This is a genomic window from Halotia branconii CENA392, from assembly GCF_029953635.1.
In the GTDB taxonomy this organism is placed as follows: domain Bacteria; phylum Cyanobacteriota; class Cyanobacteriia; order Cyanobacteriales; family Nostocaceae; genus Halotia; species Halotia branconii.
On sequence record NZ_CP124543.1, the window covers coordinates 6,747,566 to 6,804,830 of the forward strand.

The following is a 57,265-nucleotide window of genomic DNA, read 5'->3' on the forward strand; positions in this document are numbered from 1 at the left end:
GATTAAACCCCTGCACGAACAGCCGATCAAGGATTTCGACAAACTGATGGCGCTCAATGTGCGCGGACTATTTCTGTGCATGAAGTACGAAATTCAGCAAATGTTGTCTCAAGGATCTGGAGTGATTGTGAATAACTCCTCAGTTGTAGGCTTGTTTGGATTTCCAGGAGGCTCTCCTTACAGCGCCAGTAAACATGCCGTCATGGGGCTAACGCGATCGGCAGCATTGGACTACGCTAGGCAGGGCATTCGGATTAATGCGGTGAATCCTGCAAACATTGCGACTGAGGGACTCGATCGGGCCTATAAGAAACTGGGCATCACGGCTGATGCTATGACACCGATGGTTCCGATGGGTCGCATTGCTCAGGCAAAAGAAGCCGCTCAAGCGATTGTGTTTCTCTGCTCTGATGCTGCCAGCTACATCACAGGACAACCCTTAGTCATTGACGGTGGAATCACAGTGAGTTGATTTTTGATTGTTGATCGTGGACTCACAGTGAACCGATCCATTTCAAAAGAGAACAAATGGGCTTGATTTTCAAATCGCATCTATCTAAAGGAGGGATTCTATGTTAACTTTTGTCTTAGTTCATGGCTCATGGCATGATGGCTCTGCTTGGAAAGCAGTTATCGAGCATTTAGAAGCAAAAGGACATCAGGCTTTTGCTCCCACGATCGCTGGACATGGAAAAGGCGTGAATAAAAATGTTAACCATGCTCAATGTACGCAATCGATCGTTGATTATATTGTTAGCAAAGACTTAACGGATATCGTCCTATTAGGACATAGCTTCGGCGGAACTGTTATTGCGAAAGTTGCCGAAGTGATTCCCGATCGCATTCGACGGCTGATCTTCTTCGCTGCGTTTATCCCCAATGATGGCGAAAGCCTCAATGATAACGTTCCATCGCGCTCTCAAGCGTTATTCGACCAGCTAGCGAGCGAATCGGATGATCGTACGGTGATGCTACCTTTTGAGATTTGGCGAGAAGCGTTTCTCAACGATGCTGACCTCGACTTGGCTAAATCCAGTTATGCACAATTATCATCAGAACCCTATCAATCGATGATTGACAAGTTGGACTTGAAGCGGTTTTACGCGCTGCCGATTCCCAAAAGTTACCTCTACTGTACGGAAGACACTGCTTTACCGCAAGGCGAGTGGGGCTGGCATCCCAAAATGTCTAGCCGCTTAGGGCAATTTCGGCTCGTGCAAATGCCCGGTAGTCATGAGGTGATGTTTTCTAACCCTATCGGTTTAGCTGAAAAGATTATTGTGGCAGGACGTGACTAGCAACACTATTACTGATCGGGTTTGCATAGAAAGGCAGGAGGAATTTTAAATGGCAACAAAGGTGAATCGGCAGTGGCGGCTTGTCTCGCGTCCCATAGGTTTGATTGCAGAATCGGATTTTGAATGGAGGCAGGAACCCGTACCCACGCTAGAAGAAGGACAAATCCTCGTCCGTAACATTTATCTGTCGAGAAGCAATAGGAGTCCCGCATGGAACGGTATTTAGGTGCATTTGAACATTTATATTGGCTCTACAACCAGTTTTATTCGATAGATTTTGCCACCGTTGCGAAACTTCAGGGACAGTTTAGTTGCAAGCAACTTTCGACGGTGCTTAGGCAAGTTCAGCAACACCATCCGCTGCTCCGAGTCCGCATCGCCACTGACGCGATCGGACAGCCTAAATTTGTCGAAACCGACGACGAGATTCCGCTGCGGCTGGTCGCGAGAAAAGACGATCGGCACTGGCAAGCAGAACTCGAAGTCGAACTGGCTCGCTCATTGGATTGGCAGGTTGCACCCTTACTGCGAGTTGTGCTGCTGCAATCGGGGGCTGAATCCGAACTGATGATTATTTGCCATCATGCGATCGCAGATGGGCTATCTGGCGTTTATCTCGTGCGAGATATTCTCCAAGGGTTAAAAGGCAAAATATTTGAGCGATCGGACTTTTCTGCGGCATTATCGCTTGAATCAGCCATTCCTGGTATCGCACCCTTAAAAGAAGCAACTGTTAAGCCCAAAGACTATCTACCACCCCCGTCTCGTCCTCCCCAACCTCACATTCACACCGTTGTCCTCTCTCTTGAACTCACCCAGCAACTGATCCAACACAGTCGAGCCGAACACACAACCGTACACGGTGCAATCAGTGCGGCGTTCTTGCTCGCGCTGACTCAGCAAGACGTTAAACTCAGCGATGTGATGCGATGTTCACATCCTGTCAATGCACGATCGCAGCTATTTTTACCGATGCCAGATGCAGTTGGGTTGTATGTTTGTTTGCGGATGACGACTCATTCCCTTGAGGCGGATTCCGCATTTTGGGATGTTGCTCGCTCGGTCAAATCTCAACTCTCACAAATCGACACTGCCCAGCAGTTAGTCGAGGAGCGCCAACTTCGACAACCTATGATGGCGAATCTCACCGATGCCACCGCCTTTGTTGAAGAAGTGCGATCGCAATATCTCTGTCAACTGACCGTCACAAATCTCGGTCGCATCGATATGGCTCAACAATACGGTAATATTCGGATTGAAGCACTCCATGTCCCTATTCCCGCATCAGGTGTGGATCTAGGGCAGATTGTGGGAGTTGCGACCTTGGGCGATCGCCTCGCCCTCACGCTTTCATCTACACCACTGATTGATGTGGATCGGGCCCAAAGCGATCGGGCTGCAACTGCCTTTTTATCGGCAGGAGTGAAGCTTTTAGAACTTGCAGTAGTACAGGAAGTTGCATCCGAAGTTGCTTAGCCCACATAATGTAACATTCTGAAGTTACAATCTTTTGCATTTCATTAGCCCTGTTTTGTCACTTTGGGAGAAGCCAATCTTTAAAAGCCTTTCAGAGTTATAATCTTCAGGGTTAGGCTACAAATTTTAGTTACTGTTAGAAAATAAAGGCTCAAAGCTTTATTCAATCAAAGTTTCAGAATCTTGCTTCGATTATTGTTTTCCGAGAGTGACACAAGAGGGTTAGTCACAAATTCGCGCTTCACCATAAGAATTTGACAAATTATTGTAAGAATCTGAAAGAAGTTGGGCAATGGAAGTCATTACGATTTAGATAGAAACAACCAAAATAATTGCACCCAGACAGTATCGCAAATAGAGCAATATACAACTGCCAAAGACTTGTACCACACAGATTGGAGTTGCTACAAACCCAATTGCGATCGCCTATGGCGGGCGGGTACGCCATTGCGACAGTCACATTAATATTGGAGATCGAGTCATGAACCAAACAGCAGATTTCTTCGTTCGTAGCGCAGTCCTGGAAACGACCCGATCTTATATGGGCGGTCTGTTGACTTTTCTCGCAACGTCTGCCGAGACTGGAAACCGCTCCTTTCTTCTAGAGGTGCGGACGGTACCGGGAGCAGAGCCACCGCCCCATCTACACTATGAACAGGATGAAGTGTTTTACATTCTAGAAGGTGAAATAGAGGTGTACTGCATGGGTCAGGTGAGAATAGCGCGGGCGGGCGAAATGGTCTTCCTCCCCCGAATGCAGGCGCACGCATTCTACTTCCTCTCGCCCACCCTCCGGTTCCTCGCTCTGGTGCAACCGGGAGGCATAGACGGATACTTTGAAGCCATGTCAACTCCAGCGACCAGCATGGAAATCCCGGCAAACGCAACCACTTACGCGGACTCCGATTCTGCTGCCGCAATCGCGCTGGCTGCCAAGTACGGAGTCAAGATGCTGACCCCGGAAGAAACAGCAAAACTGCTGCCACAATACCCCGGCTTCGGGGTGCCGCGATTTGGTTAGAAGCAACACAATCCTAGTCATAAATAAACTTCAAGTCAATCGATGGAGGATAATCTAATGCAATCAAAACTAAATACAATCGAGGACATTCTTGATGCTCACTTAGCATTAATGGCTACAGATACCGAAGCCTGGGCAGATCTACTCGCTGAAGATGTCATTGTGGACTTTCCGTATGCACCTTCCCTTGGTAGGTCAGGACGATTAGAAGGCAAATCTGCCGCATACAACCATGTCAAAACAGCACTCACTCAAATGCAAAATTTGACATTCTCCAGTGTGCGTAAATATCCAACGACAGACCCAAATGTTCTCTGGGCTGAGCTGCATGGATCGGCTCTAATTCCTACTACGGGTCGTCGTTATGAACAAGATTATGTCGTTCGACTAAAAGTCAAAGATGGCAAGACTGTCTACTACAGGGAATATTGGAACCCTATTGCTCTCACAGATGCCTTCGACAGCACCCGAAATTTTACTGCCGAGTAATTAGGTGAAGTTATTGCGGTTGAATCACACTTCAGGGATGTGAAGTTGTAGAGACGACATGGGAAGGAGAAACTATGACAATTACGCCTAGTCAGAACAGGACTTTGTTCAACGATCTTGCAGCACTACTCACAGGGCAGCTTGTTCTGCATGAGGACGCTGGCTATGAACAGGTGCGCCAACTCTGGAATGGCAGAGTGAAAACCCGACCCGCCGCGATCGCTCGTTGTTTAACTGTAGAAGATGTCATTCATACCGTTCGCTGGACGCGAGCAAACGGTTTGCCACTTTCGGTTCGAGGGGGAGGACACGACTTTGCCGGACGAGCGCTGGCTCAGAATGGTGTCGCGATCAATTTGTCCCAGATGAAAGCTGTCACCATCGATCCAGACAAGCGCACAGCCCATGTTCAAGGTGGAGCAACAGCAGGCGACCTGATTGAGGCAGCAGAGAAATATGGGTTGGCAACCACTACAGGAACCGCCTCCCTTGGGATGTCTGGATTTACCCTAGTACTCTGGCAAGTCAACTTTGCTGGGTTAATGGGAAAAAAGTCCAGTTCTTTTCTCCCCCTGCTTCCTCTGCTTCCCCTGCTTCCCCTGCTTGCCTCCACCCGTCATTTTTGGGTTGACAAACCACTAGGAGGAGGCTATAGCCCTCTGACAGGGGCTTATGGACTGGGTGTTGATAACCTGCTATCCGCACAGGTCGTCATTGCCGACGGGCAACTTGTGACCGCAAACGCCCAGGAAAATGCAGACCTGTTTTGGGGACTGCGCGGCGGCGGCGGCAACTTTGGCGTTGTCGTCTCCTTGGAGTATCGCCTGCATCCCCTGACAACGGTGCTATCGGGTATGTTGTTCTATCCTCTGGAGCAAGCTAGAGCAGTGTTTCGCCAGTTCAACGAGTTCATCGCCATAGCACCCGATGAATTGACGATTCAATTTGGGTTCATCCAAACGCCAGAGGGTCAGACGGTTTTGTTGCTCTCACCGACATATTGTGGTGCGCCGGAAGCAGGCGAGGCAGCGATCGCTCCTCTGCGGACATTTGGCACACTGCTGGTCGATCGGGTGCAACCCGTCACCTATAATGGAATGGCACTAAGAAAAGCTGTAAGGTATGTGAGATAAGGATTACAGCTTTTAATGCCAGGGAGCGGAGTAATGGCATAGATTACTGCGATCGCTCTAGGAGAGATGATGTAGGGTTGCCCAAAAAGTTTTTGTAGGTAGAAAAAGCTTACTCGTCTGTGAAATACTTTTTTTGAGACGAGCAAGCGAATACGATAATTACTACTGTGACACTACGAGTACAAATCCTCAAGGACAAATTGAATCAAAGTTTAGGGCTACCTTTTAAAGAATTATTGCCAGAATCTGCAATTAGGCAAACAATCTCTGATTTAAAGATCAAATACAAAAAGCGATTATTTGACCCATTTATAACGTTGTGGGCATTTTTATCTCAAGTTTTAGATACTGATAAAACTTGCCACAATGCTGTGAGTAAGATAATTGCACATTTGGCAGAATCAGAGGTAGAAGTTCCCTCAACAGATACAAGTGCATACTGCCAAGCAAGGTCGAGATTACCAGAAAAATTATTGGAGAAACTCTTCAATTATTCAGCACAAAATTTAGAAGAGAAAGTGACACAAGAAAACTTATGGTGTGGTCGGAATGTGAAAGTGATAGATGGCTCGACTGTCTCCATGCCGGACACTGTAGAGAATCAAAAAGAATACCCTCAACCTAGTAGTCAGAAACCTGGATGTGGATTCCCAATTGCCAAAATTGGGGTGATATTCAGTTTAGCTACAGGAGCCGCTATTGCATTATGTATCGATGTTCTGAACACCCATGATATTAAATTAGCAAGGAGGTTGTACAGTTTTCTCAAACCAAATGATGTGCTTTTAGGGGATAGAGCGTTTTGCGCTTACGCTGATATGTTTGCTATTAAACAACTTGATTGTGATGCCGTATTTCGTAAGCATTCATCTCGCACAACAACCATGCGAAAAGGCAAAATCGTTGGAGACTGTGACAAGCTTGTTACTTGGTATAAACCTAAAAGATGCCCTTCATGGTTGAGTAAAGACGAATTTGATGCTCTACCTCCTTCAATAATTGTACGAGAAATTTACTACTACATTGTAATTCCTGGTTTTCGTACTGCAAGAGTCAGTTTAATCACTACTTTATTAGATCAAGCAATTTATCCGACCTTAAAAATAGTTCAAATCTACTATCAACGGTGGCAAGTTGAACTCGATTTAAGACATTTGAAAACTACTCTAGGTATGGATGTTTTGCGATGTAAAACCCCTTCAATGGTACGCAAAGAAATTCATGTTTATTTACTTGCTTACAATTTACTTCGGAGCTTGATGTGGCAGGCTGGGACTACTTATAATACCCCTCCAAGTCGTTTATCGCTACAAGGTACTCGCCATCATTTAATTAATTTTATTCCCAAATTCGAGGTTGCTGACTCTAAAAAACGGCTTAGACTTTATTGCACTTTGCTAAAAATTATCGTTCACAAAGAAGTTCCTGACCGTCCCGCACGCACTGAACCACGAGTTATTAAACGCCGCCCCAAAGCTTACCCCAGATTGACCAAACCCCGGCAAGAATTACGCAAACAATTGCAGAATGCTTAAATCACAAGCCTTTTAGGTTTTCTTAGTGCCATTCACCTATAATGCTCTGATTCATCGAGCAGAGATCGCCCCGAAAGGTCGCCAATCGAGATAACCTGCTGCAAGCTCCTGATTTTAGCCAGTTGATCGCAATCGATAACTTTGACGGTGGTGCTGACTGGACAAGACTCAGGGATTTTGGAGCGTATGAGCAAAACAACAACCCTGATGGGCAAGATGTCGTTAACAACCTCTATGATTTGCTCATAGAGGACAATACAGCCTATGTGGTGGATGCAGGTGCGAACGATTTACTCAGTCAGCGAGCCTTTGGCAGCGAACTGACTCTAGAAACAGTCTTTCCAATTATTTATACCACGACCGATCCGCTCACGGGTGAATCAGTGGTGCGGCAGCCTGTCCCCAATTCAATGCCGGATCAACTGCCGATCGCGCTGATGCTGCAAGGTGCTTTGGTCGATAAAGCAGACTATTCTAACTATGCCCAAACAGTCGCCAGCTATGGATTTGTGGTCGTGGTTCCTAACAATCAGCGGACGGTAACCCCACCCAATGGTGAAACGGTGACGGGTCTACTTTCTGAGCAAGGACAAGTGAACGCGGTGCTGGAGCAGATGAAAGTGGAAGATGCCGATCCGACTTCACCGATTTTTGAAATTGCCGATACCGAAACACTAGGACTCCTGGGACACTCGTTTGGCGGAGCCGTCGGATTAGGCGCAACACAGGATGAGATTTGCATACCCGGAATTTGCTCCCAAGACTACACAATTCCTCCAGAGTTGCAGGCAGGTATTTTCTATGGCACTAGCTTTCGCGATCGGCAAACTGGAGAATTTTTGCCCATCGATAACGAAGGAATCGCCGTCGGGCTGATTCAGGGCAGTTTGGATGGCGTGATTCCACCGAGCAATAGTCAAACAACTTACGATCGCATTCTCAACCCGCCCAAAGTCTCAGTTACCGTAGAAGGTGCGAACCACTATAGCATCACAAACGTTGACAACCCTGAGCGGGAGCCAAACAGACCCACATTAGGCCAGACCACGGCAACTGAGACGATTGGACGCTGGAGTGGATTATTTTTGCGATCGCATCTGCTCCACGATCGAGGTGCATTTAATTATATCTACGGCACTGGCGACAATCTCGATCCGAATGTGAGTGTGATTAGTCAAACTCCAGTGTATTAATTCATTCCTAGCCAAAGTACAGGAAACTGAGGAATATAGAAATCATTTGATATAGACATTCTCCTCTGAAGTTTATGGATTCCGATCGTGTTGGTGTTGACGGGTGGACGATAACGCATTGAGGCAGAATATCGATCATTGCTGTGATCGAGTGAATTTGAACTGACGCAAGTGATTCCGACTTCCTCAATGATCAGCATCATTGAAGCGGTGAAGCTCTAAGTTCGTTTGGAATACAGCAATTCTAATTCTGTCTCATGAACGACTACCGCGCTATTACACATTCACTCAATAAGAGCAATTTTATGACACAATCTTTCTGGCTTTTTGGTTCTTGCCTCACCATCCTTGCTGATCGCACCACAACCGACGGACAGTACGATCTAATCGAAGGTTACTTTCCACTTGGTACACAGACTCCTCTCCATCGCCACACTCGCTACTTTGAGCAACTCTATGTGCTGGAAGGAGAGCTCACGGTTTGGGCAGGTGAGAAAAAGGTTGTACTCAGCAGGGGTGAAAGCTTCTTGATTCCGGTTGGCACACCCCACGTCGTTGCCGCGATCGGTGATCAACCTGCTCATGGATTAGTGATTGCTGCGCCCAGTGGCTTTGCTCAGTTGATTGCCGTAACGGGGACGCAAAATAAGGCAGAAACACCTGACATGGCGCTGTTTGCTAGCATTTCTGCCGAGATTGGCGACGAGATTTTGGGGCCGCCCGGAACCTTACCCTCCGCTGCCACAAAAACGTAGTAAGTCCATTGCAGATAGCCAAGGAGAAACCTTTAATGTCATTAGAACAAAACAAAGCCATTGTCCTCCAATTCTACAAAGCTGTTAACCAAGGAAATTTAGAGCAAGCCAAGGAGATGCTTGCTTTGAACATTGTTGTTCATATAATGACGGGATCGGTTATCCGCAGTAGTGATAACTTTTTTGAACACCTACAGATGGCGCGCTCTACGTTCCCAGATGTTTACTACACGATTGAAACTGACACTAGCGTTTAACTGCGTCATTAGCCAGTAAGAAAACAGGGAGTTGAACAATAGACGGCTCACGGCTCACTGAATCGGTGTAGAAGAAATTAGGAAAAAGATGATGAACCAAAACAAAGAGATTTACGATTGTGTCATTGTCGGTGGCGGCTGTGCCGGACTCAGCGCGGCACTCCTTTTGGGCAGAGGTCGCCGTCGAGTATTAGTCTGCGATAAAGGCAATCCACGCAACGCTTCTGCCCACGAGTCACACAGTTTTTTCACCCGCGACGGTATCAGCCCGCACGAACTTTTGAACATCGGGCGCAACCAACTCAAGCCCTACAAAAGCGTCGAATTTCAAACGATCGGGGTCAAGGAAATCAAACCATCCGGCAACCAATTTGACGTTGTGTTCGAGGATGGCACAGTGGAAAAATCACGCAAAATTTTGCTGGCTTTCGGGGTAATTGATGAATTTCCAGATATCGAAAACTTTGGTGAGTTTTGGGGTACAAGCGTTTTTCATTGTCCGTATTGCCACGCTTGGGAAGTGCGCGACGAACCGCTTGCCGTTGTCGACAATGGTGAAACTGGCATCGAAATGGCGGCGCTACTTAAAAACTGGAGTGCCGATTTAGTCCTCTGCACCAACGGCGAAGCCGAGCTAACCGCCGATCAAAGGAAACTGCTGGAAAACCATAAAATCATTGTCCGTGAAGAGAAGATTACCCGACTCGAAGGCAATAAAGGACGATTGGAAACCATTATTTTTGAAACGAGCGAAAAAATTGAGTGTCACGGAATGCTGATACGACCAAAGCAAAAGCTTCGCTCAGACTTAGCTGAAAAATTAGGCTGTGAGTTGAATGAATTCAATTTAATCAAGACTACCAATGTTTTTAACGAAACCAGCGTCAAAGGCGTTTATGCGGCAGGTGACATCACTTCACCCATGCAAGCGATCGCCGTTGCTGTTTTTCAGGGTAGCGCTGCCGCCAGCGGCTTAAATTACTCCCTGATTGCGGAAGACTTCGTCTAAATCAAGGTGGTTTCTACCTTTATCAATCGTTATTGATAGGGAATAGCTTCCTTTGCGTGCTTGTTCAAACACGCCATAGGGATTTCACCACACCAGTACATGATTCAACAACGAGTGGAACGGGCTAAATTGATGCTGTCGAAAACATATTTTGCGATACGCCTTTACGCGTTAAGCTTCGCTTATCGCAGACATCGCTTTCCAAACTGGGTTCTGAAGAATCAGAAAATTTGAACTTTTGAGTTGGAGTCAGGAGACAAATTTATGTTAAAGCAAAACTTAAGGATGCATATTTTTTGGTGGATTTTAGTTTCTAGCGTCAATATTTTACTTTTAGTTATTTTTTACGAAACAATATACTTAAATGACATTTCCACTTTTGTTTGAAGTTTATAAACCAAAACAAAGATTATTAGAATCGAATCTCTATCAAACCAAACCAGAAATTGCGGCCTCTATGATTAAAAATCTTCGTCAAAAGGGGTTTAAATTCAAGTTGGTACTAGCGGATAGTTTATACGGTGAGCAGCGCGTTGGGCGACTTTGCCGACTTGAAGCGACTGCGAACCCGGAGGGTGAAAGCGAAAGTAATTTTGTGAGTATATTGTGTCAATTAGAACTAAATTTTGTAGTAGCGATTCGGAGTAATCATGGAATCTGGCTACCACAGGGACAGAAAGTGAGGCATAATCGTTGGCGACCATATAACCGTATATTTTCAGATGGGACGCAAGAAAAAAGGTATATTCGAGAAATAGTATTTGGCAAGCGTCGAGATACTCAATATTGGCAAGTTACTACTGACCCAGATTGCTAATTCTGTTCGGAGTCATTGGGGGATAGAAAATTCATTGCATTGGAGAGGCAGCGCGTTGCGGGGGTTCCCCCCGTTGTAGCGACTAGAGTTGACCTTGAGGGGGGTAGATAACATTGATGAATTGCTACAGCAAAGGTTTGCTTTGATTAACCTTTGGCGAGCGATCACTCCGGTTTATGAGTCACTATTAGCAGTGTGCCACGCTCTTAGTATCGCACCAAAAGACTTCGTAGCTAGTGACCTTGTGTGCCGGGATTACGTTAGTGGAAGCTACTTAATAACCTATAACCCAACACATCAATGGTTCTACTTACCCCAAATGCAACCCTCAAAAGCACTATTGTTTAAGTGCTTTGACTCAAAAGAAGATGGACGGGCGAGGTTTGCTGCTCATACTGGGTTTGATGATCCAACAAGCCCACCGGATGCCCCAACTAGGGAAAGTATTGAATTGCGGGCGCTGGTTTTCTATCCTACATGACGAGGGCTGGTATCCTCGACTGCGACTGCACTATTACATACTTGCTTTACCTAGATACAGCATCTGAATTACGTTTCCACTCCTGTTTGAGCAATTCTTGGTAAGTCTTTTCCCTCATCATCATCTGCTGGTACAGCATGGGCAAAAACTCTTTAGCTTGTTCACCAGACATCTGCTGCACTTGGTCAGCAAAAACTCTCAAGCTAAATTCTTGTTCTAAAGATAATTCAATGGGATAGTTCATAGTTGATTCAATCGCCCAACTGGGCGAAAACTAGAAGGATTATACTGATTAGATTGGTTTCAAGTATTTTTCTATTACTGCTGTCAGCAGTCGTACACTCATTGACACTTATTGTGTAGGATTATTTTGTTTACTAGTGTCGAAATCTGAGTGTTAACTTCTATTAACTAGTATAACAAAATTTTTACAAAATTCAAATAACAGCAGATCGGTATTCTCTACTTGCGAGTGTGTATTTCTCTAAGCTCTACACGTTGCATATTAAGGCGATACTCTATGTTAGAAAGAAAGCGCGTCTATGCCGATTTATTTTCAACGTTAGATTTAAACCCTGTAACCCACAGCGTACACCCAATATAAGCTTCAGCGATAGCCATTTTTATGTCTAAAGATACAAGTTTATTTAATTTTGAGAGATTGATCAGAGATTAATGAGATATTAAGTTGAAAAATGGTTCTTCAAATAGAAACTTATGGCAACCGAGCAAGAGCTTCAATCTCTCTTTAATACCTTAGATACCAATCAAGATGGTAAAGTCTCGATTAATGAGCTTTTTTTAAGCCCTGGTTTAAGTGCGATCATCTCAGCAGAAACAGGTGTGAGTAGTCCCCAAGAATTAATAGCTACGCACGGCAATGAAGACGGTAGTATTACCTTTGAGCAGTTAAAGAGAGTTGTTCAAGAAACTGGAAATCTAAATTAAGAATCAAAAAACAAGGGTATCTTACTCCCTACTACCCTTATTAACCCTTCCAAGATACCTTGAGAAGGCTTTTGTTGTAGGTAGTTTTTGGTGGGTGCTTGATTAATTCTCTTAATTTTATAGTTAAAGTACCTCAAGGGGGAGCATCCCAGTTTTTTGCAAAGAAGGCGAAAATTAGTCAGGATAGGTAAGACGAGTATATTGATCTACCGATGACCCCAGAACAAAAGCAAGCTCTTCAAGAACATATTCAGGCGATGCCTTCGGCAAGCCGCTAAAGCGTCTACGCTAAAATATTGTACGAAGATACGTCAAAAGAAAAGCTCACAAATCTTGCAGGAATTGAAGAAGCAGTGCGGAGTCAAATGCAAAAGCACGTTATGCCAGAAGTAGGGGTTTTTTATCGAAACGGTTACAGGGACAATCGCAGGATACCAGCGAAGACTCAAAAGCATCCTTGGAGAGTTACCAATCACGAACAAACAAGCCATTGAATTACTCTTAATCTTTTGTTAAGAAAGATGCGACTAATGCATAGATTCGAGAAGACATTGAATGGATGTTGTCTTGGTCGCCTTGTCAAGATTACGACGCTTGCGACGAATGGGCAATACACAACTTTCAAAACTGGCACGGCATTCATATAGCCAAATTACCTAAATCCTTGTATTTGCCATCAAACTGCCAGAATCATGCCAGAAATTCACCTTAATTCTGCCGTTGAAATACCATTATTTGAATCTATTATCAACAAGCTAAAATTGTTGAGAAAACTTAGTGTATCAGGGGCGAGTTATGCAAGCGTTGATGGGAATACTAGCAGAGTGTAGATGCAATCTGCATGGCTTTTTAAAGAGAAGCAAAAAGCAACTTTTATGAGAATACATATAAATGGCTACACAAAACACCAGCCCGATCATTCCTGGATATCAAATTAGCTCTCAACTGTATGCAGGCTCCAGAACCAGAGTATATCAAGCTATTCGAGAGCGAGATAGACTCCCAGTCGTCATCAAACTTTTGACCTCAGCATATCCCAACTTCAACGAATTACTACAATTTCGCAACCAATATACCATTAGCAAAAATCTCAACATTCCCGGAATCATTCATCCCTTATCATTAGAACCTTATGGCAATGGTTATATTTTGGTAATGGAAGATACGGGAGGAGTAGCTTTAGGAGAATACATTCAAACCACTACTCTTTCTCTGGTAGAACTTTTAACGATCGCCATTCAATTAACTGATATTCTCCACGATTTACACCACAACCGTGTTATCCACAAAGACATCAAACCTGCCAATATTCTCATTCATCCCCAAACAAAACAAGTTCAACTGATTGACTTTAGTATTGCCTCTCTGTTACCTAAAGAAACCCAAGAAATTAAAAATCCCAATGTCTTAGAAGGTACACTTGCTTATATTTCTCCCGAACAAACCGGCAGAATGAACCGAGGCATAGACTACCGTAGCGATTTTTATGCACTGGGTGTGACATTTTATGAATTATTAACCGGAGAGTTACCATTTACCTCGGATGACCCGATGAAGTTGGTACATTGTCATATTGCTAAAATGCCTACGGCATTAGGGAACAGGGAACTCTTAACAGGGAACAGAGCAGGCATTCCGCAGGTACTTTCTGATATTGTTATGAAGTTGATGGCAAAAAATGCCGAGGATAGATATCAAAGTGCGTTGGGATTAAAGCATGATTTAGCAACTTGTTTGGCGCAACTTAAAGATACAGGAGAAATTAGAGATTTTGCGATTGGCAAGCGGGACGTGTGCGATCGCTTCTTAATTCCCGAAAAACTCTATGGACGAGAATCAGAAGTTGCTACCTTGTTGCAAGCTTTTGAGCGTGTCGCCAATGGCACAGCAGAAATGATGCTGGTAGCGGGATTTTCTGGGATTGGTAAAACTGCCGTCGTCAATGAAGTTCACAAGCCCATTACCCGGCAGCAGGGGTACTTTATTAAAGGTAAGTTCGATCAATTCAATCGCAATATTCCCTTCTCTGCTTTTGTGCAAGCTTTGCGCGATTTGATGGGGCAGTTGTTGTCTGAGTCTGATGCACAATTGGCCGAGTGGCAAAGCCAGATTCTAGAAGTTCTGGCAGACAATGGCCAAGTTATTATTGAGGTGATTCCAGAACTAGAGCGAGTGATTGGCAAACAACCGCCTGCGCCAGAACTGTCGCCAAGTGCGGCACAAAATCGGTTTAACTTATTATTCCAAAAGTTTATTGCCGTCTTTACCACAGCAGAACATCCCTTAGTGATGTTTTTAGATGATTTGCAGTGGGCAGATTTAGCTTCCCTACAATTAATTAAACTGCTGATGGAAGATCGGCGTTATCTGCTGTTGTTAGGGGCTTATCGAGATAATGAAGTACAAGCTGCCCACCCGTTTATCTTGACGGTGGAGGAACTGAAGAAAGCTGGAAAGACTGTCAATACAATTACCCTCGCCCCCCTGACTTTGAGTGATACGAATCAGTTGGTTGCTGATACCTTGCATTGTACGACCGAGCGAGACTCCTTTGGAGTCGCTTCGCTAACGCTTCCCCTGACAAAATTAATCGATCGCAATACTCAAGGTAATCCCTTTTTTCTCACCCAGTTTCTCAAAAGCTTACACGAAGATGGGCAGATTACTTTTAATTGCCATCAAGGTTACTGGGAATGCGATATTGCCCAAATTAAGGCACTATCTCTTACCGATGATGTGGTGGAATTTCTCACCTACCAGTTGCAGAAATTACCTAACAAAACGCAAAATGTACTGAAGCTAGCCGCTTGCATTGGCAACTGTTTTGATTTAAAAACCTTGGCGATCGTTTCACAGCAATCTCCAACCAATGCGGCGACAGCGTTATGGAAAGCGTTGCAAGAGGGCTTGATTGTACCAACCAGCCAGAGTTACAAGTTCTTTCAAGCAGAGAATAGCGAACTTGATTCCCAAGCAAGGGTTGACGATCGCGGTGTCAATTTAACTTATCGCTTTCTGCATGATCGCATCAAACAAGCTGCTTACAAGCTAATTGCGGAAGATGGCAAACAAACAACCCATTTGGCGATCGGTCAATTATTACACGCTAGTACACCTGAAACTGAACTAGAAGCAAATATCTTTGAAATTGTCAACCACCTGAATATAGGTATTGACTTGCTCGTTCAGCCTGAGAAAAAACTTGAGTTAGCCCAACTGAATTTAATCGCAGGGCGCAAAGCAAAAGCGGCGGTTGCCTATAATGCTGCTGTCAACTACTTCATCCAAGGCATTGATTTACTACCTTCTAATACCTGGACAGTACACTACGAATTGACCCTGAATTTGCATCACGAGCGTCTGGAAGCTGCCTGCTTGAATACAGACTTTGACAAGCTAGCAGTGTGGGGTGACATTGTGTTGCAATCTGCTACTTGTTTGCTGGACACCATCAAAGTCTATGAAACCCGAATGACGGGATTTCGGTCTCAAGGTCAATTTGCCAAAGTAGTTGAGACTGGGTTGCAAGTGCTGAAATTACTCGGCGTGGAATTTCCCGAACAACCGACTATGGCAGATATTAGCACAGCAACCCAACAGACAAGGCAACTATGGATGGGGCGCGCACCCTTAAGCTTGCTGGATTTACCTGTAATGAGCGAGCCGCATCAACTGGCAGCCATGCAAATAATGACTACACTAGTCTCTTCTGCATTTATTGGTAAACCGACACTGTTACCACTACTCACATCTAAGCAAGTGGAGATGGCTATCGGGTTTGGCAATTCATCTTTTGCTATCTCTTCCTATGCAGACTACGGCATGACTCTTTGTGGTTTGATGGGAGATATTGATGCTGGGTATGAATTTGGGCAACTTTCATTAAAGTTACTAGAACAATACCAGATCGACGCTTTTAAAAGCAGAGCTTATTTTGTTGTCAACAGCTTTATTCGGCACTGGAAAGAACCATTAAATCACAGTATCCCATGTTTACTAGAAGGTTATCACAGCGGCTTAGAAACCGGAGATTTGGTATGCGTGGCGTTGAACCTAGTGTCATATAGTCAATGTAGCTATTGGAGTGGTCGAGAATTAAATGATTTGGCTAAAGAAATGGAGACTTATCGGCAAGTCATCAGCCAGGTCAAACAAGAAGCAACGATAAAATATCTAGATTGTTACCTGCAAGCAATTCTCAATTTATTGGGACAAGCTGAAGTTCCCTATTGTTTGCAGGGCAAAGTCTTCAATGCCGCCGAAATTTTGCCCAGCTTACAAGCTGTTAGCAATCGCACGGGGTTATTCTATCTTCATTTCAATCAAGCTGTTCTGTGTTATTTGTTCGGAGAATACCAAACAGCCTCACAACAAGCAGCCTTAGCAGAACAGTATAGTAATGCTATAACTGGCTATTTTGTCGCAGTTGTCCGAGTTTTTTATGATGCTTTAATTCATCTAGCACGCTACACCGATGCTAACGCTGATGAACAATCAGCTATTTTAGAGCGAATCAATGCCCATCAAGAAAAACTACAAACTTGGGCTACTCATGCTCCATTCAATCATCAACATCGCTGTTCACTTGTGGCAGCAGAACGCTATCGAGTGCTTGGTGAATTTGCTGAGGCAATAGAACATTACGATTTAGCTATTGCCCAAGCCAAAACATACGGTTATGTGCAAGAAGAAGCACTCAGCAATGAACTGGCAGCTAAATTTTACCTCAGTTGGGGCAAACAGAAGGTAGCGGCAGGCTATATGCAAGAAGCTTACTACTGTTACGCTCATTGGGGCGCAAAAGCCAAAACTGAGGATTTGGAAAATCGCTACCCCAATTTACTGCACGTTATTCTCCAGCAGGGAGTACAACCTCTGAATGTACTGGAAACGCTATCACAGAACGCTACTCAGCTTTCAGTTCATAGCTCCACTGATTTGAGCCGTGACTCTAGCATCAGCATTAATACTCTCGATTTTGCTGCTATCCTCAAAGCCTCTCAAAGCCTCTCTGGTACGATTCAATTAGATGAACTGCTGTACCAACTGACTCAGATTATTCTCCAACATTCTGGGGGCGATCGCTGTGCCTTAATCCTACCTAATAGTCAAGGAGAATGGCAGGTGAGAGCCATTGCCACACCCGAAACCATAAAACTGTATTCCCAACCCCTAGAAAGCAATCCTGACTTACCTCTCAAGTTGATACACTACGTCAAAAATACTCAAGAAATTGTGATGATTGACGAACTCAAAACTAATTTACCTGTAATCGATGAGTATTTACGTCAACGACAACCAAAAAGTTTGCTGTGCTTGCCGATTCTCAATCAAGGACATTTAATTGGAATTTTGTATTTGAAGAATCGCTCCACCAGTGGTGTATTTACGAGTAATCGCATCCTCATTCTCAACTTTCTTTGTATCCAAGCGGCGATTTCTCTGGAAAATGCCCGGCTGTATCAAGATTCACAAATTTATGCTCAACAGTTAGAACAATCTCTAGAAAAATTACGACTCAGTGAAGCCCGCTTTCAAAAACTGGCAGATAATGTTCCTGGCATGATTTATCAGATCCGCATTAAAGCCGATGGTTCAGCTTCAGTACCCTACGTCAGTTCTGGGTGTCAAACTCTTTACGAAGTCCCAGCAGAAGATTTCCTCTCAGGGAAATATAGCCTGCGTGATTTTGAACATCCCGACGATGGAGCAGAGGCCTTTCGGGCAGTTATTGAGTCAGCACAAAATCTTACCCCATTTCAACATGAGTGGCGCATTGTTACACCGAATGGGAATATCAAGTGGGTAAAAGCTGCTTCTCAGCCAGAACGCAAAGAGGATGGTGAAATGGTATGGGATGGAATGCTAATTAATATTAGCGATCGCAAACGTGCTGAAGCTGCAATTGAGCAAAAATCCCAGGAACTTGAAAAAGCTCTACAAGAACTACAAAAAGCCCAACTACAAATGGTGCAAAATGAAAAAATGTCTGCACTAGGTAACTTAGTTGCTGGGGTAGCCCATGAAATGAACAATCCTCTTGGCTTTATTTCTGCAAGTCTTGTACAAGCTAAACCTACTTTGGCTGACATCACCGAACACCTGAAACTATATCAAAAAACTTTACCCAATCCCCAGGAGGAAATTATCGATCATGCTGAAGAAATTGACTTAGATTATAGCTTAGAAGACTTCCCGAAGATGATCGATGCAATGGTGATAGCTTGTGACAGATTGAAAAATATTAGCACCAGCTTAAGAACTTTCTCTCGTGCCGATAAAGAATATAAAGTGCTATTTAACATTAATGAAGGTATTGATAGTACAATTTTAATTCTCAAACATCGCCTCAAAGCTAACGAACAACGTCCAGAAATTGTAGTGATCACTGAGTATGCTAATTTATCACCAATTCCATGTTTCCCTGGACAATTAAATCAGGTATTTATGAATATTCTGGCTAATGCTATTGATGCTTTAGATGAATCAAATACCGAGCGTAGTTTTCATGATATTCAAGCAGATCCTCACAAAATTATCATTAAAACTGCAATTGAAAACCATAATTTAAAAATATCGATTGCTGATAATGGTAAAGGAATGAGTGAAGATATAAAAACACGTATATTCGACCATTTATTTACCACCAAAGCAATTGGCAAAGGTACAGGATTAGGACTAGCTATTTCTCGGCAAATTGTGGAAGAAAAGCATGGCGGAATAATTGAAGTTAATTCTGTTTTAGGAGCGGGAACGGAATTTGTAATTTCCATTCCCGCTGTAGATGAGTTTATTAAACTTCATTCGTGAAACAATGATTTAATTTCTTCTAGACTTTGCAGGTTCTTGGTCAGGGCAAACGCATCTAAAATATAAGAATCCTTTAATAGCAAGGGTTTCAGCGTTTTTAACTTTAGCCTATTTTTTCTTCAATATTCTTACACAGCAAGGGTTTCAGAAATACCATTATACGTATCTATAGCGTTACAGAAGACACTGCTAGCATTTATGGCCAACTTAAAGCAGCCTTAATGAGACAATTTAACCCCAAAGATACAAGCAAACGCAGAAAAACTCAAGTAACAGACTTGGGTTTTGATGAAAATGACCTCTGGATTGCTGCTCTACAACATCATTCTCACTTGGAACACGAAACTTCGAGCAAAAAGGTGAAGCGATTACACCCACAACACCATCATTCCCTCTCAAAACAAAAGCGATCGCCTTCAAAACACCATCATTGCACCTGCGAACACGAAACTTGGAGTTCAGAACATGAAACTTCGTGTTTGGAACTCGGAACTTGGAGATAAAAGCTTGATTGATGGAGTTGGGAACATGAATTTTATTGCTCTGAGGTAAGGCGATCGCGTAGATATGCTAAATTTTCACGTACAGCAACAGATGCGTAGGTTGGGTAGAATAAAGTGAAACCCAGTATCCATAATGCTTTAATGAAATAAGAACATTCATTAATATCAATCTTCAGAAAAGATTTGATCAAACAAAGACCTTTTAACTCTAAACTCAATTTTCATAAGTTGTTGATAAAGCTCATCCAAGCTTTTAATACTGATTTTGCCATCTTTGCTCAATTTCTTAATAACGGCTAACGTACCTTTGATATTTAAACCGAGTCTTATGGCTTCTCTTCTGGCTGTTGAGTCATCTAGCAAAACATAATCTGTGCTTAACTCAATTGCCAAGGCAATAGCTTCTGATTCTCCTTTTCCCAAGCGTTGATTTAAACTATTGACAAGAGTTATTAACTTGGATGATCGAATTTTAAGATTACTAGTGTTAATTAGAGCTTGAACAGTTTGGCTAGATGGATCTGATTTAGCTTTGATTTCATCTGCAACAGATTGAGGAATGTAGAAATTATCAGGAGATTCAAAAAACTGATTCAAATAGTTCAATTTTGACAAAAAAATCAGTGGCGATGAATTAAGAATAATCTGCATTCATTCACCAGCTTTTTTCTAAAACAATATCTTCTTCACAGAGATACGAAAATTCAATTCCCATTAGGTCTAGAATTTTAAGTAATTCTGCTGGTTCTAGCTGCATGACTTCCGCAGCTTTTTTTAGGCTAATTACTTTAGTAATTAAAGCACCGACTAAAAAAATAAAGTTTTCTTTTTGTTCGATATTCTGAAATAACTGAATTTCGGAGGCGATCGCTTGAGTCAGTTCTTTATTCATTGGTAAGTTTTCATTAATTCATTGTTGATCTGCTCATTCTATAATTACACTGGAGCGTAGACGGTTGCAGGTTGCGAGTTTAACCCATTTGCTCAAGCTTGGACTTTTGGCGCTACTTCAGGGTCAGCATTTACTGCTGCTTCTACTTCTTGCACAGATTGGGCAATGTCGGTATCTGCGTCTGCTGCGGCTTTCAATTCCAATACTGCTTGGTCATAATCTAACGGCTGCTGCGGATTTTGCTGTGTCGCTTCTGCTAGCAAAGGCAACTTATACTTATGTTCCTCAGTTTAACAGCTGCTCAAATTTTTTGAGCTGACTGTGTCAGCTTTGCTGCGAAGGGCGATCGCATTAGCATAAAATAAAAGTATGCTTTGATAATTTATAGCTTTAGCAACATTTTATTTTGTTTAATACAGTGGAAAATAAATTACAAGTAGAGCAAGTAATTGAAACTCTTAAACAAGACTTGCCAACACTTTTTAAAAAAGATATTTCTTATGACATTTATACACAAGATATCTACTTTCAAGACCCGGTGAATAAATTCAAATGGAAATTCAACTATCGCATTATATTTTGGACGCTGCGATTTCACGCCCGGCTATTTTTCACACAAATTTATTTTGATGTACATGAAGTGTATCAATCAGCAGAAGATATTATTTTAGCAAAGTGGACTGTTCGCGGGGTTTTACGTGTTCCCTGGAAAGCACGTATTTTGTTTAATGGCTATTCAACATATAAACTCAGTCCAGATACTTTGATATACGAGCATATTGATACCTGGGATCGTAAACCAAGCGAAATATTAGGACAGTTTTGGCAAAAAGGAGGAGACAATTAGTAGACATTTCCTAAACAAAGAGAATTTTGAGACAGAAATTTATCGCGCCTCATGCCTTATCTCATGCCTTAACTGATTAAGTAGATGGTAAATTTATGCAATTAGAAACACAAAAACGTTATTACACACCAGAAGAATATTTAGAACTTGAAGAGAAGGCGCAATTTAGAAGCGAATACTGCAATGGAGAAATTATTCCGATGACGGGTGGTACTACTAATCATAATAAAATCACAGGCAACCTTTATGCCTATTTGAAGTTTGCTTTGAAAGGTAGAAATTATGATATTTATATTAGTGATGTTCGCTTGTGGATACCCAGATATCGTCAGTACACCTATCCAGATGTGATGGTAATTCAGGGACAACCTGTTTATACAGGAACGAATACGACTACTGTCATGAATCCTTTACTAATTGCGGAAGTGTTATCTAAATCCACAAAAAACTACGACCAAGGAGATAAGTTTTTATATTATCGTTCTATCCCTGAATTTCAAGAATATATTTTAATCAATCAATATCATCATCATGTAATGCAATATGTCAAAACTGCGGCAGGTCAATGGTTATTTACTGAACTTGAAGGCGAATCTGCAACTTTAGAAATGCAAACAATTGATTTTCAAATTCAATTAAGTGACCTTTACGAGCAAGTTAATTTTGCAGATAGTGATGAAGAAAATTAACTTTTTCAGGGAGCATCCCACTTTTTTGAACGTCATTGCGAACGTAACGAAGTGGAGTGAAGCAATCGCAAAATCTCTGACTAAAAACAAGTCAATGCGATTGCTTCGTCGTTCCTCCTCGCAATGACACTTATTCTATTGTTGTCAAATAAAAACTGGGATGCACCCCTTTTTCAGAAGATAGCAGCGAGTTTTTATAAAAACTATCAGTTTTGAGCTTAATGTCTTAGAGTCTTGGTGGTTAAAAAATCATTTTTTTAACTACAAATTACTAGCCCCCGCTGATTTTAGCTTTGTAACCTAGCTTGGTCAAAATTTCCAGAATCTTCTGTTTATGATCTCCTTGAATTTCAATTTCATTATCCTTGACTGTGCCACCCGTACCACACTGGGTTTTCAATTGTTTAACTAAATCTGCCAAAGTTTCGGGTTTGGCTTGAAAACCACTAATCACAGTCACAGTTTTACCCTTGCGTCCTTTGCGAGAAGCTTGCACTTTCAGATTTTGTTGTTGTGGGGGTAGTTCTGCAATTGGTCTTTCTGTGGCTGGAGAGTTATCGTCGCCAAATTCGCGGTAGGCAAAATTTTTGTTGGAAGACATATCAATACTTGACTTTGAAAAAAGAGTTTTACTTAATATGTACTAAGGGTCGTAGAGGTAAATTTTTTCCCTTACATTTATAATCTCTACTAAAGATCGTATCTTATCTGCTTCAGACTTTCCTATAATAGTGGAGTTCGTTCTGTAGTGGAATCAGTCCGTGACTACAACCCCCCTCTCTCCAACTTCTTCCTCAAATGCTCAGGTTCCCGATATACAAGGACGCTTTGGACGCTTTGGCGGTAAGTACGTCCCGGAAACACTGATGCCTGCTCTTGCAGAACTTGAAACAGCTTATCAGCAATACCGCAATGATCCTAGTTTTCAAGCAGAACTACAACAACTGCTGCGAGACTATGTAGGACGCGCTACACCGTTGTATTTTGCTGAACGCCTTACCAGTCACTATGCCCGCCCAGATGGCACAGGGGCGCAGATTTATTTAAAACGTGAGGACTTGAATCACACAGGCGCTCATAAAATTAATAATGCCCTTGCTCAGGTATTGTTGGCAAAGCGCATGGGTAAACAGCGAATTATTGCCGAAACAGGTGCTGGACAACATGGAGTTGCGACAGCGACAGTTTGCGCTCGTTTTGGGCTGGAATGCATAATTTATATGGGTGTTCACGACATGGAACGCCAAGCCTTAAACGTTTTCAGAATGCGGCTGATGGGAGCCGAAGTTCGTCCAGTAGAGGCGGGAACAGGAACTTTAAAAGATGCAACTTCGGAAGCAATTCGAGATTGGGTGACGAATGTCGAAACGACTCATTATATCTTAGGTTCCGTAGCCGGACCTCATCCTTACCCGATGATGGTACGTGATTTTCATGCTGTGATTGGACAAGAAACTCGCGCCCAAGCAATAGAAAAATGGGGCGGATTACCTGATATTTTGATAGCCTGTGTGGGTGGTGGTTCCAATGCGATGGGATTATTCTACGAATTTGTCAATGACCAGTCTGTAAGATTAATTGGGGTGGAAGCAGCCGGAGAAGGTGTCAACACTACAAAACATGCAGCAACCTTGACAAAAGGACAAGTAGGTGTATTGCATGGAGCAATGAGCTATTTGCTGCAAGATGAGGATGGACAAATAATTGAGGCACACTCGATTAGTGCAGGTTTAGATTATCCTGGTGTAGGGCCAGAACACAGCTATATGAAGGATATTGGCCGGGCTGAATATTATAGTGTGACTGATGAACAGGCTTTAGCGGCATTCCAGCAATTGTCCCGTTTGGAGGGAATTATACCAGCTTTAGAAACCGCTCATGCGATCGCCTACTTGGAAACTTTATGTCCTCAACTCAGCGGTAGTCCTAAAATTGTGATTAACTGTTCTGGGCGTGGTGATAAAGATGTCCAAACAGCAGCAAAGTTTTTAATGCCTGCTTAACTAAGTTGACGACGAAAATTGTTGATACTGATGGATAAAAGCACTATAGCAAAAAGCAGAAGTGCGATCGCATTTAACCAAAGTACCTCCAAGCCTACACCTTTGAGCAGTATTCCGCGCACGATCGCTATATAATGACGCAACGGATTTAGTAGCGAGAGGTACTTAAATACTATGGGCATACTTTCAATAGGAGAAATAGCACCAGAAAGTTGAATCAAAGGTAAATTAATAAAAAAGGATGTCAGTACAACTTGTTGCTGAGTCCGGCAAACTGTGGCTAACATAATCCCAATGCCAATTCCTACAAATAAATAAAGTCCAGATAGTCCTAAAAATAAAACTAAACTTCCTCGAAAAGGTACTTTAAAAACTAATCTCCCTAAACTCAAAGCTAAGATAACATCGCCCATCAAAAGAACAAACAGCGGCACAATTTTCGCTAATAAAATTTCCCAAGCTTCTGCGGGAGTCATTAAAAGTTGTTCTAGGGTTCCTGTGTCTTTTTCTCGGACAACTGTCACTGAAGAAACCAAAGAACTAATAAGTGTCAAAACTAATCCTAAAACCCCTGGGACAAAAAACCAACTACTTGCTAATCCAGGATTATAAAGAAAAATTGTTTGAGTATTGATTAAAGGCGGTGCTTGATTAGATGATAAACCCTGACTAAATTGACCGATAATCTGATTTAAATAACCTTGAGCAATCCCCGCAGTGTTAGCATCTACGGCATCAACTAAAACCTGAACTTCAGCAGATTGATCTGTTGATAAATTACTTTGGAAATCCGGTGGAATAACTAACCCGGCTGTAATTTTTCCTCGTCGTACTTCTTCACCTAAATCTTCAGTATTGAACAGATATTGATCTACCGTAAAGACTTGATTTCCAGTCAAGGTAGAAACTAATTCTCGACTTTCATAAGTATTGGCATAATCGACAACTCCCAATTTCAAATAATGCACATCAGGATTGAGGGCAAAGCCATAAAGTAGCATTTGGATTGTGGGAGGAATTATTAATAATACGAGTGTTTCTTTACTCCTCAATATTTGGTGAAATTCTTTAATAACTAAACTCCAAAATCGGCTATTGAATAAACGCTTAATCGATTTCATAGTAGTAATGTTTGTGCATTGGGCATTGGGCATGGGGCATTGGGCAGTAATTAACTGACCACTGACAACTGACAACACTTCGACTACGCGGTAGTTGAATCTCGACTTCGCGGCAGTTGAGCGTAGTCGAAACTCGATTACCGCGCAGCGCTGCACTGACTTGTACTGAGCGTAGTCGAAGTAGCCTGTCGAAGTGTCGAAACTCAGTGCATCGCTGACCACTGACAACTGACTAATCCGATAATTGCATTCGTTTTAATACCTTACGTGCTGCATTAAATAGCAAAAATCCCAGAAGACTAAGCATGATAATTGATAACCAAACGCCTGGCCAACCAGTACCACGCACGTAAGCATCACGAGTAATATTAATGTAATAACGGGCTGGAACAATAGCAGAAAATAGCGAAAGGGGAAAGGGAATATTGCTGATGGGGTAAATGAATCCAGATAACAATAAAGCTGTCAAAAAACCTAATAATGACACAGCCTGAACCGCAGAGTTTTGATTGGCGACCCTAACACCAATGAATAAACCAAACATAATACTATCTGTCAAAAATATGAGTGTACCAATTATTAATGGTGTTGGCTCTATTACTAAAGTCAATTGCCAAATTATTAAACTTATCACCATAATTAATAAGGCTTGGATAATGCCAATTAAGAGATAAGCTAAAGCTTTTCCTAATAGCAATTCTTCAGCGCTGAGACTAGAAGCATAAACTTGTAAAATTGTCCCTTTTTCTTTTTCACGTACCATAGCGATCGCAGTAATTAATGAAGGGAAAATCCACAAAATCACTGCAAAAACACCCGGTACAATATATAAAGACTCTTTTCTCCCAGGGTTAAACCAAAGCCTGATACGGGCAATTATCTCATCGGTGGAGGATTGTAAACCAGAATTTCTCAAAAAAAATCTTGTTGTTGCCTGAATGCTATTTTTGATAATCCGGGCATTATTAACATCTGTGCCATCAACTAAAATCTGCACTGTACTAGGTAAATCTGATTTAATTCGACTACTAAAATCAGGTGGAATTACTACAGCGGCTTTTGCCAATCCTTTATCAATGACATCTTGAGGATTGGAAATTTGGGATTGTAAATTCTTATTTGAATTGAGAATAGGGAAACTAAAATTATTAATTGGTTCAAACTGATTAGTAGCAAATAATCGCTCAGTGTAAGCACGACTCAGAGGGCTGTTATCAAAATCTTGGACAAATAAAGGAATATTTTTAGATTCCAGCCGAATTACAAAACCGAAGATAATTAAGGACATCAATGGCAAAAGAAATGCCAATGCTAAAGTCAGGCGATCGCGCCGAAATTGTGCTAATTCTTTTTGGCATTGCGACAAGATTCTTTTCATTTGTCATTTGTCATTTGTCAGTGGTCAGTTGTCAGTTGTTATTTATTCCCCCTGCTCCCTGCCCCCCTGCCTTATTCTTCCTCAGTGCGTTGGACGATACCAATAAAGGCATCTTCAAGGGAAAAAGGAATGGGTCGCAGAGAGTTAATATTGATGTCTTCTGTTTGTAAAATGGAACGGATACGAGAAATATCTGCATCTGGATGATCGAGAACTAAGTGTAAGCGATCGCCAAAAATTGATACTCGCCACGGTGCTAAATGTGTTTTAAGTAAATTAGAAGCAGCTTGAGTTTTATCGGTGATGATCTCCATTAATTGACCAGGTTGAGCAGCTTTAATTTCTGTGGGCGAACCTTGCGCTACTACTTCACCCGCCACCATGAACCCCATCCGATTACATTGTTCTGCTTCTTCTAAATAATGGGTTGTAACCAGTACTGCTGTCCCTGATCTCGCAAATTCATTAATCAATCGCCAAAACTGCCGACGCGCTAAGGGGTCTACTCCTGATGTTGGTTCATCTAAAAATAAAATTTCTGGTTCGTGCATCACCGAAGCACCAAAAGCTACCCGTTGCTTCCATCCTCCCGGTAGTTGACCTGTAAGCATATTTTCTCTACCCACTAAGCCACAGGTTGCAAGTACCCAATCAATTTTGGTACGACGTGATCGAGTTGGCACACCATAAACTCCACAATAGAATTGTAGATTCTGAACAATAGTCAAATCATCGTAGAGGGTGAATTTTTGGCTCATATAGCCAATACGTTGGCGCACGGCTCGACTACGCAAATTCTGAGTTTGTCCAGCTAAAGAAATTTTCCCTGATGTTGGTTCTAATAAACCACAGAGCATTTTAATAGTAGTTGTCTTTCCTGCGCCGTTAGCTCCTAGTAATCCGTAAATGTCACCATAGCGAATTTCTAAATCTACACCCTTAACTGCCTGGAAGTCGCCAAAAACCTTTCTCAGTTGATTTGCACCAATAGCAATTTCTCTGTTAGTTTTTTTAGTTTCCTGCTGCACACGCGGAAAAGGAATAAATTCTGGATCATTCCCCGCTGCACGTAAACGGCTCACAAAAACGTTTTCTAAGGTGGCTTCGGAAGTTTGAATATCCTCGATTTGTAGTTGCTGCTGAGTGAAAATATTTTGTACTGCGGTTGAGGCGATCGCAGGATCTTTAACTAATACGTCTAATCTATCGCCAAAGGTTTGCACATCTACAATCGATGTTTGTTTGTTGTGAGTTGCTTCGTGCAGTGCTTGTTCTGCCGCTGCAATTTGATTAGTCCGGACTTCTAAACGTTGTAAACCCAAACTCTCACGCAATTGGGCAAGAGTGCCAATTTGTTGAATTTCACCTTCATACATTAAAGCAATGCGATCGCATCTTTCGGCTTCATCCAAATAAGGTGTCGCTACGACTACCGTCACTCCCTCCGCAGCCACAGCAGCCAGAACATCCCAAAATTCCCGCCGCGATACAGGGTCAACTCCTGTCGTCGGTTCATCTAATAACAAAATTTCGGGTTGGGAAATCAACGCACAGCACAAAGCTAACTTCTGTTTCATCCCACCAGATAATCTACCAGCCAAGCGATCGCCAAATTTCTCTAAACTCATTAATCGCAGATATTTACGGCGACGCTGTTCAAAAACTTTATCAGGAACTTCTCGCAATCCGGCGCTGTAACGCAGATTTTCATCAATGCTCAAGTCGAGATAAAGCGAAAATTGTTGTGTCAGATAACCAATAGATAAACGAGCATCCCGTGGTAGTTTTCCTAAAATCTGGATATCACCAGATGATGCTTCCATGACACCACCCAAAATGTGAAATGTCGTGGTTTTTCCCGCGCCATCAGGGCCAATCAATCCAAAGATTTCTCCTGGTTCGACGGCAAAATCGATTCCTTTAACAGCAACTAATTTACCGTAACGTTTAGATAAGCTGCTGACCTGGATAACTTCTGTATCAACGTGGCTTTTAGTAGATGGCGTGATAATAGTCATAATGTTATGGGGCATGGGGCATCCCTTCGGCTTACTTCGACTACGCTCAGTACAAGTCGCTCAGGGCAAGTGGGCATTGGGCATGGAGCATCAATAAATTAGTTATTCTCCCCTGCCTCCCCTGCCTCCCCTGCTTCCCCTGCCTCCCCTGCCCCCTGCTCCCTGCCCCCCTGCTCCTCTGCTATCCTAACCTCGGCATCTGCTGGCATTCCTGGCTTGGCTAATCCACTGGGGTTGTCGATGGTGATTTTTACGCCAAAAACTTGTTTTACTCTGTCTTGTTGGAAATAAATATTTTCAGGGGTGAAAGATGCTTGGGTGTCAACAGCGGCAATGTGGGCAATTAGGGCTTTTTGGGGTGCTGAATCTAAAAATACTTGAGCTTGTTGACCGATTCGCAAGTTACCAATGTTGCCTTGAGGAATGAAAGCTCGTAGATAAACTGTGTTGGGATTAATTACTGTCAGTAAGGTTTTACCTGTGGTAACTACGGCTCCTGGTTCTACACTGCGGCTGATGACTACGCCTGTAATTGGACTGATGACATTTAAGTCGGCAATTTTAGCTTTAATTTCTTTTTGGGAAGCTTTGGCATTGGCAACATCAGCTTGAGCTGCTGCTAGTTTCAGTCGTGTTTGTGCTAATTGTGTGCGTAACCCCGCTAATTGGGCTTTGCGGATGGAGGGATTTAACCCTGTGCTTTGAGCTTGTGTTAGTTGTCCTTGGGCAGAATTAACTAATTTGCGGTAAGAATTGACTGCGGCTTGACGCGATTTGAGGGTAGCAAGAGCAGTTTCAAAGGTGGTTTGAGCTTGGTCAAATTGCTGTGTGGTGACGGCTCCTTCTGCTACTAATTTAGAGAAGCGATCGCGATTTATTTTAGCAAGTTTCAACTCAGATTGAGCTTGTTCTACTTGGGCGATCGCTTGATTGAGTTGCGCCTGAGCAGAAGCTATTGATGATTCGGCTTGAAAAATCTGACCTTGAGCATTTCCCCGCGCTTGTTCTACATAAAGCTGGTTCTCTAAAACTTGACTTTGCAAAAGATTAATTTGCAACCGTGCTTGTTCTTCTGCCTTTTTAGTAGCATCTAAATTCGCATTTGCTCCTTGAAGTTGCGCTTGAATTTCTGCATCGTCTAATTGAACAACTACTTGACCTTTGTTAACTTCATCTCCTTCTCGCACGGCTACAGATTCAATTCGACCTGCGACTTTGGCTCCTAAATCGGTTTCGTAACCTTCAATGCGACCGCTTACCCGGAGAATGTTATTTTTTGAATGTGATGATAAAAAATACCACACTCCTACGCCCACTCCTACGAGTAACAAACCCAACAAAATCAGTAAACGTGGAGACAGTTTACGCTTTTTTTTCGCTGATCCAGTAGTATCTACGGGTTCTTGGGGCGGCGAAAGTGACTGAGCCATGATTTTATTGTCTCCAAAAGCAGAGATGTCTACAATAAACTAGACTGTATGGTTTGCTGCTCTAGGAAATTCTAGAGCGATCGCATAAATTTTTAAGTTTAATATCGTAATTATACAGATTAAGCGGAATTATCGTACATGAATTTTTAGAGATTCTTTATCAAAAATCACTTAAAATATTTACTCCAAAAAATGATACAAAAATGAAACAACCAAGAGACTATAGTCTAAGAGTTACACTCAACCAAAGTGAGCTTTACCTGTTGAAGGCTGAGTCAGAACGTCAGGGAGTACCAATGACGGCCGTAGTTCGCCAACTGATTCGCGTTAAAGCTATCAGTCCGGAAGTCAATCTTCCCACCACTGAGTTACCAGAATTATCTGTATTACCAAATTTTTCGTACACTAGTAAGCCTGAGCAAATCTTACAAGGAGCCATGCAAGAGTTTCTCCAGCACGGCTACGCAGACACTAGTATGGATCGGGTAGCAGCAACAGCTGGAGTATCAAAACAGACCCTCTACAGTTACTTTAAAGACAAAGAAGGACTGTTCACAGCTTTAATAGAGCGAATAGTTAGTGAACGGTTTCAATTTTTATTTAACTCCCAAATTCTGCAAGGGGAGCCTGAAGTAGTATTACGTCAAGTAGCAATAACGTTGCTGACTCAAATTTTGAACGATCAGAAATATCTTGCTTTTATCCGATTAGTATTTGCAGAATCGGGACGTTTTCCCCACCTAGCGCAGACATTTATTCGCAATGGTTTTGGATTAGGTATCCAGATTCTCACCCAATACCTAGCTTCCCATCCAGAACTGAAGATTTCTGACCCAGAAGCCACAGCACGGATTTTTGCGGGGTCGGTGATGTCGTATATTATGACTATGGAGATGCTTCACGGCAAATATACAATGCCAATGTCAAGCGATCGCCTGATTGATAGTTTAATTAACCTGATCATTCCACAGCCTAGTTGACGTAATTCGTAATTCGTGTAGATAATACTTAGCTAAACTTCAGCTTTCTTAAAGTTATTGAGAAAGTTATCAGCGTAGCGAAAAGCAGATCCACAATCGTAAGCAGCAATGGCTACAGCTTGGAAAAAAACGTTTGTAGGGACTTCAACCTCTAAAAGTCTTTCGGTTAAAAGTACCAATTCCTCATCTGTTGCTGGTAAAGCTATATCTTGGTCATCACTTGCAACTAACAAGTTACCATCTGTTCTAGGTAACGCCATTTCTTGGTCACATTCTGAATGATTAAAAATATGTTCTAATAATGCTCTAGACATTTTCCACCTCCCCAAAAGCATAAGATGCAAAGCCTGCGATGAAATTTAACTGCTGCTCACGAGTTTGTAAGTTGTCTGGAAGTTCAGTATCATTACAGCCAATTTCATGCAAAACCTCTAAACAATAAGCACTCAGTTGAGTGTAGGTAGAGCGCTCCAACTCTTTAACTAACAGTTTTGCTCTTTCCAGATTGACTCTGATCATCGGCATTGCGGGGCTAGTCATAAATGCACCCTAATAAACTGGATGATTGCAGTTTTGATCAGAAGTACAAATCAACGTAACCGTGTTATTGCGGAATTTATGAAGATGGAATATGGGAGTATCAGCGCATTTGCGGTAAGTGTCCGTACCTCTACTTTTTGGTCATCAACTTTTCAAAATATGTTCTCTAAACCCGCTAAGTATTCCTAAAAATCTAGCAGTAGCTAGATGCGGTAATTATTTTTAAGGTTATAATTTACAACTGTTGAACCGAGAGATTTGCTTGTGGATGCCATATTAGAACGATCGCACGAACTTAAACAGGCTTTAGTTGATTTTGTTCTGGATGCAGAAGGCGAATTAGCACAAGCACTGGAAACTTATGCTGCTACACAGTTGCGCCGTGGTAGTGGAGATAGTACACAGCAAGACTTAATTATTGACCGTTTTATTACAGAAGGCAAAGTTGGCGAACAATCACCACTAGAATTGTTTTTAGAAAGTCATCCAAATTTGACACAAAGCGATCGCAGCTTAATTGATAGCTGGCATCATAGTTTTATTGGCTTATTTGCCATTACTGAAATTTTACCCGATGGCTTTGAGTTAATGAATTGGCTCACAGATAAACACTACATTGTCAAGCCAAATAACATCCAAACATTAGAGGCAATATCGCGGTTAAAAATAGGAGAAATCTTATTAACTAGAATTTCTCCTGTAACTGATAGCTATTGGATGTTTTCTGGCCCTTACACAATTATGGGTAAATTAGGTAAGCCTAAACTTGCAGTTGCCATTGGTAACTTTAAAGAAAATTATAAAAATAATCTTTATAGCGATGCTCCAGAATTATTAGAAGAAGCTTGGGAATCAGTAGTACAATATCACCAACAATTTATTGAATTTTTTGGCAGTGATGAAATTACACTGCCAGGATACCAGTTGAATAAAAAAATCGCTGAATTTCAAGAATTAATCACCGAGAAACGCTTGGCGGATGCAGGAATTGATACTTCCAAATCTTTAGCTGAAATGGCAAAAGCAGCTGGGGTTGCAGAAGAGGAAATGGAGGCAGCCGCAAAAGAAGCTGGTGCTGATGCTAAAGTTGTTTCTCAAATGTTGAAGAACAATAGCAAAATGGTCATGCCAAAAGTTGATTTACCTGCTGAACTTAAAAAAGCAGAACAGGTAACAACTTTTTCTCATCCTCGTTGGGGACAAATGTTTTTGCCAACATACACTAAGATGCAAACCATTTTGTCAGCTGATGACTGGCAAAGCGTTGAAGGTGCTGAAAAACTCATTCGTTATTACCTTGAAGATAAAAGTATTAATGCCTTTATCTGGCACAGATTAGCCGAACAGCACCCAAATCAATTAGAAAAGATATTGCAAACAGTTTTGCAACGTCCCGAATTTAGTCTAGCCAGTGATTTAGATCCGCTTTTAGAAGAATTTAACAAACCAATAAAACCAGAGTTACCAGATATTGCTAGTGTTCCTATCCATCTGCACAACTTATTTCAAGAAGCTGTAACGGAAGTGAATAAATCTAAGCCCAAGAATAAAGGACAAAAGAAAACAGCAAAGGGTTTTCAATAAAATTAGTCAATATCTAGAATGATTGATCATGACAGGCTTTTCAAAGAATTAATATCTACATTTTTTGTTGAGTTTCTCGATTTATTCCTGCCTCAAGTAGTCAGCCAAATAGACCGCAATTCTATTCATTTTTTATCCCAAGATGTATTTACTGATGTTACATTTGGGGAAAAGAAAGAAATTGATTTGTTAGCACAGGTGCGTTATCAGCAGCAGGAAACTTATTTTTTAATTCACGTTGAAAATCAGTCTTACACTGAGTCAGCATTTGCCAAGCGGATGTTTAAATATTTTGCACGCTTGCATGAAAAATACGATTTACCAATTTATCCTGTGGTAATTTTCTCTTTTGATGAACCAAAACGTGCTGAACCTCAAAATTATTGTGTCAAGTTTCCTGATTTAAAAGTTTTGGAATTTCAGTTTACAGCAATTCAATTAAATCGCCTAAGCTGGCGGGATTTTATAACGCAACATAATCCAGTGGCAGCGGCGTTGATGGCAAAGATGAATATTTCTGTGCCAGAACGTCCGCAGGTGAAGGCAGAATGTTTACGATTGTTAACAACATTGAAGTTAGATCCAGCGCGAATGCAATTAATTTCGGGGTTTGTGGGTGTGTATTTGGAACTGAATGCTGTGGAGGAAGAAGTGTTTAAAGCCACAGCCGATAGAATGGGATTAACCGACAAGGAGGTATATATGGAAATTCTCACCAGTTGGGAAAGAGAAGGTATCCAGAAAGAACGAAGGGCAACTATTACTAAGATTTTAAAACTGCGCTTTGGGGATATTGATGCTTCTTTGGAAGGCATTATTCCCGCTTTATTGAAATTATCCCCCGATGAATATATGGACTCACTCTTACAAGCTAATCGTGAAGAGTTACTATCGCGTTTTCATGGGTGATCGTACTATGAAATTAGCAAAGTTCAGTATATTAAAACTCTAGCGTTGCATATTTGCAGAATGAATTGAGATTGTTACCACAATTGAAAGTAAATTCTTTGCGTCTATTATGGGCGGTATACGGCAAGTGAAATTCATCTTTGGATTCAGCAACGCCTGAATTTTTACTTAGTTGAAGATTGAGTTGCCACTGTTAATACTTGCGGTGGTGTAGCATCTGGTGGATAAAGAAAGTCTACTTCAACTAATCTACGATCGCCTGATTTCATATTGAGTAAAACCAACGGTTCCCCTGGTTGTCCTCGCTTTTGTACTAAATGCATAAACTGGGTTTGTGGCTTACCTTGATCATTTTGATAACGTACCCGCACAGTTCCCCTAAAAAAGGTTTGACGAACTGGTGTACTGAAAAAGCGCAGTCCTGGTTTCACCAACTGATCTTCTTTGATTGGCGTTTGCATAGATACAGCCACAGTTTGCAAACTTTGAGTATTGTTGTACAACGGCAACTTCAGACTGTATTGAATACCATAGTTGCCATGAGCGCGATATGCAGTATCAAGATAGCGTACTAGCATGTTTGCACTCTGAATTTGATCAGTTCCTAAAGTCCCACCATGTAATGTATCAAGAGCATAGGAAAACACTTGACCAGGTTGGGGAATAGTCAAATATTTAGTCTTAGGAGTATCTGTTAATAAAGCCTTCCATTGAGTACCACTGGCAACTCCCGCTACACGTCCATAAATTATGGGTTTACCAGTTTCTGCTAAAGGTGTGGGAGTTTTATCGCGTGGCCCCGATAAATCACCATTGTCCAGTAAATTTTGCCATTCTGCTAAAGAAGGCGCACGTTCACTACCATCAGCATTCGTCTTGGCAAACATTGCCATACTAGCCGCATAGACAGTGTCATTACTTTGCAATCGCACCAACGTAGACCGACCATTTAAAGGTGGTGTTAGACCTTGCACAGGAATTGGCAAATTGAGTAACATCTGACTTTGCCCTGGTGAAATCTCAATTTGGGCAGGAAAAATATTTTGTCGCCGTCCTCTAAGAACATCAGACATGACGCGATCGCCTGGGCCAGAGTAAACTGTACCTAGAGTATTTCGACTTAAAGATGGCAAATCGATAAAAGGTGCATCTGGTTGACTTAAATAACTCGCCCCCTGCAAAATATTCACCTTCACTGGTTTAGAACCAGGATTATGCAGAATTATTCCTAAATATAGCGATCGTAAATCTTCTGGTGGTTCCGCCCTGGCAATGTGGTGGGCAAAAACATCAAATCGACCCCGAAAAGGAAAATTCAAATGCGCTGTAGGTACTTTTTTCCCGGCTGGTGGAAAAGTAGAAAGTAAAATTCCCTCTTTCAAGACTAATTCTGGACTATTGCTATTAAAAGTCGGGATGTTATTTAACTGGCCAGGTAAAGGGCGAACTTGTTGTGGTTGCACCACTTCTTCAGGTGGTGGTGTAGCAGGAGTTGACTGGGCAAGCAGTAAATTTAGTAACAATGGCAACATATACTTGGATATTTGGTTCACCTAAAAGACGCAGGCAACTTTATGAAAGTGCCAGCCTGTTAATAATTAATACAAAATCAGCCATAATTACTGGCAAATTTTCTGAAGTTAAAACTGGAATGTGAACAAAAATGCAATGTGTTGTGAGTTGTTTTTGTTGCAGATAATCCAACACCGAATAATAAAGACCCTCACAGACAAATTTACCGCAGTCATAGCTAATCTCAATTTCCATCGCTCCCCAGATTAATTTTTCCACATCAACAGTTGTTTGCAAAACACTTTCTTTACAGCTAGCACTGACTTCTATACTTAATTTTTTCCGGCTGGCAGCCATGCCACAACAGACAATATAATCTGGTTGAAATTGATCAATTTTTTGCACCACTTGCGAACTAGCAAGCTGCACATTTACAGGCAACTGGTGTAAAAAAGTTAAGTCATAGGGGATAGAATTAAGTTGAGCGACTTCTAATAATAAATCATTAGAAGAATTTGACTGTTGATCTTGAAGCCAAATGTCAAAAGAAGTTAATAGTATTCTTTTCGTCATAGGAAATATTATTTAGAATAGAAAAACCCTCCACAATAAATTTACCAAGGAGCAGGTCAATGCCAGTTATTGCGGTCGTAGATTACGAGATGGGAAATTTGCATTCAGTTTGCAAAGGCTTAGAAAAAGCTGGAGCAACTCCCAAGATTACTCATTCTGCTAAAGAATTGGCAAAGGCAGATGCAGTCGTTTTGCCAGGAGTAGGAGCATTTGACCCAGCAGTGCAACATCTGCGATCGCGTGATTTAGAGCAACCGATTAAAGATACAATCGCCTCTGGTAAACCTTTTTTAGGTATCTGTTTGGGTCTGCAAATTCTTTTTGAATCAAGTGCAGAAGGTAATCAACCAGGACTGGGAATTATTAAAGGAAAAGTCCAAAGGTTTCGACCAGAACCGGGAATTACAATTCCCCACATGGGTTGGAATCAACTGGAAGTAACTCAACCAAAAAGCATTTTGTGGGAGCATTTACCAGCTCAACCTTGGGTTTATTTTGTTCACTCTTACTATGTTGATCCAATTGACCCACAAGTTCGGGCTGCAACTGTTACCCACGGTACTCAGACTATCACAGCGGCGATCGCTCACGAAAACCTAATGGCAGTTCAATTCCACCCGGAAAAATCCTCTAATATCGGATTGCAAATCTTGTCTAATTTTGTTGCTCAAGTCCGGGAGAAAATTGCTGCATAATCATGTTTTGTCAGTTGTCAGTTGTCAATTGTCAGCGATGCACTGAGTTTCGATTACGCGGTAATCGAGCGAAGTCGAGATTCAACTACCGCCTTGTCGAAGTGTTGTCAGCTTTTGCATCTTTTCCACCAACTACTGACTAATGACTAATGACTCTAAGAATCTACGGCAATCGTCAAATTAAAACTTTACCCGGACAAGAAACCAGACCTACTAGTTCGCGGGTAAGAGAAGCAGTTTTTAATATTTGGCAGGGTAAAATTGCAGGTTGTCGCTGGTTGGATATTTGTGCTGGTACTGGTTCAATGGGCGCAGAAGCCTTGTGTAGAGGAGCCAGTTTAGTAGTAGGAATTGAACAATCGAGCCGAGCCTGTGCAACTATTCAACAAAATTGGCAGCAGGTGGCTGATACTGGGCAAGAATGGCGGGTATTGCGAGGAAATGTTACCCAACAATTAAAAAGCTTAGTCGGAAAACAATTTGACAGAATTTACTTTGATCCACCTTATGCTAGTGGATTGTATCAACCAGTTTTAGAAGCGATCGCTGACTATGATTTACTGGATATCAATGGTGAACTAGCAGCAGAACATAATCCCCAAGGTTGGACACCTCCAGTAATACCCACTTGGGAAATTTGCCGCCAAAAAATTTACGGTAACACAGCACTGACTTTCTATAGAATAATGGACGAAGGGGATGAAGCCAAAGATGAATAAGCGATAAGCCTGACGGCATAGCTAACCCTTAGCGCTTAATATGGATTTAGCAAGCACTTAGCAACTTTATGACAGCAGCACCAACCCTAGCCAAACAATATATTGAACAACGAGATCAAGGATATTGGATTGCAGGGACTCGCATCTCTCTTGAATCAGTTGTGTATGGCTTTTTAAATGGTGAATCTCCTGAAAGCATTGCTCAAAATTTTCCGTTGCTCTCGCTGGAACAAGTTTATGGTACTATTGCCTTCTATCTTGCTAATCAAGAACTCATTGATGCCTATTTAAGAAAAGCTGAAGAAGAATTTGAAAAACTTCAACGGTCTCTAAGAGAGAAAAATATACCTTTGTATCAGAAACTAAAAACAGCTCAAATACAAAAGCAAAGTCAAGCATGACAGGGGTTCGCTTTCAGGCAGATGCTGACCTTAAATAGGTAATTGTAACTGGTACGATACGTAAACAACCCAATATTGACTTTAAAACAAGGAATAGCATCTTATTTAAGATCTCGTCTGACAGATGGTGTATTACTTTGGCAAGTAGCGTGTGAGTATTTGGCTGCTAGCCGAAAATTAGAATCTTTGGGATATGACAAAAGCCAAGCTTACCAATATATCCGTGACCTACAGTAGGTTTGGTATACAGTCATCATAATTTATTAGATAATTGAACTCCAGGAACATATCCCCATCTCACTCAGTTTCAAGAGCAGCATAAAAGTGTAGTTGCAGTCTACTATAGTAGTATTTCTTAAACGCAAACGTTCTTATGACTAATTTGCCAGAAATCAAAGCAGCTATTAAACAACTACCAGAAAATAACATTCGTCAACTTGCGGTATGGCTTCAGGATTATCTGGATGAAATGTGGGATCAACAAATTGCAGATGATCTAGCATCAGGAAGATTGAATAATCTCATCGCCATAGCAGAAGCAGACATCGCAGCTAATAGAGTGAGAGATTTAGATGAAGTCTTTCACAACGGCTGATTTCTGGAAAGCTTATGCAGAATTATCTCCAGAAATGAAAGAACAAGCTCAAAAAGCCTATCAACTTTGGCAAGAAAATTCCCTACATCCTTCTCTACATTTTAAAAAGGTCGGCAACATTCTCTGGTCTGCGCGTATTAGTGGTGGTTATCGAGCCTTAGCTTTAAAAAAAGATGATGATTACTACTGGTTCTGGATTGGCACACATGACGAATATGAAGCGATGCTCAAATAACCGTAGTTTTCCCTCTCGGCATACATTATGGAAGCAGACGATTCACTCAAAAAACTTCTTTATAACCTTGAAAAGCTTTTGCTTCAACCAGATTTAAGAAAATCAGCACCAGATGTTGCAGACTTACTAGCTGACGAGTTTATCGAGTTTGGAAGCTCAGGGCGCATCTTTGACAAGCAACAAATTATCGAGAACTTGCAGAATGAAACCTTAACTCGAAGGTCGATTACAAAATTTAACACTTCAGTTCTGGCAGCCGGAGTTGTTCTGGTTACTTATTGTGTAGTCAGATACAATACTTCAGGTGAACAACCTGTTTATTCGCTGCGAAGTTCTATATGGAAATTAGTCAATGATCAATGGAAAATAGTCTTTCATCAAGGTACTCTGACGAGGGAATCATAGGCGCAGCATAATGATGAAAAATAACTGTAATAGTTTATAAATATGAGTCAGTATACAAGGCAAGTAATTTTATACAAGGATGAAGACGGTTATTAGGTTGTGGAATGTCCAAGTTTGAACGGATGTATCAGCCAGGGAAAAACTCAAGAAGAGGCTTTATCCAACATCAAGGAGGCTATTATGGGATACGTGACTGCTCTAGAGGAAGATGGCTTATCTGTGCCAGAAGAAAATTTTGAAACATTCCTGGTAGTTGTGTGAGCAAGTTGCCCATTATTTTGGGAAAAGAGTGTATCAATGTTCTCGAAAAAATTGGTTTCTAACAAAAACGTAGAGAAAGCAGTCATATTATTCTGCGAAGAGATCAGCCATTTACTCAAGTTGTTGTTCCAGATCACCAAGAGTTGGCTAGAGGTACACTACGAGCTATTATTCGAGATGTGGGATTGAGTGTAGAAGAATTTATATCATTACTTGAGCTATGGTAGGCGATCGCTCACTATGATTTGTTAAATAGAACTGGTGAACTAGCAGCAGAGCATAGTCCCTAAAGTTGGACACCTCCAGTAATACCCACTTGGGAAATTTGCCGCCAAAAAATTTACGGTGTAGAATGCAAATTCTGCCAATATTCCGGTGTTACTTCCTGTCCTTCTCTATTAATACCTTATTCTGATGCTCAATTGTTGTTAATCCTTGCTGCAATATCTCAATTACTCTCGCTAAATTTCCCGCTAGCAGCGCTTGTTTGTCTAACCATAACCCTGGAAAAACTTCACTTTTAATAATTCCTTGTGAATTAGACTCAAGCAGAATATAGTTCCCTTGTGCTAGCCTAAACCAATCCAATTCTCCGTCTTGAAAGCGCCAAACTATATATTCTTGTACTTGGTTGCGACGGTAAACCTTGAGTTTTTCATGTGTATCAATTGAAACACTACTGGCAGCAATTTCAGCAATTAACTCTGGCGCACCTTCCACGTAGCCATCTTCACTAATCTTGGATTGTCCACCTACTTCAATTCTCAGCAGTGCATCTGGTTGAGGTTCGTTATCTGCATCAAGGCGTACAGTACAATTATCTCCTAATTGGACTCCAGGAGTTGAAGCTTTATAAAGCATCAACCAACCAATGATTGCAGCATGGGGTTCACCATGTTGTGTAATTCGTAGTGGGGATGCCATGTAAACAATTCCTTCGATTAAGTCCGCTTTTTTCAGGTGTGGCATCGCATCATAACGACGTTCAAACTCGGCTTGAGTCAGTTTGTCGCCGTTTTCCAAAGTCGGTACTGTGTTTTTGGAAGCAGCGTTTTTGACACGAATTTTGTACGCACTTGAAGTCATAGTGGAAATATTTCCAGGAGGAACTGTACGGAAAATATTTTGCTTTTACCCAGATTCTAAAACATTACTCAATCGGTTTTCCATTGAAGTTGGGAAAGTCTCAAAGGTGTAATCTTTAACTTATGTAAACGATATTTACGACAGGTTACACCCACGCATTTCAACAATCTTAAATAATCAATACGTATATGGAAACTGGAGATGAAGAAGATGAGTTAAGAGTAATTTTTCAGAAACTCCTCATCTTCCTCTACCCAAGCATGGGCTTTGCGCCCCACTAAGTTATTAACCTCCCAACTCGTTAGGACGCTTGTATTGCTTATAGGCAGCGTAAAATAGCCCAGCGAGGGTAACTACAATTAAACCAAGGACAATACCTGATAGCAGGGGTTCAACCACTTTAAATCTCCTGTTTGCAATTATTCAAGATTCATATCTCGCTTTTGATTTTACCAAATCGGGGATGAATCCCTCTCCATATACCATCTTTGCACGACAACTGTTTATGAAAAAATTGTGATTTGTGCTTGCAGACACAATCAAGAACTTTTAAGCTATGTGTAGGACAATGAAAAATTCTTAGCAAACCTCAACTTCCACAACAAACCTTTTGGATAACCAGATTACCAAACCTGAAACTCTGACTCAGCGGCTTGCTGTATTTGCTTTGGCAATACTGCTAGCAGTCCCTTTGGGCATTTTTGGTGTTCAGATAGTTCGAGCTTCTGATCCATACGTCAAAAGTGTGCTTTCTCTTACAGGAGACCCAATTCAAGGACATGCTATTTTTCAAATTAATTGTGCTGGTTGTCATGGACTGGAAGCAGATGGACGAGTAGGCCCTAGTTTGCAAGCTGTCTCAAAGCACAAATCCCGCTATGGACTGATTCATCAAGTTATTAGCGGCGAAACACCACCTATGCCCAAATTCCAGCCTAGTACTCAAGAAATGGCTGATCTCTTAAGCTATTTAGAAACTTTATAAGTTTAAATTGTGTCTTGCTGTAGTTTTTTAGCAAATAGCTTGTTAAAAACTTAGCTTATACTTCATTAAATAGATTTTAAATATAAAAGATACAATACAAGTTGTATAGTAGCTAATTGACTTTATATTTCTATATATTCATCCAAATCAGTATAAAATGTGTCCTCCGATAGAAGGAACAGTTACACTTAAACACCTAGGATGCCTTTAAAGCTTAGATATTGCGTGCATTAAAGAAAATTTGCAACAAGAAATAAGGATGGTGTTTTCATGCAACGAATTTTATCGAGTTTAAAGCAAATATCGCGTCCTATTTTGGTTTTGAGTTTAATGGTTTTTGTTAGCCTGTCAGGTTTATTTATTTTTACTCAACTGCCTAGCTATGCAACAACACTTGAAGAATTAAAATTAATACCTCCAGATTACAGACCAACATCTCAAGAAAAAATTGACCGTGCTTACGAATATAACCGAGCTGCTGGTATCCGAGAAGAAGAAAGACAAGAGGCTTATGAGCAAGCCGTAAAAGACGCTGAAAGTCTTGAAACTATGGAGAAGGCTTACGAAAGAAACTTGAAAGCTGAAAGAAAAGGAAATTCTCAGCCAAATTTACTTGATAAAGCTGAAGAAATAGTTGATAAAGTGACGGGTAATTAGAGTTTGTAGTAAGGACTGAAGTCCTTTTTCTCAACACTCAAGTCCTTACTACGAGCTGATTTATTATAATTCATCAGCTATGACAGGATTAACAGCTTTTTTTTTGCTGCTAATTCTGTGTTCATACCACTTCATTAGGGGAGTGGCAGTAACTCCGTGTAAAACAACAGAAACTATAATAGTGGTATAGGTTATCCAAGCAATTTGTTCAGCAGCTATGCCTTCTAAACCATGACCAAAAGCATAAGCAAGATAATATAAAGACCCAACACCACGGATGCCAAACCATCCAAATAAAAACCGAGCTATTGGATGTAGATTTCGACGACGGGAACCTAAAGGACGCTTACCGATTGTACTAATCCAAACTCCTAATGGGCGAATAATTAAAAATAAAGAAATTATGACTAATAAAGATTGTGTGGCATACTTAAGCATTGGTTCAAATAATAATATCGATCCCAATAATAAAATTGTTCCCACTTCTAAAAGTTTCTCAAGCTGCTCAATAAATTCCAATTTTGCTAGTGATTCTTCTGATTTTCTGTAGCTACGTTGTACAACTAAACCAGCAATAAACACTGCTAAAAAGCCATAACCATTAATAACTTCTGTTAAGGAATAAGTTATTAAAATTATACTTATAGCAACAAAATCTTCCATCAATTCATCAGCAGAATGCTTTTCTTGGATTTTTTGATCAATCCAAACTATTGTTTTGGGAACAATAATTCCCATAATAATACCAGCTGCGATCGCCCAAATTAAATCAACTGTAATCCAATGTTGGAACCAGTTACCCCAATTATTATCTTTAAGAGCATAAATGCCAAAATAAACAAAAGGAAAAGCTAAAGCATCATTTAATCCGCCTTCAGAAGTCAAACCAAAACGCAACTCATCTTGATCTTTTACGTCAACTAGTTGAACTTCTGAAGCTAATACCGGATCTGTTGGTGCAAGAATTGCTCCTAATAAGATAGCTTCTCCCCAATTCATACCCAAAAAGAGTTTACCTACAGCAGCCAAAGCAAAAATTGAAATTGGCATTAAAAATCCAATTAATCTTGCTGTAATACTCCAAATATCTAATCTGAGTGGATGAATGATTTTTAAGCCGCAGCCAAATACCGAAATAATCACTACAAATTCTGCTATTCTCTCTAGTAATTCGGCATTGAACACTTCATCTTGACGCAATTGGATCAGTCGAAAGCCATAAGGGCCTAAAAAAATACCAACCACTAAATAGATAATGGCAAAAGAAAGAGGTAAACGAGAAATCCATCCTGACCCTAATGTGACTACTAGCAATAACAGACCAATTACAAGTAAGTCAATAATGTAAATATCTACCATAGCAATTGAAATAAAAATACACATAACACTTTGTAAGTATAGTTATGGTGGCTTTTGATTACAAATAGCCTAAAGGTAGATTTTGTTAAATAAGTTAATATTTATTTTTACCTCTACTAATGTAGTAAAAATAGCGAAAATATTATAAATTTGTGGTAATAACTCATTTGTAAAAGCGATCGCCTTTTTGAGCAGAGTGAATTTCTAACTACTTTAGGTTAATCAAAGAAACTAAATATTACTCAGAACTTATGCACAGGTAAGGAAAATCTAACCGCAGAGGACGTTGAGAAGCCAATGCGTTAGTGAGGCAGTGTGGTCTTGTCTCAAGGGGAGACGCTGTGCGTAGCTTGCTTCCCCACAGGGGTACGCTGAGAGCGAGTCAAGGGTTTCCCGACTTGTACCGCTAAAGCGGAACCCGCAAGATAGCAACTGGCGTGACCTTTTTGGAATTAACTATCGCTTCATAAATTTTTACAAAAATGCTGTTCTATGGGTAAACCGTGAGATAAATACGTTCTTGTAATGTTGTTTGTTGATTATAAAAGAATCGGCACATCTGGCAAAGACAAATTGTATAAGAGCAGTCCCACAGGCAAAATACCAACTGCTATAAATGGAAATAAACAAGTCAAATCCTCTTTACTAGAGCCTCTTTGCCCAGTTGTTGAGTTTCGACTAAGCAAAAATCGAGTTTCGACTGCGCTCAACTGCCGCGAAGTCAAGATTCAACTATCGCCCAGTCGAAACACTGCCTCCTGCCTTATTTCTTGAAAGTGCCTATTACATTGTTTAAAGTTATGTAGCCTTTTGAGTACAGGCTAGGAGCCACTGCGGTAAACTATGCCTTGATTATGATTCTTTCGCAGAGAAGAACACTCGAAAGGAGCCGTTTTTTCAATGTCTCATACCGTAAAAATCTACGATACCTGCATTGGTTGCACCCAATGCGTCCGCGCTTGCCCTACTGACGTGCTAGAGATGGTTCCTTGGGATGGCTGTAAGGCTGCTCAAATTGCCTCCTCACCCCGCACAGAAGACTGCGTAGGATGCAAGCGTTGTGAAACTGCTTGCCCCACTGACTTTTTGAGCATCCGGGTTTACCTAGGAGCTGAAACAACTCGCAGTATGGGTCTAGCTTACTGAGGAATTTTCTCTAAAATTTCTCACTTGGTTCACAATTCAAGTGTTTCCATAGCAAGCACCTTTAGGATTGTAGGGTGGATACTACCTACCCTACTAATATTGTCTTTTTAGTCTAAAAGCTCAAAAACCATAACAATATTTAGTAGTAGAGGAGCAAATTGCTCCTTTTTTTTGGCAAAACTGTGTCTTGATGCTGGCAACTATACTGGATTTAATAATCTTGCAACCGGAGTGGTGTGAGTAATGTGTGGAATCGTTGGGTATATAGGCACTCAAGCGGCAACAGAAATTTTACTAGCTGGTCTAGAAAAACTGGAATATAGAGGTTATGATTCTGCTGGAATCGCTACGGTTTGGGAAGGTGAGGTTAATTGTGTCCGGGCAAAGGGCAAACTGAATAACCTGCGTTCTAAACTTGAACAACTAGAAAACCCTGCTCAAATTGGTATCGGTCATACTCGCTGGGCAACTCATGGCAAGCCAGAAGAGTATAATGCTCATCCCCACTTAGATACAGCGATGCGAGTCGCAGTAGTCCAAAATGGTATTATCGAAAACTACCGCGAGTTACGTGAAGAACTCAAGCAAAAAGGACACGAGTTTCGTTCTGAAACTGACACAGAGGTAATTCCTCATCTCATAGCTGAATTTTTAAAGAATCTTCCCGCCTCATCTTCATCATCTGCCTTTTTAGACGCAGTTAGCCAAGCTGTGAATTACTTGAAGGGTGCATTTGCGATCGCAGTTATTTCTGCTGATTATCCAGATGAATTGATTGTAGTTCGTCAACAAGCACCTTTAGTAATTGGGTTTGGTCAAGGTGAGTTTTTCTGTGCATCTGACACACCAGCAATAGTTGCTTACACTCGTGCAGTGTTACCCCTAGAAAATGGCGAAATTGCCCGCCTCACACCTTTAGGAGTGGAGATTTACAATTTTGCTGGCGACAGGCTTAAAAAACAACCCCGGATGCTCAACTTGAGTCCCATGATGGTAGAAAAGCAGGGATTTAAGCACTTCATGCTCAAAGAAATTTATGAGCAACCGGGAGTAGTACGAGCTTGTTTAGAAGCTTATTTTACTAATACAGAAAAATCTAGTGAATCACCAATTAATTTAGGTTTACCTACAGACTTCTACGCAGATTTAGCACAAATTCACATTGTTGCTTGTGGTACTAGTTGGCACGCTGCGTTAGTAGGAAAATATTTACTTGAGCAATTAGCAGGAATTTCAACTCAGGTACATTATGCTTCAGAATATCGTTATGCACCATCACCCCTAACACCAAATACATTAATTGTTGGTGTGACTCAATCAGGTGAAACTGCTGATACTTTAGCAGCTTTGGCAATGGAAAAAGAACGTCGCCAAGGGCAAGAACCCCAATATCAAGCACGATTATTAGGCATTACCAATCGCCCGGAAAGCAGCCTAGGGTTAATGGTTCCCCATATTATCAATACCTTGGCAGGAATTGAAATCGGGGTAGCAGCGACAAAAACTTTTATTGCCCAACTGATGGCATTTTATGCTTTAGCTTTAGATTTAGCGGCTCGCCGTCAGACAGTTCCTTTAGAAAAATTAGTAGAGATTATTACCGGGTTGCGACAAATACCCAAAGAAATTGAAGCGACTTTAGAAAGTCAAGAAAGTCTAACTGAACATTTAGCTCATGACTTTGCCGAAACCAAAGATTTTATTTTTTTGGGAAGGGGAATTAACTTTCCCATCGCCTTAGAAGGAGCTTTGAAATTAAAAGAAATCAGCTACATTCATGCTGAAGGTTATCCCGCTGGAGAAATGAAACATGGTCCCATTGCTTTATTAGATTCTAAAGTGCCGGTAGTGGCGATCGCAGTTCCTGGTAGTGTGTATGAGAAGGTTATTTCTAACGCCCAAGAAGCCAAAGCCAGAGATTCTCGATTAATTGGTGTAACACCTGTAAAAGATGGCGAAGCCGCAGAAATATTTAATGATTTACTCCCTGTTTCATCAGTGGACGAATTACTCTCACCCATCCTCACAGTAGTACCTCTGCAACTATTGGCTTATCACATCGCCGCCCGTCGCGGTTTAGACGTTGACCAGCCTCGTAACCTGGCAAAATCGGTGACTGTGGAATAAATAGGTTACAAATATTTAAGTAAATATTTGTAGAGTATATGAGGTAGTTTCCAGATGTAATTATTACATTACATCTGGAAATACTTTTTAAGTGATAGTCTAAGAAGCTGCTGAATCTATCTCACCAGCACTAGTTTTTCAAATAGCAATGCCAAGTGGCATAATTCAAATTTAGTCACGTACTTATCACTGGTCTCACAAGAAAAAATAAGGAGGATATATACTATGAGTCAAAAAACAATTGATTCTCAAAATCTGACTATAGAGAAAATTTTTGAAGATTTTTATATTATTCCTAGTTATCAAAGAGAGTATATTTGGAAAGAAAAACAAGTGTTGGAGCTTTTAAATGATGTATATAGTGAGTTTCCTCTTTCAACAAATATAGAATCTGATGAATATTTCCTAGGCAGTATTGTAATTTGTCCTAGCACTGATGATACAGACAAAGTGTATCAGGTGATTGATGGACAACAAAGATTAACAACGTCTTATATTTTCTTTTGTACTGTTAAAAACTATATAAATAAGTTGCCAGAACATCAAAAGTTTGATGCCATTAAAAAATTAATTTATTCAGAATATACAAATGCACAAGGTCAAGATCAATCACGATACAGGATTAATCCTCAATATCCAGATAGTAAAAATATCTTGGAGGAATTTGCTAAGGATGAACTCAATATAGAAGAGATAGAAAAACAAAGAAATAATCAAACTGAATCTACAATTAATTTGATATCAGCTTATCAAACAATAGAAGATTTTATCAAAGATAAATTTCAAGATAAAGAAAGCCAAATCAAGAGATTCTACGCTCCTTTTATCAAAAAAGTCAAGTTAGTTAGAGTTGAAACCACAGATATTAATCACGCCTTAAGAGTTTTTGAAACCATAAATAATAGAGGCGTTGGCTTAGATTCTATGGATTTACTTAAAAATCTTTTATTTAAACAAGTTGAAAAAGAAGAGTTTTTAAAGATTAGTAATTTTTGGAAAGAAATAAAAAATGAGTTAGATTCTGTTAAAGAAAAACCTATGGATTTTTTAAGATATTTTATTCTAACTCAATATGCTATTGAAAGGGATAATGTTCAAAATAAAGAAGTATGAATGGTTGCTAGAAAATAATACTATTTGTAAATATGAAGAAACCCCATTTGAGTTTGTAAAAGACTTACTGAATGCGGCTAAGTCTTATAAATCATTAGTTGAAAGAAAAAATCCTGCTGATAATTCTGAAAATCCGCATTTAGCAAATATTAAGTATTTAAGTCCTAATCTTAAACAACATTTGTATATGTTATTAGCAGCACGCGATATGTCCATTAATATATTCACTCAATTGTGCCTCCATATTGAAAATTTTATCTTTGTTTATGGGTTTCCTAATAATTCCATGAGTGAATTAGAAAGATTATTTATTAATTGGGGGCAAGAAATTCGTAGAATAGCAAAAACTGAAGACAGAGAACAACAATTATCTGATTTAAAAATTTTCATAGATAGTACTCTTGGGGAGCGTAAAGAAAATCTCAGGAAATCGTTTGAGAAAAAGTTTAGTGAAGCCAGTCAATTAGATTTTAATTCAAGGGGTACAAATAAAAAACCAACATCAAATGCTAATAAAAAAACAAAGTATATATTAGCAAAAATTTCTCAGTATATACAAATGATAGGTTATAGCGAGAATGATGAATATCAAAATTTAACAACTTTTACTCAGAGTTCAATAGAAATTGAGCATATTTTACCTCAAGATTTAAATTCTGAACCGATTAAGACTTTTGATAACCAGGATGAAGTGGAAACGTATATATATAAATTAGGTAACTTAGCTTTACTAGAACAAACACTCAACTCTTCAATTCAAAATAGTTCATTTGATATCAAAAAAAGAGCTTATAAACAATCAAATTTCCTTCTGACACAATGTATTTCTGATAAGCCTAGCATTGGAAATAATACTGCAATTAATCGGGCTGTTGAAGATTTAATAAGTTTTCAAGAATGGAATTCACAATCAATTGAGAAAAGACAAGAGATGCTAAAGGCATTAGCTTTGAAAATATGGTACGAGGAAGTATCTTTTAGAAAAGATATACCTGAATAATTTTAATTATAAAAATTCATTTTTGTATTTGGATACCAATAAATTAAGTGCGTTTGGTTTACCCATTAGCAGGTAAGTCCCTGAGAATTGGCAAGCATACAATTCGTTTAGGTATTCCCGACATATGTTTGCTTCAACCTGCGGAGAAACTGCGATCGCGCATCTAAATCAACCATCATTCTGAGATATTTTTGCGATTATTTTTTCCCACTGCTCAATCTGGTTCTGTAGTTGTAATTGACGATCGCCCACTCCTACACAGTCCCTTACTAACACACCAAATCCCCAAAAAATAACCAAACAAGGAGAAAAGTCAAATGAACAATTTCAATCCCCTGACTTTTTATAAACATTCCACCTTGGCGATCGCCTTTCACCCTCAGAGTGATCGGTACAGTTAGCGTATTAGCAAAAACATAAACCTTTATGATTACAGAATCGAGGAACTCTGGCACAAATGGCAGCCAAAGTGATCGCTGTCCCAAGGTGCGATCGCGGTGTGTAGCGAGGAGCGATCGCATCATGAATTTATCAACGAATCACTTGCACGTCCAACGCCAAACCCAAAGTTGCCCAGAGGCGATCGCAGGTCAAAACTGGGACATTCAACCGCATCCCCAAACTCAAACAAGCACGATCTCCCAACGACAGCCCAGCCTGTCGAGTTTGCAACCAGAGTCGCCCTACCATATCAGCATCTTCAAGAGAAAAAGGAGCGATCGTCAGCCCCAACGCTTCCAAATCTTCCCGCATCCCATCGACTACGACACCAGCAGCCACAGACTTCTGCACTACTTCCGCCCAATTCACACTCGACATCACCGATTCAGCCAGTACTGCTTCAACCGCCTCACTTCCAGGCTCATCTTGCAAATAGGCAAGCAATGCCGAGGCATCCAACACAACCGTCATTCACTTACTTCCCGTTGCGCTTCTTCCTGTCGTTGGGCGATCAATTCATCCGCAAGGCTAGTGTTTTTTATCACATGGGAAAACCGAGCCTTAAGTCGGCGTTGGACAGTTTCCAGCTTTTCCAACACTAATCGTCCATCTTCAAGCCGAGCAATCAATGTATCACCTGGTTCAAAGCCAAGGGATTTTCGCAAAGCCGCAGGAATCACTAATCGCCCTTGCTCACCCAGTCGAACCTCAACATGGGTAGGAAATTCAGCCATAGGGATAATAAATGTGCCACATAACTATTGTATCTGCCACATTGCTCTAATTTGTGGCAAAAAAGGGAGAGCAAGAATAGTTAGCTCTCCTTAATCCCCAGAAATACGTAGTGATCGCCCCTCTCTCAAAAAATCTTTTCACTGTGTAAAGCGATCGCGTCAAACCAGACAAACAATATACAACACCGAATGAACAATAACCTCTCAGGAAGTACGATTGTACCGAGTAAAAGTGCGATCGCTTCCAGAGGTTATTTTTATATGGTTAGAATCAGAATGGAATAGACGCAAGCTGAATATAAGCGGTGTATCAAAGAAGGTCGTAGTCGAGGAAGAGAGAAAGAATATAAACCTTGTCTTACAATTTAGTTCTTTCCTGTGGTTATAAATTTTGAAATTTTCAATACAACAGCTAGAAGAATATCTCAGAATTACAGAGTAAGGATTCAGGTATATGGGTATTGACAAGTGTGATATCTATTGAGTAGAAAATCGAGATTCTTTCCTCCACTTAGTTGCCTTTAGAATGATAAAGTCTATTCTTCGCGTACTATAAAAAAGTTGCAAATTAATTAACAAAATTGGAACATAACTCTTAGGAGTAAATATTGTGATGTGATCGCCTTCAAGAGATTTTTTATAGCTAGAGGAAGACAAGAGTAGACGCAAGCTAAGTTTGAGCTTTACTTCATAAACTCTCTCAGTAATTGGTCTAAGCGTGTTACGAATGCTTAGGGAGGTTTTTTCAGCCAATGATTCAAATGGAAATAAACTATCTGAAAAGCTTATAAGGCAAAACTTTGAGAAATTTTATAACTTTTTTATTTGTCAATATGAGAAAGACTTCATAAATTATACAACTTTATTTTTTCGGGCTTAGGCAAATAGCAACGTAAATCCAGTCCTTACAAGCTTTTAAATTGTACAACTTTTTTATATTTTTACAATTGAAACTTAAATAGCTCTTCAGCAATTTATATAGTTGAAAGAGCTATTTTTATGAGTATAAATACTATGCATAATTGTATATGAAAATACACAAATATATCTAATTTCACCTTTCATTGTAAAATTGTCCGTTTAAATGCGATCGCAGCAACTTAAATGTATATCTGTGTTCTATTAGACTGCAATGATCACTGAATTGTTAATTAACTAGAGATTATAAACTTGAGTAATCGCGTTGGTATAGCTTACCTTGGGTATGCAATATTTTGCCGCCAGAATGCAGATGAATTGGATTAGCTTATTAAAGGCACAACAGGCTGACTTCATTCAACGTGTGAAAAAACCTAAAACCAATGACCTATTTTTGCTAAAAAGTCAAGTTAAAGGTTGCCATAGTGAGATTATGGCATTTCGGGGTGAACCATTAGCAGAAATGTTGGAATTTTCGCGCCAACAAGCTGAAATTATCGCCAAAAATCCACCTCCCATTCCGCCTGAATATCCTGAACCTCCCGACTGGGTAATCCCATTTCCTAAACATTTCCAACAGCAAGCAGAAGATTACATCGTCCGAGAGCAAATTGTTGAACGAGTCATGGTCGAACGTTTGGGCAAGCTGGTAAAGAAACTGCCCCAAGACACTTTGCAAAATATGGTTTTAGATGACGAGGGTAATTTACGTGGTGAAAGTAAATTTAGTTATTTGCTAGCAGATAATCCTCAAGTAAGTATTAACGTTTACGTTGCCGATGGAGAAAGTTTTAACGGGATTAAGAAAGATAAAATTAGGTGGTCAGTTACTCAAGAAGACTTAAAAAATCACCAAGTATTAATTTTTCTGTGTTTACTTTATCCATTTACAGGTAAATTAGGTTACGAAAAACACGTAGTTGTTACTGGTTTTTTACCTACTAATCAAATTGAATCCAATGAAGCAAAACTCTATGTCAGTCCCAGTAACTTATTGTATGTAGGGGGATTGAGTTGGTATTTAGAATCACTAAGCAATAAAAAAATTGCCGAAAAGGATGCATTATTATTAGTTGATGCACAAGCGATCGCAGAGACAATTCAGACTATACCATCAGAGCATCCCCAAAAAGATCTAATTGGCGACTGGGAATGCTGGCAGACATTAAAAGGGCATACTCAAGGCATTAATTGTCTTGCCTACTCTTCTAGAATCTCTACGGCCAAGAGTTCTCGGTCTAAAAATGCTAAAACATCGCCTATATTAGCAAGCGGCAGTTTGGGAGAAACAAAACTCTGGGATTTAAGCAAAGGTGAATTAATAAAGACATTATCAGAATACCCTTGGGTAGTATCTGGGCTAATAGATCAAGTTAATTCCCTAGCCTTTAGTGCAGACGGACAAACTTTAGTGAGTGGCGGTGCAGACTCCACAATTAAGATTTGGCATACAGGCGCACTAGACTTGATTGATATTATGCACAAGCATAATGGCATGGTGCGTTGCGTAGCATTCACCCCCGATGGCAGGATGGTAGCAACTGGTGGAGATGATAGAAGAATCTTATTTTGGGATTTAATGCGTCGTCAAGTAGCGATCGCCCTATCTTTAGACGATACAGCTGCTCATTCCCTAGTTTTAAGCAGAGATGGACAAACTCTGGTTACAGGTAGCTACCGCAAAATCAAAGTTTGGCAGACTTTACTCCCCACAAAAACCAAAACTTTCAAAGATGTAGAACCACAGCATACCCTGATGGGTCATGCTCACATCGTTGGTTGTTTGGCGATGAGTGCCGATGCTAAATTACTCGTCAGTGGTAGCTGGGATCAGACAATTAAAATTTGGGACTTAGAAACTGGAGAATTAATTTGTACACTCAAAGGGCATACAGATAAAGTACATGCGATCGCCCTGAGTCCTGACGAGCAAATTATCGCTAGTGGTAGTGCAGATAAAACCATCAAATTGTGGCATGTACAAACAGGAGAACTGCTGGCTACCTTTACAGGTCATAGCAACACAGTTACAGCATTAGCCTTTACCGACTCCGGCGAAATCTTAGTTAGTGGCAGTTTGGATAAGACAATTAAAATCTGGCAACGGAGTTAATTCGTAATTCATAATTATCTAGCCTTTGATACTCGTAAACAATAAACTCTAAAAATTCTCCGTGCCTCTGCGTGAAATTTCATCTTCCACCAACAGCGTTTCCCAGCTAGCAAGTTAAATTATATACAATAGCTGAATAGTCTCACGCATACCGCTAAGGCGGAACTCGAAGAGTAGGCGTAAAGATCTAATAATTAAATTATCCCCTTTATGCTGTTTGCTTATGGCGATCGCTACTCAATCTTAGTTAATTAAAAGATGACAGTAACTACCTACAAATGGACAATTGAACGCTATCACCGAGCGATAGAAGCAGGAATCTTTGATGACCAACCCATTGAACTATTGCACGGCGACCTCATAGTTATGCCACCAGAACGAGAACCCCATGCCTATTACAATACCGAAGCCGCTGATTATCTCCGCACACTATTAGGTGAACGCGCAAAAATCCGCGATGCCAAACCCATCACCCTACCCAACGACTCAGAACCAGCCCCAGATGTAGCGATTGTCAAACCATTAGGCGAGGTTTACTTAGAACACCACCCCTACCCTGAAGATATATTCTGGATTATCGAGTTTTCTCAGTCCACCCTGAATAAAGACTTGGGTGATAAAAAAGACATTTATGCAGAAGCAGGGATTGCTGAATATTGGGTTGTTAATCTCAACAATTCTCAGTTGCTAGTATTTCGAGACTTAAAAAATGGGCAATACACAACTGAACTGACACTAACTACAGGTACTATTGTCCCCCTAGCCTTTGCTGATGTATCAATCCAAGTGAATCGCCTTGTAGGTTTCCCAAAAAGATAATTTGTAACACCTGTTAAAAACGAAAAATGTAAGGCAAGCTAATCCGAATAATTAAAGTGAAACGGTATGACTGTAGAACAGGTTTTTAGTTGGTTGAGTTTGTCATAAAAAAGCGATCGCCTTTCAACAGCGATCGCACACATCTCAATAAATTGCCGTCTCTACGAAGTGAAATTTAGACTAACAGTGATTGCATCAATGGTTTATCTTCTGATAACTTACCTGTTCGCAACCATTGTGTCATTTCATCTGGTACTCTGACTTTGTTAAGGCGATCGCGCAGTTGGGAACCTTCTAAGATTTCTTTATCCAGCAGTTCTTCGGCGGTTGATTCTAACAAGTCACGGTTATATTGCAGAATACTCAAAGCAATATGATGAGCATTATCTAATGTCTGCTTCACTTCACGGTCAATTTCTTCAGCAACTTTGGGACTAATCGCACGGCGTGGGTTGCTATAACCTTCAAGAAATTGTTGTTGACTCTTTTCAAAGGCTACTGTGCCCAAGCGATCGCTCATGCCGTAAAGGGTAATGGCACGTTCTGCTAAGTCAGTAGCTTTTTGGATATCATCAGCAGCACCAGTAGACACTTTACCAAAAATAGTTTCTTCGGCAGAACGTCCACCCAACAGAGTCGCAATGCGTCCACGGATTTCATCTTCGAGCATTAAGAAGCGGTCTTCTTCTGGCATTTGAATTGTGTAACCCAATGCACCCACGCCACGGGGGACAACAGAGATTTTTTCCACTTTACCAGCACCAGGCATCAATGCACCGATGATGGCGTGACCAACTTCGTGATAAGCTACAGTCTTTTTCTCAGTTTCATTCAAGACACGAGAGCGTTTTTCTAAACCAGCAACTAATCGCTCGATCGCTTCGTTAAAATCTGCCATTGTCACAGCTTGGCGATTTTGGCGAGCTGCCAATAGTGCAGCTTCATTCACCAAATTGGCTAAATCTGCCCCAGCAAAGCCTGGAGTTCTAATAGCAATCTTGCCCAAATCAACATCATTAGCTAATTTGACGTTTCTAGCATGGACTTTGAGAATAGCTTCACGACCAATTTTATCAGGGCGATCAACTACAACTTGGCGGTCAAAACGACCGGGACGACGTAAAGCCGGATCGAGAACTTCGGGACGGTTGGTAGCAGCGATAATAATTACACCTGTGTTGGCATCAAAGCCGTCCATTTCACTGAGTAACTGGTTGAGGGTTTGTTCGCGCTCATCATTACCACCAACAAAACCACCAGCACCGCCGCGAGATTTACCCAATGCGTCTAACTCATCGATAAACACAATACAAGGCGCTTGTTGTTTGGCTTGTTCAAACAAATCGCGGACTCGTGAAGCACCTACACCTACAAACAATTCAATAAATTCCGAACCAGAAATGCTAAAGAAAGGAACACCAGCTTCGCCAGCGATCGCTTTTGCTAGTAAGGTTTTACCTGTTCCTGGAGGGCCAACCAGCATCACACCTTTGGGAATTTTTGCTCCCAGTTGGGTGTATTTGCCAGCATTTTTGAGAAAATCGACAATTTCTTCTAATTCGGCTTTGGCTTCATCGACACCAGCCACATCTGTAAATTTGACACCAGTGCTACCTTCTGAGTAGATGCGGGCTTTGCTTTTACCTACAGTCAGTGCAGCCGGGCCAGCACCTTGACGACTAATTAAAAAGCCCCAAATTCCAAAGAAAATTAACGGTGGTGCAATCCAGCTGATTAAAGTGCTAATCCAGCCATTTTGATCTGGTGGTGGCGCAGAAAACTCTACATTATGGTCACGGAGAATTTTAGGTAAATCTAAATCCAACGCCACTGGTGTAGTTGTGAACGCTTGTTCAGGAGATTGACTATCTGAAGTTTCACTCTTGATGAAATATTCAATGCGATCGCTACCTACAACTGCTCGCTCGACTTTACCAGCTTCCACCTGAGCAATAAATTCACTATAGGGAACTTGTGGCGATCGCGGGGCAAAAGCACTAGGAACGATTAAGTTAAGCATTAATATCAAAGTTAACAAAATCAGTAAACTGCCCCCAAACTGCCGTCTTTTTGGCGGTTTGATTTGTCTTTTATTATTAGTTTCAACAGGCATTTTGATGTACCCCCAATGAGAATTTGTCAGTGGTCAGTTGTCAGCGATGCACTGAGCGTAGCCGAAGTGTGGTCAGTAGTAACAAATAACAACGTTTCGACAAGCGGTAGTCGAAACTCAGCTCATCGCTGACTATTAACAGTTATCAACTCAACAACAGAGCAAATAGAATACATAAAGCAATACCTTAAATACACCAGTATCACCAACGCTGAGTATCCCTGAACTCGTGGCTTGAATATCTTTTAAATAATGAAACTGGTAGATAAATCATAGAGATTAGCAACTACAATTTTATGGTTACTCAACTACAACCGTTTGCAGATTTAGTGATGGTGACAGGTGTAGAGACAAAATATTTGTGTTTAAGGTTTGTCTATGTAGGTCTATTTTAGAAAATGTAGACAGCAGCCTGAGTTAGTACATACCCCACATAAAAATGCGTATTGCCGTACTTTAATATATGGAAAATCAATTAGGATTTGTGATCAAACTGTTTCTAGTTTCTATTTTGATATCACTATTGATTAAGTATGTAGCTCCAAGTTTTTCGATTCCTGCTACAGCAACCAATGGATTGATTTTTGTTTTTTTACCAATTGTAATTCTAGCGATCGCTTTATTTTGGCGATTTCAGACCCAGAAACAAAATTAAACTTATTGCATAAATATTTTTTTCTCACGCAGAGGCGCAGAGGCGCAGAGAAAAGAAAGAGGTCTATTAATTCCCCTGCCCTCTGCCCTTTGCTGATGCTGGCTGATTAGCTGTTGTTAATTCCTCTGCCAACATTTTCTGATAAATCTTTGGCAATGAGCTACTTACAGAATTAGTTTCTATGCCATATCCCAAACTTGTCCAAGTGGGAGAAAGTCGCCGTAAAACTTCATTTAATTTTCCTTGGCTTAGCAGTTGAGAAATATCAGTTCCCCAAACTTTGGAATCATTTAACCAACGATAAACTACCAAGTCTTGATATTCTGGTTCAAAACTATAAGAAACCCAAAACATCATTCGCGTCGGATTTGGGTGATAGCGAGGAGCAATTTGATACCAAGTAGTATTGATCATTTGATATCTGCCAGCCGCAGTCGAACAATTACCTGTGTTCGGCCCAGTAACAATGGTGACACATATCTCCGGA

Annotated in this window: 61 protein-coding genes and 3 pseudogenes (2 of these 64 cut by a window edge); 43 read left to right on the forward strand and 21 right to left on the reverse strand. The window is 40.9% G+C overall.

The window, feature by feature from the left end:
* The 14 genes and pseudogenes from QI031_RS29620 to QI031_RS29685 form a co-directional block, all read left to right on the forward strand.
* Positions 1–472 carry the 3' portion of a glucose 1-dehydrogenase gene (locus QI031_RS29620; protein WP_281483114.1) on the forward strand. Its footprint begins 284 nt before the window's first position, so 472 of the gene's 756 nt are visible here — the last part of the coding sequence; its start codon lies off the left edge, out of view; the stop codon is at positions 470–472.
* A 100-nt stretch (positions 473–572) separates the two neighbouring features.
* Positions 573–1,298 (forward strand): alpha/beta fold hydrolase, encoded by a 726-nt coding sequence (locus QI031_RS29625; RefSeq protein ID WP_281483115.1) that lies wholly within the window; start codon positions 573–575, stop codon positions 1,296–1,298.
* A gap of 49 nt (positions 1,299–1,347) precedes the next feature.
* Entirely contained in the window at positions 1,348–1,524 is a 177-nt protein-coding gene (locus QI031_RS29630; protein WP_281483116.1) for a hypothetical protein, read from the forward strand.
* On the forward strand, positions 1,509–2,774 hold the full coding sequence (locus QI031_RS29635; RefSeq protein ID WP_281483117.1) for a condensation domain-containing protein: 1,266 nt from the start codon (positions 1,509–1,511) through the stop codon (positions 2,772–2,774). Before QI031_RS29630 ends, QI031_RS29635 begins: the two co-directional genes overlap by 16 nt.
* A gap of 481 nt (positions 2,775–3,255) precedes the next feature.
* Positions 3,256–3,795: a cupin domain-containing protein gene (locus QI031_RS29640; RefSeq protein WP_281483118.1), complete on the forward strand. Its 540-nt coding sequence runs from the start codon at positions 3,256–3,258 to the stop codon at positions 3,793–3,795.
* A 57-nt stretch (positions 3,796–3,852) separates the two neighbouring features.
* Entirely contained in the window at positions 3,853–4,284 is a 432-nt protein-coding gene (locus QI031_RS29645) for a nuclear transport factor 2 family protein (RefSeq protein ID WP_281483119.1), read from the forward strand.
* 74 nt (positions 4,285–4,358) lie between these two features.
* A complete protein-coding gene (locus tag QI031_RS29650) occupies positions 4,359–5,417 on the forward strand; it encodes an FAD-binding oxidoreductase (protein WP_281483120.1) in 1,059 nt (352 codons plus the stop codon).
* A gap of 167 nt (positions 5,418–5,584) precedes the next feature.
* On the forward strand, positions 5,585–6,952 hold the full coding sequence (locus tag QI031_RS29655) for an IS4 family transposase (protein WP_281483121.1): 1,368 nt from the start codon (positions 5,585–5,587) through the stop codon (positions 6,950–6,952).
* 410 nt (positions 6,953–7,362) lie between these two features.
* The gene (locus QI031_RS29660) at positions 7,363–8,145 is read left to right on the forward strand and encodes an alpha/beta hydrolase family protein (RefSeq protein WP_281483122.1); all 783 of its coding nucleotides are present in this window, start codon (positions 7,363–7,365) and stop codon (positions 8,143–8,145) included.
* Between the two features lie 257 nt (positions 8,146–8,402).
* On the forward strand, positions 8,403–8,900 hold the full coding sequence (locus QI031_RS29665; RefSeq protein ID WP_281483123.1) for a cupin domain-containing protein: 498 nt from the start codon (positions 8,403–8,405) through the stop codon (positions 8,898–8,900).
* A gap of 35 nt (positions 8,901–8,935) precedes the next feature.
* The gene (locus QI031_RS29670) at positions 8,936–9,157 is read left to right on the forward strand and encodes an ester cyclase (protein ID WP_281483124.1); all 222 of its coding nucleotides are present in this window, start codon (positions 8,936–8,938) and stop codon (positions 9,155–9,157) included.
* 88 nt (positions 9,158–9,245) lie between these two features.
* Positions 9,246–10,166 (forward strand): NAD(P)/FAD-dependent oxidoreductase, encoded by a 921-nt coding sequence (locus QI031_RS29675; protein ID WP_281483125.1) that lies wholly within the window; start codon positions 9,246–9,248, stop codon positions 10,164–10,166.
* Positions 10,167–10,530: 364 nt separating this feature from the next.
* Positions 10,531–10,974 (forward strand): annotated as a pseudogene (locus QI031_RS29680) (hypothetical protein); the annotation flags it as partial.
* A gap of 97 nt (positions 10,975–11,071) precedes the next feature.
* Positions 11,072–11,464, forward strand: a complete 393-nt coding sequence (locus QI031_RS29685) for a CmcJ/NvfI family oxidoreductase (protein ID WP_281483126.1) — start codon at positions 11,072–11,074, stop codon at positions 11,462–11,464.
* Between the two features lie 46 nt (positions 11,465–11,510).
* On the opposite strand, the gene QI031_RS29690 is transcribed toward QI031_RS29685, so the two are convergent.
* Positions 11,511–11,708, reverse strand: a complete 198-nt coding sequence (locus QI031_RS29690; RefSeq protein WP_281483127.1) for an NblA/ycf18 family protein — start codon at positions 11,706–11,708, stop codon at positions 11,511–11,513.
* A gap of 473 nt (positions 11,709–12,181) precedes the next feature.
* Between QI031_RS29690 and QI031_RS29695 the strand changes: the two genes are divergently transcribed.
* The 4 genes and pseudogenes from QI031_RS29695 to QI031_RS29710 all read left to right on the forward strand — a co-directional run bounded on the left by QI031_RS29695 (position 12,182) and on the right by QI031_RS29710 (position 19,725).
* Positions 12,182–12,412: an EF-hand domain-containing protein gene (locus QI031_RS29695; RefSeq protein WP_281483128.1), complete on the forward strand. Its 231-nt coding sequence runs from the start codon at positions 12,182–12,184 to the stop codon at positions 12,410–12,412.
* A 212-nt stretch (positions 12,413–12,624) separates the two neighbouring features.
* Positions 12,625–12,910 (forward strand): annotated as a pseudogene (locus tag QI031_RS29700) (ISKra4 family transposase); the annotation flags it as partial.
* 393 nt (positions 12,911–13,303) lie between these two features.
* Positions 13,304–19,222 carry a trifunctional serine/threonine-protein kinase/ATP-binding protein/sensor histidine kinase gene (locus QI031_RS29705; RefSeq protein ID WP_281483129.1) on the forward strand — a complete coding sequence of 1,973 codons (5,919 nt, stop codon included), beginning with the start codon at positions 13,304–13,306 and terminating at the stop codon, positions 19,220–19,222.
* Between the two features lie 221 nt (positions 19,223–19,443).
* Positions 19,444–19,725 (forward strand): hypothetical protein, encoded by a 282-nt coding sequence (locus tag QI031_RS29710; protein ID WP_281483130.1) that lies wholly within the window; start codon positions 19,444–19,446, stop codon positions 19,723–19,725.
* Positions 19,726–19,890: 165 nt separating this feature from the next.
* Here the strand turns inward: QI031_RS29710 and QI031_RS29715 are convergent, their stop codons facing one another.
* The 3 genes from QI031_RS29715 to QI031_RS29725 all read right to left on the reverse strand — a co-directional run bounded on the left by QI031_RS29715 (position 19,891) and on the right by QI031_RS29725 (position 20,886).
* Entirely contained in the window at positions 19,891–20,376 is a 486-nt protein-coding gene (locus QI031_RS29715; RefSeq protein WP_281483131.1) for a PIN domain-containing protein, read from the reverse strand.
* A 4-nt stretch (positions 20,377–20,380) separates the two neighbouring features.
* The gene (locus QI031_RS29720; protein ID WP_281483132.1) at positions 20,381–20,617 is read right to left on the reverse strand and encodes a hypothetical protein; all 237 of its coding nucleotides are present in this window, start codon (positions 20,615–20,617) and stop codon (positions 20,381–20,383) included.
* Positions 20,618–20,709: 92 nt separating this feature from the next.
* Positions 20,710–20,886 (reverse strand): hypothetical protein, encoded by a 177-nt coding sequence (locus QI031_RS29725; RefSeq protein ID WP_281483133.1) that lies wholly within the window; start codon positions 20,884–20,886, stop codon positions 20,710–20,712.
* 149 nt (positions 20,887–21,035) lie between these two features.
* On the opposite strand from QI031_RS29725, the gene QI031_RS29730 reads away from it, so the two are divergent.
* Both QI031_RS29730 and QI031_RS29735 read left to right on the forward strand, forming a co-directional pair.
* Positions 21,036–21,464: a C6orf136 family protein gene (locus QI031_RS29730; protein ID WP_281483134.1), complete on the forward strand. Its 429-nt coding sequence runs from the start codon at positions 21,036–21,038 to the stop codon at positions 21,462–21,464.
* A gap of 95 nt (positions 21,465–21,559) precedes the next feature.
* A complete protein-coding gene (locus QI031_RS29735) occupies positions 21,560–22,153 on the forward strand; it encodes a Uma2 family endonuclease (protein WP_281483135.1) in 594 nt (197 codons plus the stop codon).
* Between the two features lie 271 nt (positions 22,154–22,424).
* Here QI031_RS29735 and QI031_RS29740 read toward each other — a convergent pair whose 3' ends face one another.
* Entirely contained in the window at positions 22,425–22,754 is a 330-nt protein-coding gene (locus QI031_RS29740) for a translation initiation factor (protein WP_281483136.1), read from the reverse strand.
* Between the two features lie 160 nt (positions 22,755–22,914).
* On the opposite strand from QI031_RS29740, the gene trpB reads away from it, so the two are divergent.
* Positions 22,915–24,156, forward strand: a complete 1,242-nt coding sequence (trpB, locus tag QI031_RS29745) for a tryptophan synthase subunit beta (protein WP_281483137.1) — start codon at positions 22,915–22,917, stop codon at positions 24,154–24,156.
* Here the strand turns inward: trpB and QI031_RS29750 are convergent.
* From QI031_RS29750 to QI031_RS29765, 4 genes are all read right to left on the reverse strand, one after another.
* Positions 24,153–25,499 (reverse strand): ABC transporter permease, encoded by a 1,347-nt coding sequence (locus QI031_RS29750; RefSeq protein ID WP_281486157.1) that lies wholly within the window; start codon positions 25,497–25,499, stop codon positions 24,153–24,155. The two genes, trpB and QI031_RS29750, sit on opposite strands and share 4 nt — an antisense overlap.
* Before the next feature lie 10 nt (positions 25,500–25,509).
* Positions 25,510–26,655 (reverse strand): ABC transporter permease, encoded by a 1,146-nt coding sequence (locus QI031_RS29755; protein WP_281483138.1) that lies wholly within the window; start codon positions 26,653–26,655, stop codon positions 25,510–25,512.
* A gap of 71 nt (positions 26,656–26,726) precedes the next feature.
* Positions 26,727–28,688: an ATP-binding cassette domain-containing protein gene (locus QI031_RS29760; RefSeq protein WP_281483139.1), complete on the reverse strand. Its 1,962-nt coding sequence runs from the start codon at positions 28,686–28,688 to the stop codon at positions 26,727–26,729.
* An 83-nt stretch (positions 28,689–28,771) separates the two neighbouring features.
* Entirely contained in the window at positions 28,772–30,103 is a 1,332-nt protein-coding gene (locus tag QI031_RS29765; RefSeq protein ID WP_281483140.1) for an HlyD family secretion protein, read from the reverse strand.
* A 203-nt stretch (positions 30,104–30,306) separates the two neighbouring features.
* On the opposite strand from QI031_RS29765, the gene QI031_RS29770 reads away from it, so the two are divergent.
* Positions 30,307–31,083 (forward strand): TetR/AcrR family transcriptional regulator, encoded by a 777-nt coding sequence (locus QI031_RS29770; protein ID WP_281483141.1) that lies wholly within the window; start codon positions 30,307–30,309, stop codon positions 31,081–31,083.
* A 32-nt stretch (positions 31,084–31,115) separates the two neighbouring features.
* On the opposite strand, the gene QI031_RS29775 is transcribed toward QI031_RS29770, so the two are convergent.
* On the reverse strand, positions 31,116–31,397 hold the full coding sequence (locus QI031_RS29775) for a hypothetical protein (RefSeq protein WP_343217832.1): 282 nt from the start codon (positions 31,395–31,397) through the stop codon (positions 31,116–31,118).
* The gene (locus QI031_RS29780; protein ID WP_281483142.1) at positions 31,390–31,623 is read right to left on the reverse strand and encodes a hypothetical protein; all 234 of its coding nucleotides are present in this window, start codon (positions 31,621–31,623) and stop codon (positions 31,390–31,392) included. The genes QI031_RS29775 and QI031_RS29780 overlap by 8 nt, the downstream gene beginning before the upstream one ends.
* 264 nt (positions 31,624–31,887) lie before the next feature.
* On the opposite strand from QI031_RS29780, the gene QI031_RS29785 reads away from it, so the two are divergent.
* Both QI031_RS29785 and QI031_RS29790 read left to right on the forward strand, forming a co-directional pair.
* On the forward strand, positions 31,888–33,207 hold the full coding sequence (locus tag QI031_RS29785) for a DUF7986 domain-containing protein (protein ID WP_281483143.1): 1,320 nt from the start codon (positions 31,888–31,890) through the stop codon (positions 33,205–33,207).
* 18 nt (positions 33,208–33,225) lie between these two features.
* Complete coding sequence (locus tag QI031_RS29790; protein ID WP_281483144.1) at positions 33,226–34,116, forward strand: Rpn family recombination-promoting nuclease/putative transposase; 891 nt, start codon at positions 33,226–33,228, stop codon at positions 34,114–34,116.
* A 164-nt stretch (positions 34,117–34,280) separates the two neighbouring features.
* Here QI031_RS29790 and QI031_RS29795 read toward each other — a convergent pair whose 3' ends face one another.
* Both QI031_RS29795 and QI031_RS29800 read right to left on the reverse strand, forming a co-directional pair.
* Positions 34,281–35,648, reverse strand: coding sequence for a DUF3370 domain-containing protein (locus tag QI031_RS29795; protein WP_281483145.1), 1,368 nt, complete (start codon positions 35,646–35,648; stop codon positions 34,281–34,283).
* 40 nt (positions 35,649–35,688) lie between these two features.
* Positions 35,689–36,201, reverse strand: a complete 513-nt coding sequence (locus QI031_RS29800) for a pyroglutamyl-peptidase I family protein (protein WP_281483146.1) — start codon at positions 36,199–36,201, stop codon at positions 35,689–35,691.
* 59 nt (positions 36,202–36,260) lie between these two features.
* On the opposite strand from QI031_RS29800, the gene hisH reads away from it, so the two are divergent.
* The 9 genes and pseudogenes from hisH to QI031_RS31660 all read left to right on the forward strand — a co-directional run.
* Positions 36,261–36,896 (forward strand): imidazole glycerol phosphate synthase subunit HisH, encoded by a 636-nt coding sequence (hisH, locus tag QI031_RS29805; RefSeq protein WP_281483147.1) that lies wholly within the window; start codon positions 36,261–36,263, stop codon positions 36,894–36,896.
* Between the two features lie 149 nt (positions 36,897–37,045).
* Positions 37,046–37,615 (forward strand): 16S rRNA (guanine(966)-N(2))-methyltransferase RsmD, encoded by a 570-nt coding sequence (gene rsmD / locus QI031_RS29810; protein ID WP_281483148.1) that lies wholly within the window; start codon positions 37,046–37,048, stop codon positions 37,613–37,615.
* A 68-nt stretch (positions 37,616–37,683) separates the two neighbouring features.
* Positions 37,684–38,016 (forward strand): DUF433 domain-containing protein, encoded by a 333-nt coding sequence (locus tag QI031_RS29815; RefSeq protein WP_281483149.1) that lies wholly within the window; start codon positions 37,684–37,686, stop codon positions 38,014–38,016.
* Between the two features lie 75 nt (positions 38,017–38,091).
* Positions 38,092–38,253, forward strand: a complete 162-nt coding sequence (locus QI031_RS29820) for a hypothetical protein (protein ID WP_281483150.1) — start codon at positions 38,092–38,094, stop codon at positions 38,251–38,253.
* Positions 38,254–38,389: 136 nt separating this feature from the next.
* Positions 38,390–38,611 (forward strand): hypothetical protein, encoded by a 222-nt coding sequence (locus QI031_RS29825; RefSeq protein WP_281483151.1) that lies wholly within the window; start codon positions 38,390–38,392, stop codon positions 38,609–38,611.
* Complete coding sequence (locus QI031_RS29830) at positions 38,589–38,846, forward strand: ParE family toxin-like protein (protein WP_281483152.1); 258 nt, start codon at positions 38,589–38,591, stop codon at positions 38,844–38,846. Before QI031_RS29825 ends, QI031_RS29830 begins: the two co-directional genes overlap by 23 nt.
* A 27-nt stretch (positions 38,847–38,873) precedes the next feature.
* Positions 38,874–39,251 carry a nuclear transport factor 2 family protein gene (locus QI031_RS29835; RefSeq protein ID WP_281483153.1) on the forward strand — a complete coding sequence of 126 codons (378 nt, stop codon included), beginning with the start codon at positions 38,874–38,876 and terminating at the stop codon, positions 39,249–39,251.
* Between the two features lie 99 nt (positions 39,252–39,350).
* Positions 39,351–39,512 (forward strand): type II toxin-antitoxin system HicB family antitoxin, encoded by a 162-nt coding sequence (locus QI031_RS29840; protein WP_281483154.1) that lies wholly within the window; start codon positions 39,351–39,353, stop codon positions 39,510–39,512.
* Between the two features lie 77 nt (positions 39,513–39,589).
* Positions 39,590–39,739, forward strand: a pseudogene (locus tag QI031_RS31660) (type II toxin-antitoxin system HicA family toxin); the annotation flags it as partial.
* Between the two features lie 151 nt (positions 39,740–39,890).
* Here the strand turns inward: QI031_RS31660 and QI031_RS29850 are convergent.
* Both QI031_RS29850 and petG read right to left on the reverse strand, forming a co-directional pair.
* Positions 39,891–40,598, reverse strand: a complete 708-nt coding sequence (locus QI031_RS29850) for a Uma2 family endonuclease (protein ID WP_281483155.1) — start codon at positions 40,596–40,598, stop codon at positions 39,891–39,893.
* A 285-nt stretch (positions 40,599–40,883) separates the two neighbouring features.
* The gene (petG, locus tag QI031_RS29855) at positions 40,884–40,997 is read right to left on the reverse strand and encodes a cytochrome b6-f complex subunit V (protein WP_010995538.1); all 114 of its coding nucleotides are present in this window, start codon (positions 40,995–40,997) and stop codon (positions 40,884–40,886) included.
* A gap of 211 nt (positions 40,998–41,208) precedes the next feature.
* On the opposite strand from petG, the gene QI031_RS29860 reads away from it, so the two are divergent.
* Both QI031_RS29860 and QI031_RS29865 read left to right on the forward strand, forming a co-directional pair.
* On the forward strand, positions 41,209–41,583 hold the full coding sequence (locus tag QI031_RS29860; protein ID WP_281483156.1) for a cytochrome c: 375 nt from the start codon (positions 41,209–41,211) through the stop codon (positions 41,581–41,583).
* Between the two features lie 270 nt (positions 41,584–41,853).
* Complete coding sequence (locus QI031_RS29865) at positions 41,854–42,240, forward strand: hypothetical protein (protein ID WP_281483157.1); 387 nt, start codon at positions 41,854–41,856, stop codon at positions 42,238–42,240.
* A gap of 63 nt (positions 42,241–42,303) precedes the next feature.
* Here QI031_RS29865 and QI031_RS29870 read toward each other — a convergent pair whose 3' ends face one another.
* A complete protein-coding gene (locus QI031_RS29870) occupies positions 42,304–43,599 on the reverse strand; it encodes a cation:proton antiporter (protein ID WP_281486159.1) in 1,296 nt (431 codons plus the stop codon).
* A gap of 900 nt (positions 43,600–44,499) precedes the next feature.
* Here QI031_RS29870 and psaC point away from each other — a divergent pair.
* The 5 genes from psaC (at position 44,500) to QI031_RS31855 (ending at position 49,152) form a co-directional block, all read left to right on the forward strand.
* A complete protein-coding gene (psaC, locus tag QI031_RS29875; RefSeq protein ID WP_012411495.1) occupies positions 44,500–44,745 on the forward strand; it encodes a photosystem I iron-sulfur center protein PsaC in 246 nt (81 codons plus the stop codon).
* Positions 44,746–44,988: 243 nt separating this feature from the next.
* A complete protein-coding gene (gene glmS, locus QI031_RS29880) occupies positions 44,989–46,872 on the forward strand; it encodes a glutamine--fructose-6-phosphate transaminase (isomerizing) (RefSeq protein WP_281483158.1) in 1,884 nt (627 codons plus the stop codon).
* 225 nt (positions 46,873–47,097) lie between these two features.
* Positions 47,098–47,985 (forward strand): DUF262 domain-containing protein, encoded by an 888-nt coding sequence (locus QI031_RS29885; RefSeq protein WP_281483159.1) that lies wholly within the window; start codon positions 47,098–47,100, stop codon positions 47,983–47,985.
* The gene (locus QI031_RS29890) at positions 47,963–48,985 is read left to right on the forward strand and encodes an HNH endonuclease family protein (protein ID WP_281483160.1); all 1,023 of its coding nucleotides are present in this window, start codon (positions 47,963–47,965) and stop codon (positions 48,983–48,985) included. Before QI031_RS29885 ends, QI031_RS29890 begins: the two co-directional genes overlap by 23 nt.
* A gap of 47 nt (positions 48,986–49,032) precedes the next feature.
* Positions 49,033–49,152 carry a type I-MYXAN CRISPR-associated protein Cas6/Cmx6 gene (locus QI031_RS31855; protein ID WP_425526000.1) on the forward strand — a complete coding sequence of 40 codons (120 nt, stop codon included), beginning with the start codon at positions 49,033–49,035 and terminating at the stop codon, positions 49,150–49,152.
* Positions 49,153–49,254: 102 nt separating this feature from the next.
* Here the strand turns inward: QI031_RS31855 and QI031_RS29895 are convergent, their stop codons facing one another.
* From QI031_RS29895 to QI031_RS29905, 3 genes are read right to left on the reverse strand one after another with little or no spacing between them, the layout of a single operon-like run.
* Positions 49,255–49,509 (reverse strand): hypothetical protein, encoded by a 255-nt coding sequence (locus QI031_RS29895; RefSeq protein WP_281483161.1) that lies wholly within the window; start codon positions 49,507–49,509, stop codon positions 49,255–49,257.
* Between the two features lie 7 nt (positions 49,510–49,516).
* Positions 49,517–49,897, reverse strand: a complete 381-nt coding sequence (locus QI031_RS29900; RefSeq protein WP_281483162.1) for a type II toxin-antitoxin system VapC family toxin — start codon at positions 49,895–49,897, stop codon at positions 49,517–49,519.
* Positions 49,894–50,160, reverse strand: coding sequence for an AbrB/MazE/SpoVT family DNA-binding domain-containing protein (locus tag QI031_RS29905; RefSeq protein WP_281483163.1), 267 nt, complete (start codon positions 50,158–50,160; stop codon positions 49,894–49,896). Before QI031_RS29905 ends, QI031_RS29900 begins: the two co-directional genes overlap by 4 nt.
* Before the next feature lie 1,225 nt (positions 50,161–51,385).
* Here QI031_RS29905 and QI031_RS29910 point away from each other — a divergent pair.
* Complete coding sequence (locus QI031_RS29910) at positions 51,386–53,191, forward strand: WD40 repeat domain-containing protein (protein WP_281486160.1); 1,806 nt, start codon at positions 51,386–51,388, stop codon at positions 53,189–53,191.
* Positions 53,192–53,449: 258 nt separating this feature from the next.
* Positions 53,450–54,010, forward strand: coding sequence for a Uma2 family endonuclease (locus QI031_RS29915; protein ID WP_281483164.1), 561 nt, complete (start codon positions 53,450–53,452; stop codon positions 54,008–54,010).
* Positions 54,011–54,185: 175 nt separating this feature from the next.
* Here the strand turns inward: QI031_RS29915 and ftsH are convergent, their stop codons facing one another.
* Entirely contained in the window at positions 54,186–56,123 is a 1,938-nt protein-coding gene (ftsH, locus tag QI031_RS29920; protein ID WP_281483165.1) for an ATP-dependent zinc metalloprotease FtsH, read from the reverse strand.
* 463 nt (positions 56,124–56,586) lie between these two features.
* Between ftsH and QI031_RS29925 the strand changes: the two genes are divergently transcribed.
* Positions 56,587–56,778 (forward strand): hypothetical protein, encoded by a 192-nt coding sequence (locus QI031_RS29925; protein ID WP_281483166.1) that lies wholly within the window; start codon positions 56,587–56,589, stop codon positions 56,776–56,778.
* A 66-nt stretch (positions 56,779–56,844) separates the two neighbouring features.
* Here the strand turns inward: QI031_RS29925 and QI031_RS29930 are convergent, their stop codons facing one another.
* On the reverse strand, positions 56,845–57,265 hold the 3' portion of the coding sequence (locus tag QI031_RS29930; RefSeq protein WP_281483167.1) for a glycoside hydrolase family 24 protein. 278 nt of this gene lie beyond the right edge of the window; the window shows 421 of its 699 coding nt (coding positions 279–699); its start codon lies off the right edge, out of view; it ends in the stop codon at positions 56,845–56,847.

What these genes read in the sequence shown, in the direction of transcription:
- QI031_RS29690 (WP_281483127.1), bottom strand. Translation starts at nt 11,708, where the DNA reads ATGAACTATCCCATTGAATTATCTTTAGAACAAGAATTTAGCTTGAGA.
- QI031_RS29670 (WP_281483124.1), top strand. Translation starts at nt 8,936, where the DNA reads ATGTCATTAGAACAAAACAAAGCCATTGTCCTCCAATTCTACAAAGCT.
- QI031_RS29795 (WP_281483145.1), bottom strand. Translation starts at nt 35,648, where the DNA reads ATGTTGCCATTGTTACTAAATTTACTGCTTGCCCAGTCAACTCCTGCT.
- QI031_RS29765 (WP_281483140.1), bottom strand. Translation starts at nt 30,103, where the DNA reads ATGGCTCAGTCACTTTCGCCGCCCCAAGAACCCGTAGATACTACTGGA.
- QI031_RS29675 (WP_281483125.1), top strand. Translation starts at nt 9,246, where the DNA reads ATGATGAACCAAAACAAAGAGATTTACGATTGTGTCATTGTCGGTGGC.
- QI031_RS29925 (WP_281483166.1), top strand. Translation starts at nt 56,587, where the DNA reads ATGGAAAATCAATTAGGATTTGTGATCAAACTGTTTCTAGTTTCTATT.
- QI031_RS29870 (WP_281486159.1), bottom strand. Translation starts at nt 43,599, where the DNA reads ATGGTAGATATTTACATTATTGACTTACTTGTAATTGGTCTGTTATTG.
- QI031_RS29695 (WP_281483128.1), top strand. Translation starts at nt 12,182, where the DNA reads ATGGCAACCGAGCAAGAGCTTCAATCTCTCTTTAATACCTTAGATACC.
- QI031_RS29905 (WP_281483163.1), bottom strand. Translation starts at nt 50,160, where the DNA reads ATGGCTGAATTTCCTACCCATGTTGAGGTTCGACTGGGTGAGCAAGGG.
- QI031_RS29755 (WP_281483138.1), bottom strand. Translation starts at nt 26,655, where the DNA reads ATGAAAAGAATCTTGTCGCAATGCCAAAAAGAATTAGCACAATTTCGG.
- QI031_RS29630 (WP_281483116.1), top strand. Translation starts at nt 1,348, where the DNA reads ATGGCAACAAAGGTGAATCGGCAGTGGCGGCTTGTCTCGCGTCCCATA.
- QI031_RS29735 (WP_281483135.1), top strand. Translation starts at nt 21,560, where the DNA reads ATGCAATTAGAAACACAAAAACGTTATTACACACCAGAAGAATATTTA.
- QI031_RS29800 (WP_281483146.1), bottom strand. Translation starts at nt 36,201, where the DNA reads ATGACGAAAAGAATACTATTAACTTCTTTTGACATTTGGCTTCAAGAT.
- QI031_RS29815 (WP_281483149.1), top strand. Translation starts at nt 37,684, where the DNA reads ATGACAGCAGCACCAACCCTAGCCAAACAATATATTGAACAACGAGAT.
- QI031_RS29780 (WP_281483142.1), bottom strand. Translation starts at nt 31,623, where the DNA reads ATGACTAGCCCCGCAATGCCGATGATCAGAGTCAATCTGGAAAGAGCA.
- QI031_RS29835 (WP_281483153.1), top strand. Translation starts at nt 38,874, where the DNA reads ATGGAAGCAGACGATTCACTCAAAAAACTTCTTTATAACCTTGAAAAG.
- QI031_RS29710 (WP_281483130.1), top strand. Translation starts at nt 19,444, where the DNA reads ATGAGACAATTTAACCCCAAAGATACAAGCAAACGCAGAAAAACTCAA.
- QI031_RS29890 (WP_281483160.1), top strand. Translation starts at nt 47,963, where the DNA reads ATGTTCAAAATAAAGAAGTATGAATGGTTGCTAGAAAATAATACTATT.
- QI031_RS29915 (WP_281483164.1), top strand. Translation starts at nt 53,450, where the DNA reads ATGACAGTAACTACCTACAAATGGACAATTGAACGCTATCACCGAGCG.
- QI031_RS29760 (WP_281483139.1), bottom strand. Translation starts at nt 28,688, where the DNA reads ATGCCCCATAACATTATGACTATTATCACGCCATCTACTAAAAGCCAC.
- QI031_RS29770 (WP_281483141.1), top strand. Translation starts at nt 30,307, where the DNA reads ATGAAACAACCAAGAGACTATAGTCTAAGAGTTACACTCAACCAAAGT.
- QI031_RS29705 (WP_281483129.1), top strand. Translation starts at nt 13,304, where the DNA reads ATGGCTACACAAAACACCAGCCCGATCATTCCTGGATATCAAATTAGC.
- QI031_RS29650 (WP_281483120.1), top strand. Translation starts at nt 4,359, where the DNA reads ATGACAATTACGCCTAGTCAGAACAGGACTTTGTTCAACGATCTTGCA.
- rsmD (WP_281483148.1), top strand. Translation starts at nt 37,046, where the DNA reads ATGACTCTAAGAATCTACGGCAATCGTCAAATTAAAACTTTACCCGGA.
- QI031_RS29715 (WP_281483131.1), bottom strand. Translation starts at nt 20,376, where the DNA reads ATGCAGATTATTCTTAATTCATCGCCACTGATTTTTTTGTCAAAATTG.
- QI031_RS29825 (WP_281483151.1), top strand. Translation starts at nt 38,390, where the DNA reads ATGACTAATTTGCCAGAAATCAAAGCAGCTATTAAACAACTACCAGAA.
- QI031_RS29660 (WP_281483122.1), top strand. Translation starts at nt 7,363, where the DNA reads ATGCCGGATCAACTGCCGATCGCGCTGATGCTGCAAGGTGCTTTGGTC.
- QI031_RS29625 (WP_281483115.1), top strand. Translation starts at nt 573, where the DNA reads ATGTTAACTTTTGTCTTAGTTCATGGCTCATGGCATGATGGCTCTGCT.
- QI031_RS29635 (WP_281483117.1), top strand. Translation starts at nt 1,509, where the DNA reads ATGGAACGGTATTTAGGTGCATTTGAACATTTATATTGGCTCTACAAC.
- QI031_RS29720 (WP_281483132.1), bottom strand. Translation starts at nt 20,617, where the DNA reads ATGAATAAAGAACTGACTCAAGCGATCGCCTCCGAAATTCAGTTATTT.
- psaC (WP_012411495.1), top strand. Translation starts at nt 44,500, where the DNA reads ATGTCTCATACCGTAAAAATCTACGATACCTGCATTGGTTGCACCCAA.
- QI031_RS29775 (WP_343217832.1), bottom strand. Translation starts at nt 31,397, where the DNA reads ATGTCTAGAGCATTATTAGAACATATTTTTAATCATTCAGAATGTGAC.
- QI031_RS29885 (WP_281483159.1), top strand. Translation starts at nt 47,098, where the DNA reads ATGAGTCAAAAAACAATTGATTCTCAAAATCTGACTATAGAGAAAATT.
- QI031_RS29665 (WP_281483123.1), top strand. Translation starts at nt 8,403, where the DNA reads ATGAACGACTACCGCGCTATTACACATTCACTCAATAAGAGCAATTTT.
- glmS (WP_281483158.1), top strand. Translation starts at nt 44,989, where the DNA reads ATGTGTGGAATCGTTGGGTATATAGGCACTCAAGCGGCAACAGAAATT.
- QI031_RS29830 (WP_281483152.1), top strand. Translation starts at nt 38,589, where the DNA reads ATGAAGTCTTTCACAACGGCTGATTTCTGGAAAGCTTATGCAGAATTA.
- QI031_RS29640 (WP_281483118.1), top strand. Translation starts at nt 3,256, where the DNA reads ATGAACCAAACAGCAGATTTCTTCGTTCGTAGCGCAGTCCTGGAAACG.
- QI031_RS29645 (WP_281483119.1), top strand. Translation starts at nt 3,853, where the DNA reads ATGCAATCAAAACTAAATACAATCGAGGACATTCTTGATGCTCACTTA.
- QI031_RS29850 (WP_281483155.1), bottom strand. Translation starts at nt 40,598, where the DNA reads ATGACTTCAAGTGCGTACAAAATTCGTGTCAAAAACGCTGCTTCCAAA.
- hisH (WP_281483147.1), top strand. Translation starts at nt 36,261, where the DNA reads ATGCCAGTTATTGCGGTCGTAGATTACGAGATGGGAAATTTGCATTCA.
- QI031_RS29740 (WP_281483136.1), bottom strand. Translation starts at nt 22,754, where the DNA reads ATGTCTTCCAACAAAAATTTTGCCTACCGCGAATTTGGCGACGATAAC.
- QI031_RS29865 (WP_281483157.1), top strand. Translation starts at nt 41,854, where the DNA reads ATGCAACGAATTTTATCGAGTTTAAAGCAAATATCGCGTCCTATTTTG.
- QI031_RS29895 (WP_281483161.1), bottom strand. Translation starts at nt 49,509, where the DNA reads ATGATGCGATCGCTCCTCGCTACACACCGCGATCGCACCTTGGGACAG.
- ftsH (WP_281483165.1), bottom strand. Translation starts at nt 56,123, where the DNA reads ATGCCTGTTGAAACTAATAATAAAAGACAAATCAAACCGCCAAAAAGA.
- QI031_RS29900 (WP_281483162.1), bottom strand. Translation starts at nt 49,897, where the DNA reads ATGACGGTTGTGTTGGATGCCTCGGCATTGCTTGCCTATTTGCAAGAT.
- QI031_RS29790 (WP_281483144.1), top strand. Translation starts at nt 33,226, where the DNA reads ATGATTGATCATGACAGGCTTTTCAAAGAATTAATATCTACATTTTTT.
- QI031_RS29910 (WP_281486160.1), top strand. Translation starts at nt 51,386, where the DNA reads ATGCAGATGAATTGGATTAGCTTATTAAAGGCACAACAGGCTGACTTC.